This is a genomic window from Martinezella calliandrae, assembly GCF_030272695.1.
Taxonomy (GTDB): domain Bacteria; phylum Pseudomonadota; class Alphaproteobacteria; order Rhizobiales; family Rhizobiaceae; genus Rhizobium; species Rhizobium calliandrae.
This window is the reverse complement of record NZ_JARFYN010000040.1, coordinates 1-57,671: the sequence shown is the minus strand read 5'-3', so window position 1 is coordinate 57,671 and position 57,671 is coordinate 1. Positions and strand designations below refer to the sequence as shown.

General features: G+C 58.9%; 47 protein-coding genes and 7 pseudogenes (1 of these 54 running past the window's edge). 26 read left to right on the top strand and 28 right to left on the bottom strand.

Going from position 1 to position 57,671, the window contains the following annotated elements; translation table 11 throughout:
* The 3 genes in view from PY650_RS25375 to PY650_RS25365 are tightly spaced (at most 31 nt apart) and all read left to right on the top strand, a layout consistent with a single transcriptional unit that may run on beyond the window.
* Positions 1 to 1,325: the 3' portion of an ABC transporter substrate-binding protein gene (locus PY650_RS25375; protein ID WP_285882351.1), read on the top strand. 277 nt of this gene lie to the left of the window's left edge; 1,325 of the gene's 1,602 nt are visible here — the last part of the coding sequence; its start codon lies beyond the left edge, outside the window; its stop codon occupies positions 1,323 to 1,325.
* Positions 1,326 to 1,356: 31 nt separating this feature from the next.
* Positions 1,357 to 2,301: an ABC transporter permease gene (locus PY650_RS25370; RefSeq protein ID WP_285882350.1), complete on the top strand. Its 945-nt coding sequence runs from the start codon at positions 1,357 to 1,359 to the stop codon at positions 2,299 to 2,301.
* A gap of 12 nt (positions 2,302 to 2,313) precedes the next feature.
* Positions 2,314 to 3,171 carry an ABC transporter permease gene (locus PY650_RS25365; RefSeq protein ID WP_285882349.1) on the top strand — a complete coding sequence of 286 codons (858 nt, stop codon included), beginning with the start codon at positions 2,314 to 2,316 and terminating at the stop codon, positions 3,169 to 3,171.
* Between the two features lie 600 nt (positions 3,172 to 3,771).
* Here the strand turns inward: PY650_RS25365 and PY650_RS25360 are convergent.
* Positions 3,772 to 3,987 carry a hypothetical protein gene (locus PY650_RS25360; protein ID WP_285882348.1) on the bottom strand — a complete coding sequence of 72 codons (216 nt, stop codon included), beginning with the start codon at positions 3,985 to 3,987 and terminating at the stop codon, positions 3,772 to 3,774.
* 513 nt (positions 3,988 to 4,500) lie between these two features.
* On the opposite strand from PY650_RS25360, the gene PY650_RS25355 reads away from it, so the two are divergent.
* The 4 genes from PY650_RS25355 to PY650_RS25340 all read left to right on the top strand — a co-directional run bounded on the left by PY650_RS25355 (position 4,501) and on the right by PY650_RS25340 (position 8,403).
* Positions 4,501 to 5,760 (top strand): NAD(P)/FAD-dependent oxidoreductase, encoded by a 1,260-nt coding sequence (locus PY650_RS25355; protein ID WP_285882347.1) that lies wholly within the window; start codon positions 4,501 to 4,503, stop codon positions 5,758 to 5,760.
* 1 nt (position 5,761) lies between these two features.
* Positions 5,762 to 6,763, top strand: a complete 1,002-nt coding sequence (locus PY650_RS25350) for a 4-hydroxyproline epimerase (RefSeq protein ID WP_285882346.1) — start codon at positions 5,762 to 5,764, stop codon at positions 6,761 to 6,763.
* Between the two features lie 95 nt (positions 6,764 to 6,858).
* A complete protein-coding gene (locus tag PY650_RS25345) occupies positions 6,859 to 7,656 on the top strand; it encodes a putative hydro-lyase (protein WP_285882345.1) in 798 nt (265 codons plus the stop codon).
* A gap of 501 nt (positions 7,657 to 8,157) precedes the next feature.
* Complete coding sequence (locus PY650_RS25340) at positions 8,158 to 8,403, top strand: DUF6429 family protein (protein WP_285882344.1); 246 nt, start codon at positions 8,158 to 8,160, stop codon at positions 8,401 to 8,403.
* Here PY650_RS25340 and tnpC read toward each other — a convergent pair.
* The 3 genes and pseudogenes from tnpC to PY650_RS25325 form a co-directional block, all read right to left on the bottom strand.
* Positions 8,372 to 9,070: pseudogene (tnpC, locus tag PY650_RS25335) on the bottom strand (IS66 family transposase); the annotation flags it as partial. The gene PY650_RS25340 and the pseudogene tnpC sit on opposite strands and share 32 nt — an antisense overlap.
* Before the next feature lie 25 nt (positions 9,071 to 9,095).
* The gene (locus PY650_RS25330) at positions 9,096 to 9,680 is read right to left on the bottom strand and encodes a plasmid pRiA4b ORF-3 family protein (RefSeq protein ID WP_285882343.1); all 585 of its coding nucleotides are present in this window, start codon (positions 9,678 to 9,680) and stop codon (positions 9,096 to 9,098) included.
* A pseudogene (locus tag PY650_RS25325) lies at positions 9,680 to 9,916 on the bottom strand (transposase domain-containing protein); the annotation flags it as partial. The pseudogene PY650_RS25325 and the gene PY650_RS25330, both read right to left, overlap by 1 nt.
* 434 nt (positions 9,917 to 10,350) lie before the next feature.
* On the opposite strand from PY650_RS25325, the pseudogene PY650_RS25320 reads away from it, so the two are divergent.
* Positions 10,351 to 10,896, top strand: a pseudogene (locus tag PY650_RS25320) (IS110 family transposase); the annotation flags it as partial.
* Between the two features lie 149 nt (positions 10,897 to 11,045).
* Here the strand turns inward: PY650_RS25320 and tnpA are convergent.
* The gene (tnpA, locus tag PY650_RS25315; RefSeq protein ID WP_285882342.1) at positions 11,046 to 11,474 is read right to left on the bottom strand and encodes an IS66-like element accessory protein TnpA; all 429 of its coding nucleotides are present in this window, start codon (positions 11,472 to 11,474) and stop codon (positions 11,046 to 11,048) included.
* Positions 11,475 to 11,692: 218 nt separating this feature from the next.
* Between tnpA and PY650_RS25310 the strand changes: the two are divergent.
* Positions 11,693 to 12,124, top strand: a pseudogene (locus PY650_RS25310) (reverse transcriptase domain-containing protein); the annotation flags it as partial.
* A 727-nt stretch (positions 12,125 to 12,851) separates the two neighbouring features.
* Here the strand turns inward: PY650_RS25310 and PY650_RS25305 are convergent.
* From PY650_RS25305 to PY650_RS25285, 5 genes are all read right to left on the bottom strand, one after another.
* On the bottom strand, positions 12,852 to 13,079 hold the full coding sequence (locus tag PY650_RS25305; protein WP_285882341.1) for a hypothetical protein: 228 nt from the start codon (positions 13,077 to 13,079) through the stop codon (positions 12,852 to 12,854).
* Positions 13,080 to 13,291: 212 nt separating this feature from the next.
* The gene (locus PY650_RS25300) at positions 13,292 to 13,732 is read right to left on the bottom strand and encodes a type II toxin-antitoxin system VapC family toxin (RefSeq protein WP_285882340.1); all 441 of its coding nucleotides are present in this window, start codon (positions 13,730 to 13,732) and stop codon (positions 13,292 to 13,294) included.
* Between the two features lie 2 nt (positions 13,733 to 13,734).
* Positions 13,735 to 14,325: a DUF433 domain-containing protein gene (locus PY650_RS25295; protein ID WP_285882339.1), complete on the bottom strand. Its 591-nt coding sequence runs from the start codon at positions 14,323 to 14,325 to the stop codon at positions 13,735 to 13,737.
* An 81-nt stretch (positions 14,326 to 14,406) separates the two neighbouring features.
* Positions 14,407 to 15,696, bottom strand: a complete 1,290-nt coding sequence (locus PY650_RS25290) for a type II toxin-antitoxin system HipA family toxin (protein WP_285882338.1) — start codon at positions 15,694 to 15,696, stop codon at positions 14,407 to 14,409.
* Complete coding sequence (locus PY650_RS25285) at positions 15,696 to 16,043, bottom strand: helix-turn-helix domain-containing protein (RefSeq protein WP_285882337.1); 348 nt, start codon at positions 16,041 to 16,043, stop codon at positions 15,696 to 15,698. Before PY650_RS25285 ends, PY650_RS25290 begins: the two co-directional genes overlap by 1 nt.
* Positions 16,044 to 16,212: 169 nt before the next feature.
* Here PY650_RS25285 and PY650_RS25280 point away from each other — a divergent pair.
* Positions 16,213 to 16,332, top strand: a pseudogene (locus tag PY650_RS25280) (ATP-binding protein); the annotation flags it as partial.
* A 292-nt stretch (positions 16,333 to 16,624) separates the two neighbouring features.
* Here PY650_RS25280 and PY650_RS25275 read toward each other — a convergent pair.
* The 6 genes from PY650_RS25275 to PY650_RS25250 all read right to left on the bottom strand — a co-directional run bounded on the left by PY650_RS25275 (position 16,625) and on the right by PY650_RS25250 (position 20,262).
* Positions 16,625 to 16,933, bottom strand: a complete 309-nt coding sequence (locus PY650_RS25275; RefSeq protein ID WP_037134101.1) for a HigA family addiction module antitoxin — start codon at positions 16,931 to 16,933, stop codon at positions 16,625 to 16,627.
* 8 nt (positions 16,934 to 16,941) lie between these two features.
* The gene (locus PY650_RS25270) at positions 16,942 to 17,238 is read right to left on the bottom strand and encodes a type II toxin-antitoxin system RelE/ParE family toxin (protein ID WP_285882336.1); all 297 of its coding nucleotides are present in this window, start codon (positions 17,236 to 17,238) and stop codon (positions 16,942 to 16,944) included.
* A 286-nt stretch (positions 17,239 to 17,524) separates the two neighbouring features.
* Positions 17,525 to 18,193, bottom strand: coding sequence for an RloB family protein (locus PY650_RS25265; protein WP_285882335.1), 669 nt, complete (start codon positions 18,191 to 18,193; stop codon positions 17,525 to 17,527).
* 2 nt (positions 18,194 to 18,195) lie between these two features.
* On the bottom strand, positions 18,196 to 19,440 hold the full coding sequence (locus tag PY650_RS25260; protein ID WP_285882334.1) for an AAA family ATPase: 1,245 nt from the start codon (positions 19,438 to 19,440) through the stop codon (positions 18,196 to 18,198).
* A 241-nt stretch (positions 19,441 to 19,681) separates the two neighbouring features.
* Positions 19,682 to 19,837, bottom strand: coding sequence for a hypothetical protein (locus tag PY650_RS25255; protein ID WP_285882355.1), 156 nt, complete (start codon positions 19,835 to 19,837; stop codon positions 19,682 to 19,684).
* A gap of 98 nt (positions 19,838 to 19,935) precedes the next feature.
* Entirely contained in the window at positions 19,936 to 20,262 is a 327-nt protein-coding gene (locus tag PY650_RS25250) for a hypothetical protein (RefSeq protein ID WP_285882333.1), read from the bottom strand.
* A gap of 98 nt (positions 20,263 to 20,360) precedes the next feature.
* On the opposite strand from PY650_RS25250, the pseudogene PY650_RS25245 reads away from it, so the two are divergent.
* Positions 20,361 to 21,587, top strand: a pseudogene (locus PY650_RS25245) (MFS transporter); the annotation flags it as partial.
* 344 nt (positions 21,588 to 21,931) lie between these two features.
* Entirely contained in the window at positions 21,932 to 22,288 is a 357-nt protein-coding gene (locus tag PY650_RS25240) for a DUF736 domain-containing protein (protein WP_285882332.1), read from the top strand.
* On the opposite strand, the gene PY650_RS25235 is transcribed toward PY650_RS25240, so the two are convergent.
* Complete coding sequence (locus tag PY650_RS25235) at positions 22,258 to 24,495, bottom strand: TOTE conflict system archaeo-eukaryotic primase domain-containing protein (protein ID WP_432761579.1); 2,238 nt, start codon at positions 24,493 to 24,495, stop codon at positions 22,258 to 22,260. The two genes, PY650_RS25240 and PY650_RS25235, sit on opposite strands and share 31 nt — an antisense overlap.
* 756 nt (positions 24,496 to 25,251) lie before the next feature.
* On the opposite strand from PY650_RS25235, the gene PY650_RS25220 reads away from it, so the two are divergent.
* Positions 25,252 to 25,542, top strand: coding sequence for a DUF4236 domain-containing protein (locus PY650_RS25220; RefSeq protein ID WP_349644514.1), 291 nt, complete (start codon positions 25,252 to 25,254; stop codon positions 25,540 to 25,542).
* Between the two features lie 437 nt (positions 25,543 to 25,979).
* Here the strand turns inward: PY650_RS25220 and PY650_RS25215 are convergent, their stop codons facing one another.
* Complete coding sequence (locus PY650_RS25215) at positions 25,980 to 26,612, bottom strand: hypothetical protein (protein ID WP_285882328.1); 633 nt, start codon at positions 26,610 to 26,612, stop codon at positions 25,980 to 25,982.
* A gap of 667 nt (positions 26,613 to 27,279) precedes the next feature.
* Between PY650_RS25215 and PY650_RS25210 the strand changes: the two genes are divergently transcribed.
* Together PY650_RS25210 and PY650_RS25205 are read left to right on the top strand one after the other, a co-directional pair.
* Positions 27,280 to 31,239, top strand: coding sequence for an amino acid adenylation domain-containing protein (locus PY650_RS25210; protein ID WP_285882327.1), 3,960 nt, complete (start codon positions 27,280 to 27,282; stop codon positions 31,237 to 31,239).
* Between the two features lie 10 nt (positions 31,240 to 31,249).
* On the top strand, positions 31,250 to 31,468 hold the full coding sequence (locus PY650_RS25205; RefSeq protein ID WP_285882326.1) for an MbtH family protein: 219 nt from the start codon (positions 31,250 to 31,252) through the stop codon (positions 31,466 to 31,468).
* A gap of 51 nt (positions 31,469 to 31,519) precedes the next feature.
* Here the strand turns inward: PY650_RS25205 and PY650_RS25200 are convergent.
* The 9 genes and pseudogenes from PY650_RS25200 to PY650_RS25160 form a co-directional block, all read right to left on the bottom strand.
* Positions 31,520 to 31,636 (bottom strand): annotated as a pseudogene (locus PY650_RS25200) (isopentenyl transferase family protein); the annotation flags it as partial.
* Between the two features lie 364 nt (positions 31,637 to 32,000).
* Entirely contained in the window at positions 32,001 to 32,345 is a 345-nt protein-coding gene (locus PY650_RS25195) for a hypothetical protein (protein WP_285882325.1), read from the bottom strand.
* A gap of 1 nt (position 32,346) precedes the next feature.
* Positions 32,347 to 34,296 (bottom strand): tetratricopeptide repeat protein, encoded by a 1,950-nt coding sequence (locus PY650_RS25190; protein ID WP_285882324.1) that lies wholly within the window; start codon positions 34,294 to 34,296, stop codon positions 32,347 to 32,349.
* 16 nt (positions 34,297 to 34,312) lie between these two features.
* A complete protein-coding gene (locus PY650_RS25185) occupies positions 34,313 to 34,960 on the bottom strand; it encodes a DUF3540 domain-containing protein (protein WP_285882323.1) in 648 nt (215 codons plus the stop codon).
* 45 nt (positions 34,961 to 35,005) lie between these two features.
* Positions 35,006 to 36,013: a hypothetical protein gene (locus PY650_RS25180; protein WP_285882322.1), complete on the bottom strand. Its 1,008-nt coding sequence runs from the start codon at positions 36,011 to 36,013 to the stop codon at positions 35,006 to 35,008.
* A gap of 33 nt (positions 36,014 to 36,046) precedes the next feature.
* Positions 36,047 to 37,573, bottom strand: a complete 1,527-nt coding sequence (locus tag PY650_RS25175) for a type VI secretion system Vgr family protein (RefSeq protein ID WP_285882321.1) — start codon at positions 37,571 to 37,573, stop codon at positions 36,047 to 36,049.
* A gap of 46 nt (positions 37,574 to 37,619) precedes the next feature.
* Complete coding sequence (locus tag PY650_RS25170) at positions 37,620 to 37,988, bottom strand: PAAR-like domain-containing protein (protein ID WP_285882320.1); 369 nt, start codon at positions 37,986 to 37,988, stop codon at positions 37,620 to 37,622.
* A gap of 38 nt (positions 37,989 to 38,026) precedes the next feature.
* Positions 38,027 to 39,145, bottom strand: coding sequence for a pentapeptide repeat-containing protein (locus PY650_RS25165; protein ID WP_285882319.1), 1,119 nt, complete (start codon positions 39,143 to 39,145; stop codon positions 38,027 to 38,029).
* A complete protein-coding gene (locus PY650_RS25160; protein ID WP_285882318.1) occupies positions 39,138 to 42,350 on the bottom strand; it encodes a DUF2169 domain-containing protein in 3,213 nt (1,070 codons plus the stop codon). The genes PY650_RS25165 and PY650_RS25160 overlap by 8 nt, the downstream gene beginning before the upstream one ends.
* A gap of 422 nt (positions 42,351 to 42,772) precedes the next feature.
* Here PY650_RS25160 and PY650_RS25155 point away from each other — a divergent pair, with 422 nt between their 5' ends.
* The 11 genes from PY650_RS25155 (at position 42,773) to tssM (ending at position 56,902) form a co-directional block, all read left to right on the top strand.
* Entirely contained in the window at positions 42,773 to 43,282 is a 510-nt protein-coding gene (locus tag PY650_RS25155) for an Hcp family type VI secretion system effector (RefSeq protein WP_285882317.1), read from the top strand.
* 69 nt (positions 43,283 to 43,351) lie between these two features.
* On the top strand, positions 43,352 to 45,019 hold the full coding sequence (gene tssA / locus PY650_RS25150; protein WP_285882316.1) for a type VI secretion system protein TssA: 1,668 nt from the start codon (positions 43,352 to 43,354) through the stop codon (positions 45,017 to 45,019).
* Positions 45,020 to 45,130: 111 nt separating this feature from the next.
* Entirely contained in the window at positions 45,131 to 45,718 is a 588-nt protein-coding gene (gene tssB / locus PY650_RS25145; RefSeq protein WP_285882315.1) for a type VI secretion system contractile sheath small subunit, read from the top strand.
* On the top strand, positions 45,711 to 47,189 hold the full coding sequence (gene tssC / locus PY650_RS25140) for a type VI secretion system contractile sheath large subunit (RefSeq protein ID WP_285882314.1): 1,479 nt from the start codon (positions 45,711 to 45,713) through the stop codon (positions 47,187 to 47,189). Before tssB ends, tssC begins: the two co-directional genes overlap by 8 nt.
* Positions 47,190 to 47,260: 71 nt before the next feature.
* Positions 47,261 to 47,671 carry a type VI secretion system baseplate subunit TssE gene (gene tssE, locus PY650_RS25135; RefSeq protein ID WP_285882313.1) on the top strand — a complete coding sequence of 137 codons (411 nt, stop codon included), beginning with the start codon at positions 47,261 to 47,263 and terminating at the stop codon, positions 47,669 to 47,671.
* Between the two features lie 14 nt (positions 47,672 to 47,685).
* Entirely contained in the window at positions 47,686 to 49,434 is a 1,749-nt protein-coding gene (gene tssF, locus PY650_RS25130) for a type VI secretion system baseplate subunit TssF (protein ID WP_285882312.1), read from the top strand.
* Positions 49,431 to 50,519, top strand: coding sequence for a type VI secretion system baseplate subunit TssG (gene tssG, locus PY650_RS25125; protein WP_285882311.1), 1,089 nt, complete (start codon positions 49,431 to 49,433; stop codon positions 50,517 to 50,519). The genes tssF and tssG overlap by 4 nt, the downstream gene beginning before the upstream one ends.
* A gap of 47 nt (positions 50,520 to 50,566) precedes the next feature.
* Complete coding sequence (gene tssJ, locus PY650_RS25120) at positions 50,567 to 51,052, top strand: type VI secretion system lipoprotein TssJ (protein WP_285882310.1); 486 nt, start codon at positions 50,567 to 50,569, stop codon at positions 51,050 to 51,052.
* Positions 51,053 to 51,124: 72 nt separating this feature from the next.
* Entirely contained in the window at positions 51,125 to 52,456 is a 1,332-nt protein-coding gene (tssK, locus tag PY650_RS25115; protein WP_285882309.1) for a type VI secretion system baseplate subunit TssK, read from the top strand.
* On the top strand, positions 52,453 to 53,325 hold the full coding sequence (icmH, locus tag PY650_RS25110) for a type IVB secretion system protein IcmH/DotU (RefSeq protein ID WP_285882308.1): 873 nt from the start codon (positions 52,453 to 52,455) through the stop codon (positions 53,323 to 53,325). The genes tssK and icmH overlap by 4 nt, the downstream gene beginning before the upstream one ends.
* 7 nt (positions 53,326 to 53,332) lie before the next feature.
* The gene (gene tssM, locus PY650_RS25105) at positions 53,333 to 56,902 is read left to right on the top strand and encodes a type VI secretion system membrane subunit TssM (protein WP_285882307.1); all 3,570 of its coding nucleotides are present in this window, start codon (positions 53,333 to 53,335) and stop codon (positions 56,900 to 56,902) included.
* A gap of 131 nt (positions 56,903 to 57,033) precedes the next feature.
* On the opposite strand, the gene PY650_RS25100 is transcribed toward tssM, so the two are convergent.
* Positions 57,034 to 57,671: TolC family protein (locus PY650_RS25100; RefSeq protein WP_285882306.1), on the bottom strand; the 638-nt coding region annotated here is incomplete at its 5' end.

Here is a 57,671-nt window from a genome sequence, read left to right as displayed (position 1 = left end):
AGGTCTACACTATTACCCTCCGGGACAAACTAAAGTTTTCGGACGGTGGCCCAATCACGACTAATGACGTGATTGCATCACTGAAGCGCTGGTCGACTAAAGATCAGATTGGCGTGATGTTGGCCGAAAGGCTCAAGGACATGAGTAAGGTCGACGAAGTGACATTCCGCATCGAACTGAAAGAGCCGTTCGATGTCCCTGCGGCGCTTGCTGGAGTGACGGGAAATCCTGCCTTCATCATGCCAAAGCGTGTCGCCGCCATTCCCGCAACTGAATCTCTGACTGATGGTACCGGTTCGGGGCCGTACATGTTTGACCTTTCCACCTGGAAACCCGGCCAAACGCGAGTCTACGCCAAAAATCCGTACTTTGTGCCGAGGAACGATCCTTCTAGCTATCTTGCCGGCAAGAAAGAGGCAGTTTTCGACCAGATTGAAATGTCCTACGTCCCTGATCCGAATACTGCCATGGCAGCCATGTTGACGGACCAGTACGACATTTGGCTAGCTCCGCCAATGGACAATGCCATTGCCATGAGAAACGACGACAAATTCGTAGTGGAAAACGGTGTTTGGTATTCGACAAACATCCGTCCAAACTTCGCAAATCCCCCATTCAACAACGCCAAGGCGCGAGAAGCGCTTACCTATTTGATCGACCAGAAGGAGGTCGGTCCCCTAGTTGCCGGCGACCCGGAATTGTGGCGCGAATGCTATGCGATCCTCACCTGCGGCAGCCCGTATGGTGACGAAGCGGCATACTCCGGGCATCGGGGTGCACCCGACCTTGACAAGGCAAAACAACTACTCGCCGAAGCTGGTTATGACGGCAAGCCAATCGTGATCCTCGATCCAACCGATTATGCTCCTTATCACGCTGCAGCACTATATCTGGCTCAACAGTTGCGGAAGATCGGTGCGCAGGTCGATTTGCAGTCGATGGATTGGTCGACGTTGACGTCGCGGCGGACGTCGAAAGCTCCGGTATCAGACGGCGGTTGGAATCTGATGATTTCGAGTATGGACACATTGGGCGCCTCCTCGCCCATTACCCATCTGATGCTTGCAGCAAGTTGCGACAAGGCGTGGTTCGGCTGGCCATGTGATGAGGAGATTGAGAAACTGAGATCTGCTTTCACCAGTGCAACCAGCAACGCTGACAAAAAGACGATTACGCACGACCTGCAAAAGCGTGCTTCAGAATACCTTCCGTTCGTTCTGATCGGAGAGTCCTCGAGTCCTGTAGTCCGAAAGGCTGATGTCGAGGGTTTCGACGCCGATGTGGCCGTTTGGTACTTCTGGAACGTGCACCGTAAGAGCAACTAACGACATCCCAGCTCGGGCTTTCGAGGTCACTATGATCAGATACCTGATTACCCGCGTTCTCTCCGTCATTCCGGTCGTCGGAGTTGTCACAGCAGTCGTATTTGGGCTGACTTACCTGAGTCCGGGCGATCCCGCGGCTGTTCTGGCGGGCGACTATGCGTCGCCCGCCCAAATCGAAGCCATTCGGGAGCGTCTTCAACTGGATGCTCCGGTTGTATTGCGCTATTTCGTTTGGCTGGGAAATACCTTGCATGGGGATTTAGGAGCATCGCTTTTTTCGGGGCAGCCCGTGCTCAACCTCATTCTCGCGCGCGCCGAGCCGACTATCACCCTCGCAATCGCGGCAACGTTAGTCGCATTAATGATCGCTGTGCCCCTGGGACTGCTGGCGGCGCGGCGATCAGGCACCATCGTAGATCGAGTTGTCCTGCTCTTTTGTGTTGCGGGGATGTCGATCCCCGCCTTCTTGATTGGATACCTTCTGATCTTCACGTTCGGTGTGCGCCTTGGATGGATGCCGGTTCAGGGCTTTGCGGGGATGGACAAAGGCATCTCGGAGATGGCGAGGCACATTTTGTTGCCGGCGATTATGTTGGGTTTTGCGCAGACGGCGCTGATTGGCCGAATTACCAGAGCGAGTGCCATCGAAGTGTTAAATCAGGACTTTGTCCGTGTAGCGCGGGCGAAAGGTCTCAGTGAGACTTCGATCATCATTCGACACTGCCTTAGACTAGTTGCCGTTCCTCTCGTCACCGTCGTGGGAACCTCTTTTGCTTCGATGCTCGGAGGCGTAGTGATAACCGAGACGGTGTTTGCAATACCCGGAATCGGCCGTCTTCTCGTTGAGGCCATACAGCGCATCGACATCCCGGTCATCCAAGGAGTTCTATTAATAAGTGCGATGGTTTACGTCATCATAAACTTGCTTGTCGACTTGTCGTACCTGTTTATCGACCCGCGGATCAAATACACCTGAGGAGCTGGTAATATGACTTTTTCCGATGTTGTGGGTTCCTTGCAGTTGCGACAGCTTTCGCGCCTGCCGGCGGCCCTACAAATAGCCATCATATTCTTGGTCTTGGTGGTTGTGACGACCTTTTTGTCGCCCTTCATTACTAGCACTGATCCTTTGGCGATGAATCCTCAGTTCAGGCTGAATCCGCCGAGTTCCGAACATATGCTCGGGACAGACATGTTCGGCCGCGATATCTTCACTCGAGTGCTTTACGGGGGTCAGGTGTCGCTTGCCATCGGAGTGGGAACAGCAGCACTAGCGACGACAGCGGGAACAATTTTGGGCCTTATAGCCGGAGCCGGTCAAGCTTCAGACAAGGTTCTAATGAGGATCATGGATGGCATGATGGCGATACCTGGCATCCTGCTTGCGATTGCCTTGGCGACGATCTTCGGTAGCGGTATTTTGACGGTCATCGTCGCCTTGGCGGTTCCGGAGGTGCCGGTGGTCGCGCGGCTGGTTCGGAGCTTGACTTTAACACTCCGAGAACAGGCCTTCGTTGAAGCTGCCCAATCCTATGGCACCGGACCCTTGCGTATCCTCTTCAAATACATCTTGCCGAACGCGTTGGCTCCGATCGTAGTGCAGGCTACATATATTTGTGGTCTTGCCGTTCTCTTCGAAGCCTATCTCGGCTTTGTCGGTGTTGGCGTTCCACCTGAACACCCCAGTTGGGGAAACATCGTTGCCGAGGGACGAACCTTTGTACTGATCGCGCCACACCTCATCGTGTACCCCAGCGTCGTGATTGCAGTGGTTGTTCTCGCCATCAACCTAATTGGCGACGGATTGCGCGACATGCTCGATCCGCGCTTTACGCTACCGGACTAAGGCTTGCCGGGCCGCCGACACTCAGTGTCTACGGTAAGCGCCGTGGGACTGCTACACAGCGTTGTTTGAAAACAGCGCGTGGCGGCAAACGGAAGTGCTCAAACGACTAAACGACCATTCGTAGTTTATCGGGCTCATGAAATCCCGGGGGAAGAAGGGAAGATGTCTCTCGTCCAACGTTCTGAACATCTGTGGGAATTCCGGGACATCTGCAACGTCTATGTTCTCACCGAACATCTGCTCTGGGCGGGCCCCTACACGTGTTCGAACTTTTACGCTTAGCGAAAGCGGCACGCCATTATGATCGGCTATGGATTTGCTTCAGCGGGAAATCTTCATGCGGGCGGTGATCACGATGGCACGCAGGCCCTACGTTTCGTCGAGCATCACCTGGATCAGCTACGCGATGATTACGGGGACCGGGAAATCGAACTTGTCGTACCCACGCACATTCACGACAACCACGTTTGTGGCATTCCTTTCCTTCAACGTCATCCCGGCACTTGGGCAAGCACACCATGTTGCTTTCACAAACCCATCGAGGTGCAGCGGACCCCGAGCGACGGCGCGGATTTGACTTCGAAGCTCATTACGCCCGGGTCAAACCGAGTACCACGCAATTATTGTTGGCGTCATCGACGGCGAGCGAATCGTCTTTGCAGGAGACAATCTTTTTTCAATTCGGATTCCGAAGGGATTGAACGCGACATTGTTGTCCAGTCTACGGTGATCCGCAACAGCTTCCAGCTGGAGATGCATCACCGCCGCGCGAAATTGATGCAGGTAGTCCAGCCTGACCCCGTGTGCTTCGGTCATGGAGAGCTGATTGCTATGGATCAGTCGCGGATCGATGAGTACACTGACTGTGTCGCTCGTAAGGAGAAAGCATTCCGCCGCAGACGACCCTCCGGATCATTTCATTGATCTTTTTTGGGCACGAATCCTGCCCTGTTTTGCTGAGGTCCGACCAAACAGCACGGTACCGTGGAGTGCACAGCGGCGTACAGCGCTCGTCTTCTCCCGGCATTTGGATGGGCTTCGCAGGGAGAAGCGGAAAGCATCACGCTCGGGCCCAGCCAGCAGGGAGACTTGGTGCTGGGGGGCCTTGCGCCGTCGCAGGCGGAGCGTCAGCGTCGGCTAATCACCACTGAAATTTTCATCGATGGCATAATCCCCCATCTGCAAAGCTCTGGGACGTCAGATTATCAATTCGGCTGGCTCGGGAAAGGCGAACTGGCTGAGAGATGTTTAAGCCTCTATTGTGGATCCAATCTACGATGGTACAATAGGACTCGCCGGAAGGTGTGCTTCATTACTGAAAGAAAGCGAATGACAAAGACGACCGTCGTTGTAATAGGGGCCGGCATAGTCGGGCTGAGTGTTGCCTTTGAGGCGCTGCAAGGTGGAGCAACGGTCACGATCGTTGACCGAGATCCGGCAGGTGACAAAGCCTCGTTCGGCAATGCCGGCGGCATCGCCGTGACAGAGGTTGTACCTGCATCTGTTCCGGGATTATGGAAGAAAGTGCCATTGTGGCTGCTGGATCCCCTCGGCCCGCTCACGCTCCGAATAGGGCATGCACCCCGCATGGTACCGTGGCTCTGGAACTTTGCGCGGGTTGGCTCCCCATCGGAAGTTGCGCGAATATCCAAGGCGCTAGCCTCGATAAACAGTCGAGTCTATGATGATCTAATGCCACTCTTTAACACTGTAGGGCTTGGAGGCGACTTGTTCCGCAAGGGCGCGCTGACCGTCTACGAGACGGCGAATGGATTTCTCAGAGACAAACACGAATGGGAGGCCAAGCGCGCGCTTGGAGTTGAGATGAAGGAACTGTCAGCGCGCGAAGTAAGGGATATGGAACCAGCACTGGGCGCAATTGTGCAGAGCGGCGTTTTTACGCCTCAATGGTCACACATCGCGGATCCAAAAAAAGTAGTTGATGTTTTGCGCCTTTGGCTTGCTGCGAACGGTGCAGAGATCCTGCACGGTCAGGTGGACCGGGTTTACTCGACCAGCGAAGGGGCGAAGGTTGCGATGAGTGGCGGCACAACGCTGTCGGCCGCGAAGGTTGTTATCGCAGCGGGAGCCTGGTCGGCACAACTTGCCCAGCAGCTCGGGGATCGCGTGCTTCTTGAGAGTGAGCGAGGATATAACACCACTATCGCCGCGCCCGGGGTCATGCTTGAACGAGAGGTGATATTCGCAGATCGGAAGTTTGTGGCGACCCCTCTTTCTGTCGGGCTGCGGATCGGCGGGGCAGCCGAGTTTGGCGGATTGCAGTCTCCCCCAAACTTTAAGCGCTCGAAAGCGCTGGTGAAGCTCGCAAAACTTTATCTCCCGGGGCTTAGGGCAGACGGAGGTAGCGAATGGTCTGGCCACCGGCCTGCCACACCAGACAGTCTGCCGGTAATCGGCAGATCTTCTGTCAGCATGGATATCATTTATGCATTCGGGCACGGGCATCTGGGGCTGACTCAGGGCCCAACAACTGGCAAGATCGTCGGTGACCTCATTTTCGGGCGGGCCCAAAGCCTCGATCTTTCGCCATTTTCGGCTGCACGTTTCTCCTTTAGGAAAGGCAAATAGAATGTCTCGCCACACCTTTTTCTGTATCGACGCTCACACATGCGGAAATCCATTGCGCCTGGTGGTTGGTGGTGTGCCTCTCCTGCCGAGCGTCTCAATGGCGGAGAAGCGAGAGATCTTTCTACGCGATCACGACTGGGTCCGCAGGGCGCTTATGTTCGAGCCGCGCGGCCACGATGGAATGTCCGGAGCAATCCTTTACCCCTCGTCGCGCGGCGATTGCGACGTCGGAATTCTCTTCATCGAGGTCAGCGGTTGTTTGCCGATGTGCGGTCATGGCACGATCGGCGCCGTAACCGCCGCGATCGAAGAGGGGTTGGTCGTACCAAGAAATAAAGGGAAACTCTCGCTCGAGACACCTGCAGGCAAAATCGAAGTCGAATATGCCCGGGGAGATCAAGTCGTTGAGCAGGTGCGCCTGTTCAACGTCGCAAGTTATCTGCACGCTCAGGACATCGATCTCGACGTTCCGGGCCTTGGATTGATCAAAGTTGACCTTGCTTATGGGGGAAATTATTACGCCATCATCGAGCCACAAGTGAACTGGCCGGGCCTGGACGCAATGAGTGCGAACGACATTCTTCGGTTCAGTCCGCTTGTCCGACAGGCTGCGGAATTAAAACTTGCGCCCGTACATCCCGAGGATAGTCGGATCCGAGGCGTCAGCCACGTTATGTGGACGGAAAAGCCGCGCCTGGAGCGCGCTCATGGTCGCAATGCGGTCTTTTACGGTGACAAAGCCATTGATCGCTCCCCATGCGGGACGGGCTCCTCGGCCCGCATGGCGCAGCTTGTAGCGCGTGGGCGCCTGAACATCGGCGACACGTTCGTGCACGAAAGCATCATCGGAACAACGTTTGACTGCAGGGTCGAGGGAGAAACTCAGGTCGGTGATAAGAAGGCGATCAAGCCCAGCGTCGCTGGTTGGGCCCGCGTAATCGGCCACAATACGATTTTTGTTTCGAATTTCGACCCGCTCGCGCACGGTTTCCAAGTCACGTGACCAACGTTCACAGAGCAATCTGGTCCGTGGGCATTTGAGGTAAAATCCACCTCATATAAACCAAAACATAACAGGTAGCATTCACAGGAACATTTATGAGTTCAACCGCTCCTTCGTCAGCGCTACGAATACGGCTAATGGCGCGTGCCGGCGTTTTGTCGGGCCCGACCGCTAATCTCGCTCCGGGCTTCGTGCAAGCAAATCTTGCGATTCTACCGTGCGATCTTGCTTACGATTTCTTATTGTTCTGTCAGCGCAATCCAAAGCCGTGTCCTCTCCTGGGCGTGGCAGAGGCGGGTGCAACATCGATCAGCGGCCTCGGGGACGATCTAGACATTCGCACGGACGTGCCGCGCTACCGCGTTTGGAAAAAGGGAGTGCTAGTTGACGAGCTGCAGGACGTCACCAGGATCTGGCGCGAAGACTTCGTGACATTTGCGATCGGCTGCTCATTTTCATTTGAAGAGGCTTTACAAAGGGCCGGCGTGCCGGTTCGACACATTGAAGAAGGGCTCAACGTGCCGATGTTTCGCTCATCAATCGCCACAACGCCTTCTGGCGCATTCTCCGGCCCGCTCGTCGTCTCTATGCGCCCCATGATTCCGGAAGACGCAATCAAAGCCGTGCAAATCACCGGACGATTCCCTTCGGTGCATGGCGCTCCGGTCCACCTGGGCGATCCAGAGGCGATCGGCATAAAAGACATCGCTAGTCCAGATTATGGAGACGCTGTGACGATCCGCCCTGGTGAAATCCCCGTCTTCTGGGCCTGTGGAGTAACTCCTCAAGCTGCCATTGGCCGCGCCACACCAGAACTCAGCATAACCCATGCACCTGGGCATATGCTTTTGACAGATATGTTAAACGCCACCCTTTCTATTCAACGACGCTAACTAGTGCCCGTCCATGGTGTGCTGCAGCAAGCAGGTTCGATGGAGAACTGACAACATGCTGAGAAGCTGCGTGAAAGATGAGGGTAGGCCCCTCGGGATCGGCTTTCAGGAGCGGGTCTCAAACCAGCCCAAGCTGCTGTGGTAGAAGAGCCATGGTGGTTAGCGTTGGGTCAAAAGCCGCGGACATGATCCGGGGCAGGTAGGCATCCGGAAGATGAGCGTGCGCAAGCAAACCCTTCGATGACGCGTCGTTAGTACTCTTTGATACCACTAAAACCGAGGGCGTGTGGATCTCTCGGGACAAGTCCGTCGGAAGCCTGATGACTGGGCGGACAGTGGACGGCGTATAGGGGGCATGAGCCGGATGCAGGCTTTTGCGCGGAACTGCAGGAACCAGCTTTCTGATGCCAAGGGAGAAGCACAAGCGGCACACCACCGTGAGGCGTATCCATCCGACTAGGACCGCAGGATTTTGCGCGTCGCGCCTGGTAACATTGCGGAATGGAGATCGATAAGGACAAAATCGACGACGCGGTGCTGGCGTTGATGTGGCTGACGCTTCACAACGAGCGATGCGCCTGGAAGGGGTTTGACTGGGCGACGACGGATCGCTTGCATCAGAAAGGCCTGATCGGCGATCCGGTGAACAAGTCGAAGTCACTGGTGCTGACGGACGAGGGTCTGCGTCGGTCAGAGGAGCTGTTTCGGAAGCTGTTTAGGCGGCAGCCGGTATTGCCGCCGCCTTGATTTCCCTCCACTCCCAAGGCAACAGCTCGTGCAGGCGGGAGACAGGAAGATCAGCGAATGCGGGCCAGAACGTCGGCAAGCCAGGCCTTCGGGTCGATGTCGTTGAGGCGGGCTGTCGTAATAAGGGTCAGCATGACGGCAGCCCGGTCGGCGCAGCGCTCTGAACCGGCGAAGCTCCAATTCTTTCTTCCGCAGGCAACCCGCGCAGGGCTCTTTCCGCCGCGTTGTTCGTCATGCAAATCCTCCCGTCATCGGCATATCGGGCAAAATCGTCCCAGCGCGACAGCATGTAGTTGATCGGTTCAAGCACCGGCGAAGAACGTGATAAGCCTTCGCGCTCCTCCCGCAACCAAACTTCCAACTTGTCGAGCAGCGGCTTGCTCTTTTCCTGACGCACGGCAAGGCGCTCTTCGGCACTCCGGCCGTTGAGCTCACGCTCGATGGCGAACAACGCATCGATGCGCTTGAACGCCTCCAAAGCCGTTGCCGAAACAGGCCTCAAACCTTTGCCCCGCCGGGCCGTGCGAGAGACATCCGCCAGCTCGAAGAACTTTCGCCGCGCATGGGCAAAGCAGAAGGCCGGCGTCACCGGGATTTGTTTCTTGGTCCGGTCGAAGAGCGGATTGAAGCTATTATAGCAATCAGCCTGCAGGATACCGGTGAACTGTAAGCATTCGCCGAGGACCGCAGGGTCAGGTTTTTTTGCGCGATCGGCGCTTCCACTTTGCGGCAAGAGCCTCGACGTTTTTGCGGAGATTGGCAGCGTCGACGTCGCCCGGATCGTAGTGTGCGTCGCCCCACCATTCGAGCAATTCGTGATGCCGCTCATGATTGACGTCTGCAAGAGCCTCACGGAACTCTTCATAGCCCCATGGGCCGCCGACATCCTCGGGCGGACATCTTCCGACAGCTTCGAGAAGGAAGGGATCATCGAAGCCAGCGGTAGCCGGAAAGGTCTTTTCGATTTTTACGGTGTGCGTCCAGCCGTCGCCGAAGTCATAGAGATACTTGAATGATCTCGCGCCGATATCTTCGATAGCGGCAAGAAAAGTTTCCTTTCGAGCGTCTATGGGGTCATCAAAGCCGCCATCGGGTATGCCGAACCCGATGTCACGGATCCGGAACTCATAGAGATGGCTGTTGGTCCAGCCGAAAGCCTCCTGAAGAATCTCATGAAGCCGATCAAGCCGAATGCGGAATGGCACAACAACGCGCCGCATTACCAAGGGATCAACGTCATCGAGCGTAATCTTTAAGCGAACGAGAGGACCTGCCATCAGGCCGCCTGCGGCAGAGACGTTGTTGCGGCTTTCCGCCAATTCCAGGGGAGAAGCTCATCGATCCGGCTGGCGGGATGGTCGGCGATACGGGCGAGAACATCTGCAAGCCAGGCCTGCGGGTCAATGCGGTTCATTTTCGCGGTGACGATCAAGCTGTACATGGCCGCCGCCCTCTGGCCCCCGCGATCGGACCCGGCAAATAGCCAGGCTTTTCGTCCAAGCGCAGTCGGGCGGGCATTCTGCCCATATCGAGCAAGAGCTCGTAGTCCATTATCGCTGGCACGCGCTTTACGGGCGTCGTGTGCGGCGGTTTTATGATGAGACGCGGCGGGGAATGGAGACGATCGTCGGTGAAGTGGAGCCTGGAGTGGCGCTTTGCTTTCCGGCTTGGATCTTCGATCCGATAATTTGTGCGGTAATGCAGATCGGGGAGCCCTACGTAAACACTGAGGGCCTTGCAGATCTATGTCTATTGCTTGAGAGGCACAGACTCAGGCGAAGTTTCTCAGACGACAACACCGTCGTCGAGGAGGTGACATGAAAGAGGCCGCCTCTACCGATAGAACGGATCACTGAGATGCAGGTGATGATCGAGGGACAGTCACACTTCCAGCCTTTCGGCTTACCTTATTGGGGTTCGGAAAATCTCAATAAGGGAGTTGGAAGCATGACTGCCTCTTATGATTACCATATCAGCGTCGACTACCACAAATCCTATAGCCATCTGGTCGTCCAGGATTCGGGCGGAAAGACGCTACGCTCCGGCCGGGTGAAGAACGACCGCCAGTCGCTTGGCGGGTTTCTGGAGCGCTACCGGGAGAACAGCCACGCGGTGGTCGAGGCGACGCGCAACTGGATGGTGATGTACGACTGGCTCGACGACATTTGTGATGATGTCGTTCTCGCCCATCCATGGAAGGTCAAGGCAATTGCCGATGCCAAGATCAAGACCGACAAGATCGATGCGACGGTGCTGGCGCATCTGCTCAGAGCCGACCTGGTGCCGCAGGCCTGGGCACCGAGCGACAAGGCCCGCGAGCTGCGTGTCGCGCTGCGCGAGCGGATGTTTTACGTGCGGCTGCGCACGATGACGAAGAACCGGATCGTCACGGTGTTCGATCGCTATCCGGAGCAGACGGCGCAGTTGAAGAAGCTCGGCGATCTGTTCGGCAAGGCCGGCCGCGTCCAACTGGCGCAGGTCAAGGTCTCAGACCCCTGAAGCAGAACAGATGACCTCCCCCCGTGGATCATGCTTCAGCACTTCCCCCTGTACTCGCAGCGCCAGCGAAGGAAAGCCACACCGCATGTCTGTATGGCCCGTCGACAGCCAGACTTTGATCCCTGTTCCCATAGGAAACGGGATCATCGCAATGTCTCCAGACCCCGCATAATCCGCAGCAGCGCCTCAACGTCGACACTCCGGTCCACAATCACACGCCTGCCGTTCGCGCTCACCACCTCCATACGACCATGGTCAATTACGGGAGGCGGCACAGTGACAGTAGCCGTAGGTGGCGTGTTCGCAACAACCGGCTCGGCAACGACTATCGCCGGAACAAAGCCATTCGACGAGCGACTGACAAGCCGTCCTTCCCGCGCAGCTCTACGCCACGCGTTCAATTGCCAGCGCGTGATCCCGTGACGCTGCGCCGTGGCTGTTACCTGCCGCGGACCTTGATAACTTTCCGCAACAATCGCCAGCTTCGCTTCATCCGTGAAACGCCGGCGACGACCGCTGTCGACAATCTCCATCCGGCTGAAATGCCCTGTGAGATCGCCTCTGATGTCCATGATGAAAGCACCGTCTATATTGCCGTCTATATAGACAGAGCATCACAAGATCACTCACATCCGCAATGTGGCTCAGCTCGGATGCTTACCGTGAGGCGAGAGTACCGATGCAGGAAGTTGGGGCGGATCGACCCGTAGTAGTGACGAAGGTCCTGTAATGGGGCTGGAGCGAAGGGGTGGGATCAGGTGGTCGTATTTTCGAAGCAACTGGAAACAGGATGACAACGACAGATGCGACAGACAAGCCGTTTATGATCGATAAGCGGCTGGCGTACGAAGCTTACAAAGCGGTCAAATCCAATGGTGGTGCGGCTGGCGTGGACGGGCAGACGATCGAGCAGTTCGAGGCCGACTTGAAGGGGAATCTCTACAGGATCTGGAACAGGATGAGCTCGGGAAGCTACTTTCCGCCACCGGTGCGCGCCGTCCCCATTCCGAAAAAGAGTGGGGGTCAGCGGATTTTGGGTGTGCCCACCGTGAGCGACAGGATCGCGCAGATGGTGGTCAAACAGCTCATCGAACCGGAGCTCGATCAGATATTCCTGCCAGATTCCTACGGCTACAGACCGGCAAAATCGGCCTTGGATGCCGTGGGGATCACGCGTCAGCGGTGCTGGAAATATGATTGGGTTCTGGAGTTTGACATCAAAGTGTTTACTCAGAGATTTCTTCGCCTCCGAGGACAACGCTTTGGACGCCACCTCAAAAACCTCGTTCATTGATCGAAGCGACAGGGGCTTTGCTTTTTGGGAGATCAGAAGATGCGGGTAGTGGACTTTGCCTCGGAAGTTTTGCGTATAGATCAGTAGGAATTCCACGACCTGCTTGGACAGCGGGAGTTGCCGCCGTGACGGCGCGGTCTTCAAACTGGGCCGCTCATAGCGAGGGTCGCCGTCGTTCGTCTCCTCGACGTCCAGCCAGTAATCGACCGTTCCTGTGTCGAAGCTGAAGTCTTCCTTGAAAGAATTGACACACAGCAGCGCGGCCTCGCCACGACGAAGTCCCAAATGCAACAGAAGCATAAAGATGACGAGATTGCGCCAGCGAAGCGCCTCCGTCTTGAACGGATTGCGTGCGGAATCCGGTTGAAAGATTTCGTAGAGGTCCTGAACCACCGAGGAAGGCAGCGCACGGATCACCGGCCCCTCGGTAGCCTCGGGGTTGGGAGCTAGCTGGCGATAAAAGACTTCGAGCCGGAGAAGCTTGGCCTCCATCTCAGCGGCGCGAGCGCCAAGAGAATTGCCCGTGTATCGGAGCATGTCGATCACAAAGCTCACCGCAGTCGTCCAGGTCGAGGCTTTGTCAAACCCGGTTATGACAGCTTCGTTCCGCAGTTGGGCGAGGAATCCCAGCAGGACGTTCTCAAGGCCGTCCGCGTCAGCCTCGGCGATCAAGCGGTCCAGGCTCGCGGCCGCGCTGACGATTGCACGCTTCATAAAGCCGATCCAAGGCTGTCAGGTGCTTGCGCCTGGTCGACGACTCCATCGTCGGTTTCAGTACGTCGATCCAGATGGTCGCCCAGAAGCGAGGAATTCCGTACTGATCGACGCTGGCAATGCCGCGCAGCGTGGGTGGTAGCAATGACGAATTGAAGTTGACCGGCATATTGACCCGCGCTCCCGAACGCGGGCAAATGTCACAATGCGGCTTCGAAAAAGCAACAGGTGAAACCGCCGTTTATCGAGGAAATCCACAGAAACGCAACAGGCGGTTTTTGCGCAAAAAGCAACAAAGACGAAACCGCTCGGGTGTTCCATAATGCAGATTACGCCACAACGCCTAAATAGCTGAAATTGCTGGATATATAGGGGCGAAATTCATCGTACGATATTTCGGGAGCCTTTAGTCGCCTTCTTAAACGGATCCAGGATTGTGACGCTGCGCCCCTGAAAGTCAGCGACGTTTCGGGTGACGATGACCAGGCCATTCACCTGCGCCGTCGCAGCTAGTCCGGTGTCGTCGGTGTTCTTGTCGGATTGTCCGAGCATTTGTCCCCAGTGGCGCGCGACCTTTTCGTCTACAGGAAGGATGCGGCCTTCATAGGCGGCGAAGATGGCATCGGCCGCCTTGGCGATCTCGTTAGCCACAGCGTCGTCGGTTTTCCGCTTTTTCTCAATGCCTTTCGAGATCTCTCGGACCGAGATCACGCTGATCGCGAGATCGGTATCGTCAACCGTATCGAGCCAAGCCGCCACATTTTCGTGCGGCACGGGTCGACCTATCTCTTTCAGAACATTGGTATCGAGCAGATATTTCAAGCTCAATCATCCAGCGCACTAAGATCGGCTGCGCGCATGGCGGCCTTTGCCGTTTGCTTCGGATACGGCCTGCCTGCCTTCGGATGCGCCTCCGCATAGACTCGCGCTGCAACGATCTGTTGTTCCTTTAGAGAGGGATAGTCGCGCATGACATCTTCGACGGTCGCGCCGGCGTCGAGGAGAGCGGCAATCCGATGCGCCTCGATTTGCGTTCCCCGGATTAGCGGTTCCTTGCCGGATAGGTCGATTTGAGCAGTGAGCTTGTCGAGTTCCTTCAACTTGCGCTCGACGAAGACCAGGTGCTGACCAATGTCGTAGCGCTGTTTACCGAACACGACCTCTTTCGCGAGACCGCGTTTAAGAGAGCTTCGCAACGCCTCGTAGAATTCGGACTGGCTTTTGGGGGTCAGCGCCTGTTTGAGTTCGTCATAGGCATGGAGAAACACCAGCTCGGCTTGACCGAACTGCCTAATATTCCGACCGCCTCGCTTCACGAGTTGCGGCTTGATCGGCGCCCGCTCGACAACCTTTTTGAAAATGTCTAGAGGCGCACCAACCACAAAAGCCGCTTGTGCCGTTGTCAGATGTTCCATTCTATTACCCTTTCTAATACACCCCCAAACATAGGAGCGAATTAGAGAGAGTGCAAGGCCCGGACCGACGTGAGCCAAAGACTACGATTGACGCCGCACTTCGTCCACTAGGGTCAGAGTCTCGAGGCGATCAAGAAGCTGCTTGGCTTTCGATTCTCCGAGCAGTTCAGGCGCCGATGTCGGCCAATGCTCCAGTGCCCGCCTGACTGTGGCCACGACCTCCCGTGTGATCAGCTTGTCGTCCAGGCGCAGAAAACTTGCGACCCTCTCAAAGCGATGTAGGTTCACACTTTCGAAGCTGTGGGTTTTGACGAACCTCAACGCCATAGTGTCGGACGGCATGTACAGAGCGGTCGGGACGATATCGTAGGCCGGCGACAATCGGATTTCGCCGGGCGCCGGGAAGCGGAAAGACCAGTTTTTGAGATGGTTGTCGCCATTGCCTAAAAGCACGTCTGCAACAACCCTGCGGATGGCTTCCAATATATCATCGCGATGGTCGGTGCTGAAGCGGCGCACCATGTTGATGATGGTCTCGGTCGTCGCCATCGTATATTTTCGATCGCCTATCGCTCCCAGAATTTGGGCCGCGTCTTCGATGTGAATGCGACGATCATCGTCGGCACGGTCGAAGCGATCGACGACGAGAACGCGCTCACCATGAGCCAACAGTTCCGCAGGGACGCCGCTGATAGCGGTGCTGGAGACAAGCCGGCAGTTTGCTGTTCGCACGCCGATCATCCTTGCCATCTGCATGGCCGCGTGTTCAGCCTCCGGCAGCCCTGGGTATCGCTCGCTTGCGACCTTGATGATGCACCGGCCGGTGTTTCCGCGGGCGGGAACCGTCAATCTGTCGCCCTCGACGTTGGCGGTGAACTTGAGCTGGACGCCTGCGAGCGAGAATTTAACCACGCCGTCAGGCAGCGGAACATCCACGCCATGTACCTTTTCGATGGTGATTAGGCCGGCTGACGCTGGTATTGTTGTTTCCGGTACCACGAGGATTGCGCCGGGAAGATCGCCACCGAGGCGGGTCAAGACGTCGAATTCGTCGTGATCGCCCGGCCCCATTTCGTTCAATACCAGATCCCTAAGGGCGCCCTCCGGAAGCAATCCTGAAAACCAAGGTGGCAATGTGCCGTGAAGGCCAATTTTGTCGCCACGCCGCGCCAGACGATTGCGTGTGCCCTCGTCATCGTCAGGATCGGACCAACCCAGGCTTAGGATTGGCCGCCTTGGATCTCGCAGGAACGTCTCGGCAACTACAAACGCGACCGCGCCGTCGCTGTCGCGCGTCAGGGTCCCTACTCTAATCTTCCCGAGGTTCTGATCCAGAAGATGGACGCCGAGGATCGCCGATGATTTCGCCATCATGGTTCCCCATTGTCGTCTTCATCGAGATCGACGAAAAGTTCCTCAAATGCGCTGGCCGCCGCACCTCTCTTCTGCTGTTCTCCAGCATCGCCAACAAGAGCCCTCGCTTCCGCTGCCCGGGTCTTCGGCAGGAGGACCGGCACGAGGTCGAGTGCATCGCAAATTTCGGCAAACAGGGTCAGTCGATCCCTCCCCCGCCGATCGGTCGCAAGGTCCCGTTCGAGTTCCGATATTCGCGCCCGGTCCCGACCGAGTCTTGTCGCAAGTGCAGGCTGACTGAGACCGCGTTGTTTACGGGCAGCCAGCAGTTGCTCGCCGAGGGTGTTGAAAATCGTGGTGCTCATGCGGAATGTCGCCCATCTATTGCCGAGTGTCCGGGATTGCGTACGACCTTAGGATAAACGAGAATGCGGCATTCCGCAACAGGAAGTCATTTCGAGCGAAATAGCGCAACGATCTAACGGTGGCCCAGCGGCGATTCGATCTTGGCTCGTCCTCATCAACCCAGTGCTTCCCACGATCGCCGACGCCGTGCTGGATCGCCTCGTCCACAACGCCTACCGCATCGAACTTTCCGGTGAGAGCCTGCGCAAACATCGAAACCTGTCAGCCGAGGATGCAACTCAGGCTTGACCAGCCTGATATTCGCCGACAATGATCAACTCAGACCCAGAGACGCTCTACACCGTCCGGCTTCGCCTCGGAATCGCGTCCGGTAAAACGCTGGAATAAGCGTCCGGTCAATGATCGGAAACCCCGTCCGGTTTCATTGGAATACACAGCCGGATCGGGGGCTGACCGACGGTGCTAGTGTCGCGCCTCTAATCAGCTTTGACAGTTTTTGTGTAGGGGGTACATTCTATTTCCAAGTGCGACATGCCTTTGCGAATTCGCTCAAGCACCCAATCTTAGAGGCGCTGTCGGGCTATGCCGCTGTCGCCAGCGGCTTCGCGCGCTCGATCCGCGCTAGTTCCTTGGGGCTGTGCATGGCATCCCATAAGTCGCTGCGCCGTTGCACGTTGAGCCAGAAGTCCGGGCTATTACCAAACACGCGCGCCAAGATCAGTGCGGTTGCCGCCGTCACGTTACGCCGGTCGTTGCACAATTCGTTCACATGCTTGCGCTGGACGCCCATTGCCTCGGCCAAGGCCGCCTGCGTCAAGTCGAGCGGCTGCATGAATTCTTCCGTCAAGATTTCGCCGACCGTCGCCGGCTTACGCTTGGTCATTAGCATCTGTCACCTCATCGATAGCTATGGTCGTCAAGATAGACCTCTGACGCCTCACCACGATTGCCATCCCATCGAAAGACCACCCGCCATTGCTTATTGACCCGGATCGAATGCAAACCATCGAGATTACCGCGCAATTTCTCGAAATGGTTGCTGGGCGGCACACGCAAGTCCTGATCGGTCGTCGCGTCATCGATCATCTGGAGTTTGCGGAACAACCGGCTTTCTAGGTCGGCTGGAATGCCGCGGGAGTGGACATCCTCCACAAAGAAAGCCCGCAACCATTCGTCCCGAAAACCGACAATCATTCATGTCTCCAGTTTCGAGTGAATGTACCACTCTATGGCTCATCCCACAAGCGTGGAAGTTATCGCAGGTCGACATTGTCAAGAGTAGCATTTCTAAATGGCTGAAGACGCCCAAAGTGACACCTCTACTTTGCACGGATCCGGACAATCCAACTTCCTCGCCACAGCTGTTGTAGATCGGTGACAAGCTTCGTTCCTACGATGCCCGAATATAGTCCGGCAACAAAGCAACTGGCCGGCTCTGTCCTGTCACAATCGGATAAGCAGCGCTGATTAAGCGCGGTTGTCAGGCAGGTGGCGATTTAATGAATCTGTCGGCGATCTTCAGTAATTCCGCTGTCACTACGTCGGCGTCCGTGTAAGGGTCGTTGCCGTTATTTTTGTCGAACCGGTCGCGAAGAACAGCAGCACGGGTATTTGCGGCGGGAAGGCGGTCCTTCGTATCTTGGTAAACCGTTTTGCTGTTTTTGGCATAGGTCGGGTAGCAGGCGTGCTTGCGCAACTCCGCATAGACTTCGTTCCGATGGATCGGCGCGAGCACATCGCGAAAATGCAGTAATATCCATAGCTCAAAGTTGGGCACCGATGGGATGGCTTTGAAGGGAACGGCTGTCCCCTCGTCGTTTTTCAATTTCTTGTTGGCCGCTTCGGCTTTGGAGAACGCATTGTGGTAGCTGTCGTGGTCATCGCGATCGAACACCACATAAACGCGGTCAAAAGCCTTGCTTTCCTTAAATTGATCGATGGCATATTCCACGATCCGCAGCGGCGCGGTCGACGGGACGATTTTGATATCCGCGTTCGGAAGCCGTTTTTCACGGCGAATGGCCTCAAAATAGTTAACTTCGGTCTTTTCGCCTTCACAGACAATCAGCATGCGGTCATACGGCCGCTTTCGGCCCTGCCGACGGGCTAACCGACTCTCAGTACGTTCAAAGCGGTGTTTTTTAGCCAAGACTAACGATCCACTGTTCCGAGAATCGGAATGCCACCGTAACGGCCACCAAGGTAACCCTTTTCGAGGGCTTCACCCTTGCGGGGCGAAAAATCGAGCAACGGGAAAAGGTGCGAAACTTGCTCTGCGTCCTTTTCTGTAAACCAGATCTGGTCCCGTCGCAGTTTGTGCCCCTCAAGGAGCGAGACGTCGTGTGTCGAAAAGATCAGCTGTGCGCCTTTAGGATTCGTCGTCGGATTGTTGAACATATCCAGGACCTTTTGCACCAGAAGCGGATGCAGGCTCCGGTCGAGTTCATCGACGATAAGCAGGCGACCCCGCTGGAGGATATCGAAAATTGGGCCGGCAAGATTGAAAAGGATTTGGGTGCCGGCAGATTCGTCGGTGATGTCGAATTCGTACTGCTGCCCTTCGGCAAGGTGCCCGAATTGCGGAACATCAAGTTCCGCATCTCGAATGTCCGAGAGGCCAGAAGCAATGTTAAGCTGGAATTGACGACCCGGGCGCTTAGCAAATGACACGGAGGAAATGCCGGTATCCGCCGCCGTCATCAGCGATACGACGTGCTGCAGGTTCTTCGGATCTTGAGCGTACCTTGCCGAGAAGTCAAAGCCTATGCTCCCGCCTTCCGGGAAGATGGCCATGTCCTCGGAAAACTGCTGATACAGGGGTTTAAGCTGCTCGCTGTTGAGCTGGACAGCCGTTGTCAGAAACAGCGTTTCTTTCCGGGTCGCGTTTTCCCACACCTTTTTCGATCCCAGGAAATAGTCACTGTACGTATAGTCGTAGCGGCTTCTTTTCTTCTCGTTGTAGGCGCGGGAGAACCAGACTTGTGGTTTGGCGCGCTCATAAACGAGTAGCCATTCGCTGATGATGCGCCGCCGCGTCTGCTCAAATCCATACTGATAGCGCCTGCCATCAATGATGAACGTCGCCTCGAAGAGCGTCGGCTTAGTGTCAAAGTCCGGGCGCATCCGGAAGGGTGTGAGATTGTTTTCTTGATCCGGCTGAACCTGGTTCGAGGTCGTAACCATGGCCTGCATGAATTGAAAGGCTCGGATGATGTTCGACTTGCCACTTGCGTTCGCACCATAGACGGCCGCCGCATTGAGAACCCGCTTGACCTTCTCAAGGCCGGCTTCTCGGGTGTGCGTGCTTTCCAGCGTTGAATCTGGACTGGCGGCCAGGCTCAGCACAGCCTCATCACGAAACGACCGAAAGTTTTTGACGCGAAACTCCAGAAGCATAGTCGTCACAACTCCATTATAAACGCACATTATGCACAAAATATGCATGATTGCAATCTATTTCGGCGTGCTGGTCGAAATCATTCGGATAGAGCAATCCTAAGCCGGTCGACGAACCGAAGACCTGAGTCACCGGTTTCCGGATTTACCGGACGACTCCTTGAGAGGGGAAAGCTTTCCCTCCTTGGTCGACCGATGCAGCAGAAAACCGGGGCGTAAAGGCGGCCGCAAGGCCAACGCCTCAGTCCTCCAGTACTTGGCCTTCAATCTCAGCGATCGCGCCCTCTTCGAGCGCCTGGTGGTTGAGCAGCCCAGCGTCCTCCCACCGATCGAGATCGGGCAGCTCGCGCAGCGACTCGAGGCCAAACAGGAGCGCCGCGAAAAAGATGATCTTCATTAAATTACGTGACGTCGTTGCCGATAGAGGACGGGTGAGGTCCTCCACCGACGCGGAACGCTACTGACTAACACGTGAATTCCGCCCCGCAGTTGAATTCAGTCCGGCATTCCTGTGAAAACATCAAGCAACGGACTGCCGAGTTTGTCGCGGCCGCGACATGGTGGTGTTCGGTCTGCCTTATAGCGCACCCTCTTAAGCCATTGAATCGTGGGCAGAAGGTTTTCTGCGCAGTTGGCACGACTCTTGAAATTCACCCCTTGTGCCGGCGGGATCAGCCGCCGGCCAATCTGGAGGGCGTAAGTCACCTCGCCGCGATTGCTTTTCATAAAGATAATAAAGGCCAGGATCTGAATAAGTGGGGCCTGAGCTGTGTCCGCCCGCTTTCCGATCATCACGACGCTCGCACAACCCGGAAAGACCATGAACCTGATCCCTACGGCCTCCCCAAGCGCGATCCCGCGGGGAATATGCCAGTCAACCGGACTAGACGGAGCGCAATGAGTTGGAGAAAGTAAGCAGAGTGGCGCGCGTAGCGGCGGATGCAACATTACTAAGGACGTTTGCGCCGCTCAAGAACCCGACTTTTCGTTCGATCTGGCTCGCAATGCAGGTTTCCAGCCTTGGCTCGTTGATGCAGACAATAGCCAGCAGTTGGCTGATGGCTACTGTCTCTCCTTCTGATCTGATGGTCGCGCTTGTACAGGCGTCATCAACGCTGCCCACGTTCATTCTGTCTGTCTTTGCCGGGGCCATCGCCGATAATTTCAGCCGTGGTAGGGTCATGTTTTCCGGCAGGTGCGTGATGATCCTGGCATCTGCGATGCTTACCGCTCTTGTGGCGTTCGCCTTTGTCGATCCGTGGCTTATCCTCGGCTGCAGCTTTTTGCTCGGATGTGGCGCCGCTCTCAACGGTCCTGCTCGGGCGGCGTCAATCGGCGATATTGTGGATCGACGCGATCTTCCCGCTGCCATAACGCTTACGTCGGTCGGATTCAATACTGTCCGGACGGTGGGCCCGGCGCTTGGTGGCATCGTCATTGCCTCGCTCGGACCTATGACGGCTTTCTCCCTGACCACACTCTGCTATCTTTTGCCACTATGCGCCTTACGGCGCTGCAACTGGAAGGCCCGCTCTTCACCTCTCCCGCGCGAGTCCATGATTGCCGCAATCAGTGCCGGAGTGCGCTTCACGACGATGTCTTGGGAACTCAAGACAGCGATCGCGCGCGGAACGCTCTTTGGTCTGGCCAGCATCTCCATACTCGCGCTGCTCCCTCTGATTGTTCGCGACCAATTCGCGGGAGGGGCGATCGCATATGGCATTTTGATGGGAGGCTTCGGCACTGGCGCCGTCCTCGGCGGCATCTCCAACAGCGTGTTCGGACGGAAGCTGCCTCAGGAACGGCTAATAGCGCTCGCGTGCGCCGCCTGTGCGACGTGCTCCATTTCCCTTGCTCTGATCCCTGCACTCGCATTGGCGGCGGTCGCACTCGCCCTGGGGGGTGCGGGTTGGGTCATCGCCTGGTCTAGCCTTACCGTGAGTGTGCAGCTGGCGAGCCCGCGGTGGATCGCAGGTCGCACCATCTCGATCTATTTTGCATTAACGCACGGCGGTATCGCGGCAGGAAGTTGGGTGTGGGGCGCGGTCGCGCAGAGTTACTCCCTGACTTTGTCACTGGAAGCCTCCGCTGGAGCTCTGTTGTTGATCGCTACCGGGTGCCTCTTGCGGGTTCGCAGGCCTCGAGAGTCAGAGCTTGGTTCTGTAAATGGGCTCAACGCGGTGGCCAAAGCGTCGCATCAGCGCGAGGAGCCCAATGAGCCATGAAGGACTGAAGGATCTCAAGGTCGAGAGGAACTGTCCCGCTTCGTTCCGGAAATACGCGCAAGGAGCCGCAGAAGCCTTGGTCTGCAACGACTCCGCCGATCTTCTTCCCTCACCGCGAGCGGTCATTCCCCGCGGACCAACAAACTCGGCTGTCGCCGAACTCCACTGGCGCTTTGGTTCTTCGATGCAGCAGGCCAGCCCATCGCCTCTCGACTGCCATCGAGGCCGCATCGGGCGGCTTCGACCAACTCTCAGGAGATACGACAATGGCTCAGATCGGCACCTTCACCCGCGACGAGACCGGCGCCTATAACGGCACCATCAAAACCCTCACCCTTCATGTCAAGGCCAGCATCAAACCCTGCGACCGTGACAACGATTGCGTCCCAGATTTCCGGGACACGGCAACCGGTGTCGAGCGGTGGAGCTGGACCGCTCGTGAGACGAGAGCCGAATATCTCTCGCTCAGGCTTGATGACCCGTCCTTCACGGCACCGGTCTACACCTCCCTCGTCCTGGGCGGCAAAGGCGAGCACAGACCCATCTGGCCCGCTAAACAGGGCCACGATGCTCCGCTTCCCGCAGGGCTCTATCACTCGATGACATATCCCAGCGCGCGATAACCCACTCGCCGCTTTGCGGCCATCCGGGCGAGCACGGGAACGGTGTTATCGACATAGTCGACGACCAAGACATCTCGCTTACCGTCATGCTGTCTATGCAGACGGCCTACATATTGCGCCAAAGTTCCTTTCCAGGCGATCGGCATCGTCAGGAACAACGTGTCCAGCCGAGCATCATCGAAGCCTTCCCCTATATAGCGGCCTATCGCAATTATGAGGCGCTCATCATCGTCGGCGACATTCAATCCCGTGTTGGCTTGCTTACGGTCTTTGGCCGACATGCCGCCGCGTAGCACTACGAGATTTTTCACGAAGGGCGAGAATCTCTGCTGAAGATAATCGAGGTGGTCTTTCCGTTCTGTCAAAACGATCGGTGAACGCTTGGCCTCAAGCGATTTCAGCACGTCATCGAATATAAGCTCATTTCGGCCGTGGTCCTGCGCAAGGGCCGCATAGATCGCTGGCATTGACGGGCGCTCGGCCGAGACCAGAGGCGCCGGCAACTCAAACTTCGTCGAACGGTCACGGGCGCGATGACGAATCCCACGCTCGGCAGCTTGAACTCTTGCGTCGACACGATGGCGGACGGGGCCGCATTGCATGAAGATGATCGGATGATGTCCGTCTTTCCGGGCGACCGTCGCTGATAGGCCAACAACGTATCGTGCCTTGGACCTGCGAGCAACAAGCTCAAAGCTTGCAGCGGACAGATGGTGGCATTCATCGACGATCAGATGACCGTAACTGCCGACGATGTCATCGACCTCGCCATTCCGCACCAGGCTTTGGATCAGCGCCACATCGATGACGCCAGTCGGCTTTCTTTTCCCGCCACCGATAACTCCAATCTGCCTAGGGTCGATATTCATGAACGAACTCAAACGCTCCACCCATTGGGTGAGAAGTTCCCGGCGGTGAACAAGAACCAGCGCGTTGCGGCTCCGATGTGCGATGAGTGCGGCTGCGACGACGGTCTTGCCAAAGGCTGTCGTCGCGGCGAGCACACCGTTGTCATGGGCGACGAGGGCATCAAAGGCCCGCAGTTGGGGCCGGCGCAGTTCTCCTTGGAACAGAATGCCGGCAGGTAGCGCCACTCCATCTTCGCGGTGATCCTCCAAATTGGCGGTCGCATCGTGGTTCTTGATGAGCTCAAGTGCTTCGTCGAAACAGCCTCGCGGCAGAGCGACATGCCGGGGATGAAGTTCGGCGCATGAGATGATCCGCGGCTTGCCGAATGTCGGCAGTCGCATTGCTTGTGCGCGATAGAATTCCGGGTTCTGGAATGCTGCGAGACGCACGAACTGCGCTATCAGCGCCGGCGGAAGCTCGGTCCTGTCAATGTAAACCTGATCGGCGACCACGACCTTAATGCTTTGCGGGATCTCGCCTTCTATTCGCCGTGGCTCGCTACGACGTGACGGCAACATCTTCCACGGCTCGTCGGCATGTTCGTCATCGACCGGCATCCGGACTCCCAAGACCCTCCCCGACAATTCAGCTTCGTCGGCGACCCTGAAGGCTTCGTCTGCCGATAGCCTGGTCAACGACGACAGGTAGGCCCACTGGTCATCATAAGGTCGCAAGTTGTCATCGACAAAAACGCTGTTGCCGTTTTCGCGCGCTTTCCTTTGCAAGGGAAGCGCGATCAGATTACCGAAGCCGCCAAGCGGCATCGTGTCCTGATTGGGAAAGAAACGGTCATAGGACGTGAAGCCGATCTCGGGACGGTTCTCCATCGTCTCTGTTATCAGCGCGGCCCCCAGTTGTCGGGCAATCTTGGCAGGAACAGGCTCGGAGAAGAATATCCAGACATGGCCGCCATTCCCCGATCTCGACCGTTCGAGGGCTGCGGCAATTCCTTTTGTACGACAGGTGGCCAGCAAGGCTCTGGTGTCACCCGCCCAGCTTTCCTTGTCGAAGTCGGCGGCCAGGAACCAGCATGTTTCGTCTTGCAGCAATGGATACACCCCTGCCACAAAATCGCCAGAGCGAATATCGCCGCCGCGAAGGTGCTTTTCTATGATGTCCTCGGAAGGTGGGACAAAGGCTTGATGCAGGCATTCCCCGCATTTTACCTTCGGCTTGCCGCAAATTCCTTTGGCCCACTCGTTGGAGCAGGCCGGAGAATAACCGGAGCGTCCATCCTTTCTGTTTTCCCATCGAACCGGGAAGACATCGGGACGCCCGGCGAACAGGCGCCGAAACAACTCGATTTTCAGTATCGACGACGAGTTGTTGTTAACAGCGGCATCGGCAAAGGCTGGCTTCTCGGCTTTAGCACGGTTATCGGAAATCAGCTGTTGCTCAAACGCTTCTAGTTCACGCTCAAGCTCTATCCGCTCTTTATTCAAATCGGCTAGCCGCCGTCGAACGCGTGTAATTTCATCCGAGGCATCAATCTTTTCTGCCAACTTTGCAGCTTTCGCCTAAGTGTTCATGCGGATCAGCATAGACCAAAGACGCCGCCAGTTTAAGACGGGCTATATGTGTCATGACGCCTTCAAGTCTCCGGAAATATACGGAGCAGAATCCGCCAAAAACCAGCAGAAACCAAGACCTACACCAAAGGTCAGCGTAATCCCGCTCGCCGCCGCCTGGCAGCTTCGAGCAGACGGACCCCGACTACCTCCCGGTCAGGCTCGACGACCAAGGTTCCCGCTCCTACGCAATGCTGACGCAAGTCGAAGGAGATGGCTTCCAGCTAATCTGGTCCCGCCCCAAGACTAGGGAGAGCTCATCGGCCGCACGGAAAGGTCGCGGGCCTTCCCTTTCCGCAAATTACAACAATGCTGCCGTGCGGACGCTAGTGTCCACCAATGATCAGTACGATTTGACCATGCTCTCAAGCAACTACTCAGGAGCGTTGACCGAGGTCCCACCCAATTCTTCTTTCGAAGAGCGCTCTGCAGGCTACTGAAGCCAGCTGATCGCCGTCATCTTCAGAATTTGAACAAACCGCTTGGTTGCAGACGAAAATTCGAATAACGTCTTTCGCGGGTGCATGGGGGTATCGTTTGCCGTTCTACACCAGAAAGTCCGTCAAAGCCGGGCCGTTCCGCTTTAACTTTTCGAAAGGAGGAGTCGGCGTCTCTATAGGTGTGCGAGGGCTTCGGATCGGCGCCGGCCCTCGGGGACATTACGTCCACGCCGGACGGGGCGCCTTCTACTACCGAGCCTCGTTCGGCAGCGCCGGCAAACGCCGAAGTCACGTTCGAAGATTCTGGCGTCGACATGGTCGAGGTCGAATCCGGTGACGTCATGCTGATGCGTGACGAGAACGTCGGCGAGCTACTTGACGACATCAACGCGAAAAGCAGGCAATGGCGTTTGTCCTCCGTGTTCGGATTGCTGACGGCGGTCTTGGGGCTCTTTTTCCTCGCGAAAGTTCCACCCGTCGGCATTTGGGTGCTCATGGCTGCTCCTCCGGCATGGGGGATAGGAAAATGGTTTGATTCCTACCGACGATCGAGCGTCCTGCTTTACGAAATGGACGGGCCAGTCGAGCAGGCCTACAAGCAGATGATTGAGGCCTTCGATAGCCTTCGCGCCTGCGCCGGGAAGTGGCATATCGAGGCGGGCGGGGCAGTCGTAGACCTGACCACATGGAAGCGAAACGCAGGCGCCTCTTACATAGTAAAGAGAAGCGCAACCACCCTGGCTTATGCCCTTCCGAAGGTTGTCAAAAGCAATTTCACTCTGCCTCCGTGTCGGCAAGCAGATCATTTACTTCATGCCGGATATCGCCTTGATTGCGCATGGTCATCGTTTTGGCGCGATAGCCTACTCCGATCTTCGTCTCCGCTGGCAGGAGTCCCCTGAACCCTAGAGAAGGCTTATACCATTCAAAAAATCCGCCACAAGCAGAGCGCAGACCGCATGAAATGCACTCATCCAGAAATTTGTTCTTCCAATCGGAGATCGTAGGCGGTGCCAGGTGGCGGTAATGTGCAGGCAATGAGCAGAGCGGAAAGTTATAAAGAAGGGTCGGGATGCCTCTCCCGAGGGCTAAATTTACAGAGCGTCCCAGTTGGCTAAAATCCGTTGAGGTGTCCTTGAAAGAGTGAGCCCAATTCATCCTGCCGTAGCCGATGTTTTCGAGCTGCATAATCGCCCAAACCTCGACGAACGGAAGTCTGGTCGCGATATAGTCGGCAAGGTCCGGCAACAGGTTCCAGTTTTGCTGGTGCACCACCGTTCGCAATTCTACTGCAAACCCTGCCATCATCAGCGTCGAGAAGACGTTTGAAAGTCTCGAAAAGGCACCCTGCTTTCCGGCAATCCTGAGAGCCCGCGTCGGCCGCAATGTCCAGCCTGGAATTTCCATGTCTGAAATGGTTTCCCTGCTGTCTATTTTAAGGAACGAAGCGCCCGGCTGCCGATCAGAACAGCCTTTGGAGGCCAGGCATCGCTTTGCCGCGATCGCAACAGCGTGCGGCAAGCTTTTGGCGCTCAGCTTGGCCCTCAAAAAGAAGCGGACCGTGCGAGGGACAGCGACAGTATCTCTGCGATCCTCTTGACCTTGTCGCCCTCGCGCCGCTTGACCGCCCCACATGCTCCCACTGTCGGATTTGTTTAATCCACCGTCGCGATCCCGACAGAATTGTATCGCGGCTAACAAACATACCAGCCGCGCAAAGCCAACTTATTGTAATAATAACGGCTTTTTAGCTGGCATGTCACTTGCCGCTTGAACTGTAACGTGCGAGGCCAGAGCGCTTTCTAGCGGCGGATCTCACGACCATCGCGCATCTACAGGCCAAGCGATCATTCCGTAGCGAGATCAGCGGGACGATGAATGATCGGCCCGTTTTACCGAGTTGCTTAGACTGAGTTTATGAAGGCGGTCATGCGATGAGCAAGCAGATTTCCTTTGGGGCGGAAGCAGCGCGCGTGACGGCGCCATCGACGTCGACACGGACCAATTTCAAAAACTCGACAACCAGCCTAGGAGGGCGCACACCGTACCGTGTTGAGCCAGAGAGCGGCGAGCCATGAATGGCATGCAGCAGAACGTTCATCGGCTCACTGCACCGCAGACGGAAATCTGGCTGGCCGAGCAACTCACGCCGGGGACCGCGCGCTATAACATCGCCGAATATCTGGAAATCCATGGCCCAGTCGATCAGATTTTGTTCGAGAGGGCGCTACGCCAGACGGTGTGCGAGGCGGAGAGCTTGCACGTTAGTTTCGTCGATGGTGACGAAGGGCCGCGGCAAATCCGGCGCTGCCGGACCGACTGGTCCTTCTCGGTGATCGACGTCAGTGCCGAAGCCGATCCACGCGCGGCGGCAGAGGCCTGGATGCAGGCGGACCTCGCCCGGCCGGCCGATCTGGTGCACGGGCCGCTCTTCGCCTACGCCCTGTTCCAGGCGGGGCCCGACCGTGCCTTCTGGTTCCAACGTTATCACCACATCGTCATGGACGGTTACGGCGCGGCGCTGCTGGCGCGCCGTTTGGCTGATGTGTACACGGCGTTGGCTGCAGGCCGGGTGCCGGAGCGTTCCCCGTTCCCCACATTTGCGGAACTGCTTGCGTCGGATGCCGAGTACCGCCAGACAGAAGCTTTCCTGCGGGATCGAGCGTATTGGACCAAGCGCTTTACAGACCGGCCTGAACCGGCGGGTGCCCTTGGCTGGCGATCGACGGGCGGCGACGTCCTGCGTCATCGGGCACATCTGCCGGTTGAGGTAGGAGAAGCGTTGCGGGATCTGGCACGGAGGGCCGGCGCCACCCTGCCACAGCTGATGATCGCGCTGGGGGTCGCTTATCTCCATCGAATGCACGACCAAGCGGACCTGGTCATCGGCTGCCCGGTCACGGCGCGCGCGGGCCGGACGTTGCGGCAAATTCCGAGCATGGTCTCGAATGTGGTGCCGCTGCGCTTGGCGGTGGCGCCAGGCACAAGCCTCATGGACCTGATCGGCCAGGTTGGCCGGGAGGTACGCCAAGCGCTGCGCCATCAGAGGTATCGGTATGAGGACCTGCGCCGTGACCTCGGCCTCGCGGCTAATTGGCAGCATCTGTTCACCACCGCGATAAACATTGAGCCGTTCGACTACACGCTCAGCTTTGGGGGTCATGTTGCGGCGGCGCGAAACTTGGCCAACGGCCCGGTCCGGGACCTCGACCTTTACGTCTTCGATCGCGGTGCCGACGCACCCTTGGAGATTGCTCTCGATGCCGACGCGACGTTCTACGCGTCCGCCGATCTGGCCGCATACCAGGCGCGACTGGAGTTGTTGTTTGAGGCTGTGCCTGCCGCGCCCGGGCGGCCGATCAGTTCATTTGAGCTGCTCGCGCCCGCCGAGCGCCGGCAGATCGTGGAGGAGTGGAATGCCACTGCCCGGCCGGTGCCTGAGACCACCTTGCCGGCGCTGTTCGAGCAGCAGGTGTGCCGCAGCCCCGCGGCCACGGCGCTCATCTTCGAGGATCAGGAACTCAGCTATGCCGAACTTGACGCCCGCGCTAACCGGCTGGCGCATCACCTGATCGGACTGGGAATCGGGCCCGATCAGGTGGTGGCGATCTGCCTGGAGCGCTCGCCGGAGATGGTCGTTGCGCTGCTGGCCATCCTCAAGGCGGGAGCGGCCTACCTGCCGCTCGATCCCGGCTATCCCGAGGCTCGACTGGGCTTCATGCTCGATGACGCCGGCCCGGTGGCACTGGTCACCACCTCCGCACTGGCCGCCCGCCTGCCTGCGGCCGGCCCCGTCCGCCTGCTGCTCGACGAGCCGCAGTTGCGGGCCACCATCGCCGCTGCCTCTGCCACCGCTCCCACTGACGCAGACCGCGTCCGCCGGCTCGATATTCGCGACCTCGCCTACGTCATCTACACCTCAGGCTCCACCGGAACACCCAAGGGCGTCGCCGTTTCCGAGCAGGCGATCGTCAATCGCCTGCTGTGGATGCAGGCCGAATATTGCCTCGACGGCAGCGATAGAGTCCTGCAGAAGACCCCGTCCGGCTTCGACGTCTCGGTGTGGGAGTTCTTCTGGCCGCTAATCGGAGGCGCCGCGCTGGTGCTTGCCCGGCCAGGCGGGCACCAGGATCCGGCCTATCTGGCCGCGACCATTGCTGGCCACGGCGTTACCACGGTACACTTCGTGCCCTCCATGCTTCGGGCTTTTATACAGGAGCAAGCATCCGGTGACTATCGGGGTCTACGGCGCGTGATCTGCAGCGGCGAGGCGCTGCCGGCGACGTTGCAGGCCCTCTTCTTCGCCAGTTTGGATGTAGCGCTACACAATCTCTACGGGCCTACGGAAGCCGCTATCGACGTCACAGCGTCGGAGTGTAGCCGCGACCGCGACGAGACCTCCGTGCCGATCGGCCGACCGATCTGGAACACTCGTGTGTACGTGCTCGACGGCAGTCTGCGTCCGGTGCCGGCAGGTGTGGCGGGTGAGCTGTACATTGCGGGGACGGGTCTGGCGCGAGGGTATTGCGGGCGCCCGAGCCTGACGGCGGAGCGGTTCGTGGCATGCCCGTTCGGCGAGCCGGGAGGGCGGATGTATCGCACCGGCGATCTGGCGCGATGGCGGGCGGACGGCATGCTCGACTTTCTCGGCCGGGTCGACGACCAGGTCAAAATACGCGGCGTTCGGATCGAGCCGGCAGAGGTGGCGGCGGCGCTGAGCGCCCATCCGGCGGTCGCACAGGCAGCGGTGGTGGCGCGCGCGGACGGCCCAGGGGGCCAGCAGCTGGTCGGCTATGTCGTGGCGGTGGCAGGCCAAGACCTCGACGCCCAGGCGCTACGAGCGCATGCAGCGGCGCGGCTGCCCGAACACATGGTGCCGTCGGCGATCGTCGGGCTCGAAGCCCTGCCCCTCACCCCGAACGGCAAGCTCGACCGCAAGGCGCTGCCGGCGCTGGTCATGGCGGGCCGCAGCACGCGGGCGCCGCAGACGCCGGAGGAGGCGCTGCTATGCAAGCTCTACGCCGATCTGCTGGGGCTGGAACGTGTCGGCCCCGAGGACAACTTCTTCGAGCTCGGCGGTCACTCGCTGCTCGCCACTCGCCTGGTTGGCCGCATCCGCGCCGCCCTCGCCGTCGAGCTGCCGATCCGGGCCCTATTCGACGCCCCCACCCCCGCCCAGCTCGCCGCTGGTCTCGCGGAGGCCGATCACGAGCAGGCGGCTGCCTCCGCCTCCCTCCGTGTGCTCCTGCCGTTGCGCATCCAAGGTAGCCATCCACCACTTTTCTGCATCCACCCTGCCGGCGGCCTCGCTTGGCCGTATGCCGGTCTCGTGCAGCACCTAAAGGGCCGCCCCCTCTACGGCGTGCAGGCCTTGGGTTTCGTCGACGGGCAGACTTCGGAATTATCGATTGAGGCAATGGCCGAAGACTATCTCCACGAGATACGTTCAGTGCAACCTTGTGGCCCCTATCACTTGCTCGGCTGGTCCTTCGGCTGTCATGTCGCCCACGCAATCGCAAATCGCCTGCAGGACAAGCGGGAGCGGGTCTCCCTGCTCGCATACCTGGACGGCTATCCCATGCCCCGTGAAGCGCCCCACGCAGTTGCGCCTGAACCAACTATCCGGGATTTGATGGAGGTGCTGCTCGATGTGTTCTCGGACCGGCCGGTCGAGTTCGGGGATGCGGTGCCATCTCCTGCGCAACTCCGGGGGCTCCTTGCAAAGACTGACGCGTTGGCCCTCGGCGACCGACTTGTTGAGAGTATCTTCAGGAATTTCCGTGACGCCCCGCGCTTGATGCGCGAGTTCAGGCCTAGAACCTTCCAAGGGGATCTGCTGTTCTTCCGGGCGACGCTGACCGCCAAGGAATCGCAGCCGGAGGACTGGCAGCGCTATGTCACCGGCCGCATCAGTATCCACGACATTGTCTGCCGGCACGAGAAAATGATGCGCCCTGCCACGCTTGCTGCCATCGGCCCGCTTTTAGCCGGGGCCCTTGAGCGAGCATCGCAAACACGATCTGCCTCCGTATAAAGGATCCACCATGACTAACCCCTTCGACGATCCCCATGCTACCTTCCTGGTGCTGGTCAATGACGAGGGTCAGCACTCTCTGTGGCCCGAATTTGCAGACGTCCCTGCTGGCTGGCACACCGGCTTCGGACCCGCCACCCGCCACGCGTGCCTCGATCAAATCGAGACGCGTTGGACCGACATGCGGCCCAACAGCCTTAAGGCTGCCATCGAAGCAGAGGCTCCGTAAGAGGCCATCACATCGGTGGTTGCGGAGATCGGAACGGAGAATACGGCGCCCCACTTCCGCTATGAGCCGGAGATAGGCGGCCCCAGCCTCGATTACGCCGGCGGCGAGCGGGCGCGAATCCAAATAGGTTCGCTCGGCGGATTGCAACTCCGGCTCCAAAGGACGCACCACGCGCCGAGTGAGCTTTCGGTAGCGGTCCGGCGAGTGCTCCTCAGTTGAGGTCCGCACCTGAAACAACCGCAAATCGCTGCAGGCGCCGCACGTAATCGGTGCAGCACCGTTTTGACCAAGTCGCTGCCCAGGATTCCAGGTGAGATGTCGTGCGAACTTTTCAGTACAGGAAGACTGCTGCTAACCTCTGCTCGAACTTGCAAATCGCCCTCGCCCATCATGTGAACGCGCTGCCGCGCAAGTGCCTGGAATAACGGACATCCGCCGACTTGCTCATCGTGCATTCGCGTGAATGCGGGCAATGCCCTTCCTCCACACGCCGAACCTGCACCTCGGTTAAATTCTCCAAAAAACTGGCCCTTCACGCAACGGCACTGACGGTGACGTCGAGCAAAAGGAAAGCGAGCGTCTTGCGGTCGATAACGATCAGTCCGGCGACTTCGTAACCGGCCCCGTGATTTGCAGCATGGCCGCTGATGGCGAAGTAGATCGCGGCCCGTTCGGAAAAGGCGGCCGCCCGCTCGAGTGTCACGACCACGTCGATCGCGAGATTGCTGCCGTCACTCATGACGACGGTGGTGCGTCCGAGCGGGCGGCCTGAGGCCGATGCATCGAGAAATACTCGTGGCGACCGATTACGCAGGTATTCCAGGAGGGCCGCGCGCAACGCGTCCGGCTCGCGGGTGACGGGTCGCCAGAACGCCATATCAGAGCGCTTCTTCCAGGGGGGTCGGCAAGGCCCTGTCGGTCTGCACAGCCTTGACCGGTCGATCATCACGATCACCGGGCAGATCTGCCAGGAATTCGATCAGCCCGGTTTTAAGTTCGCCGCACCGTTGTGCCCAGTGACCGATGGCGCCGGTCTTCAAAACGCTGACGGATCGATACCAGAGGGCGCGCCCGTCGCGCTCGCACCAGTACCAGGGAGCATTGGGCTGCACCAGAACCGCACTGCGCCTATGCATCGCGCCCGCAAGATGCAGCGCCACGCCGTCCGGCCCCACAAGGGCATCCACTTCGGCCAGAACGGCGGCTAGATCGCCAAGGCTCTCGAAATGAACGCCGGCGTCAATAATATGCGGCGCTTGGGCGAGCTGGTGACGGCTCTCGTCCCAGATGACGCTGATCAAACTGCCTGTAAAGTCGGAGAACAGCGGCAGGAGATCATCAAGGATCAGCCCCGGACGAGAGGCATTCCAGGACAGCGCCAACCAGGGCCGCGGGAGATGCGCGAGACTTTCCCGCCAGACCGGCCGTCGGTCCTCGGGCGCGACGACGTAGGGGCCGGTCTCGATGGGGCCGCGAACTTTCGTTGGCAACGCCAGGATGGCTGGCAAGGGAAATCCATCGACCCCGGGGATAGGATGATCGCCTTCGACTGACCGAAAGGTCGTTCCCGGCAAGAGAGCGGCGAGTTCCGCGAACGCGGTAGGCCCGCGAAGCGACAGCGGCTCGGAAGGATCGGACGTCACACGAAACCGCAAAAGCGGCAGGGCCTCCAGCATGGACATATGCTGGCCAATCAGCGTCGGCAGTGCCGCGAGCTGGGCCCAATCCGCGCTCAAGCCAGCACCAGGTCGCGCATCGTCCTGCGGCCCGGCGGGGGCGCCGCCGGGTTGCAGGCCACCAATGCCGATTTCCTGCATCAGCGACGATGTCTCCTCAATCATGCCGAGCGACAAACGGCTTTCGCGCGTGATCGCCAGAATGGCTTGCCTGTGACTGAGATCCACCGCCGAATGCTGCTCCTTCAGTGGCTCGAGCAGACGGATTGATTGTGCATGCTGGCCTGCTTGACGATAGGCATCACCGACAGCGATCAGCGCCTCGACCCTATCCTTATGGCGTCGGGCGGCGTCGGCCAGTTCCGCAAGCGCCTCGGTGACTTCTCCCTGCTGAATCCGAATTCGGGCATGGATACGCCAAGCAGCCAGTTGTTCGGGATGCAAGCCGATCGCCCGCTTGGCGATCCGCAGTCCCTCGGTCAATTGGCCGAGTGCCGCATGGGCCTCGGCCATCAAGATCATTGGCAAGAGATTGGCCGGATCGATAAGGCTCGCTTGTTCAAGTTGCTCGAGCGCTGCCACATGGTATCCAACTGCCGCAAGCTGAGAACCGAGCTGAACCCGATGCGCGCTGGACCGGGGATCGATCTTCACCGCCTTCAAGGACAGTTCCAGTGCATCGGCCGTCAGTCCCGCGGCCATATACGTCCGTGACAGGGCGCTCAGCAATTTCGCATCTTCGGGATGACGTCGGAGCGCATTCACGAGAATACGCTCGCTGCCGGCCATATCACCTGCTGCCAGAACCTTTTCGGCGCGCATGCAGGCCGTTGCCGGATGCCGCGGATCGATGTCGGCGGCCTGATCCAGCGCCAGAACCTCACCGGCCGCATTGCCCGAAGCGCGCGCGGCGACGGCCAACAGCGTGAGCGCCTCGAGGTCGGACGGCAAAAGAGCAACCGCCTGCGTGGCGATCCTTACCGAATCCTCGATCCGGCCAAGTTCGAGCAGGACCTCGCCAAGGCCCTTCAGAGCCTCCCTGTTGGCCGGGCTTATATCGAGGATCTCCTGATAGATCGCGAGCGCGTTCTCGCCGCGCCCTTCGGTGCGATGTTTGACTGCGGCAGCCAGTCGATGTTCAAGGAGGATCACCGCATTCGTCCTCTCTTCAACCGACGCTGACACGTTCGCCGTCGAGACGCATATCGCGGCGGGCGGTAATGAGTGTGATCTCGCTTTTCTGGCTCGAAACGCTTTCGACATTTTGAACCAGGCTGCCGGCGTCGAGCATTTCGACGTCCTTGACGACAGCCATGCGGCTCTCGGCTCGCGTGGTGATTGTGCGCGCGCCGACCATCTTGTCGACAACGGTCTCGACAACGCGGCGGAAATTGGTCGTCAGGCTCTCGCCCATCTGCAACAGACCGCGCGCGATCAGTTCCAGTCTGCCTGCCTGGACTGACACCAAGGGTGCTGTAACGTCGACCCTGGCGGCTGCCTTGATGGTGATGTGGGCGGTATCTGGCACGGAGATTTCAGCGGCCTGTTCGGCGCGACGAACAAGAACCGCAAGAATGAAGGCTTCGGTGCCATCGGTATAGACGAGCACTAGATCGCCGATCACCGGTGCCAGTAGGCAACTCGCTGCCTGGCGGGCAATCAGGCTCTCGCCTGCTTCCGTCTCGACACCGGCTTGCGCCGCCGTCAGAAATTTCCGCACTCGCGCACGCTGGAGGGTTGCGCCTAATGCCACGCCGTCGTCGCGATGCTCCGTCCCGAAAGCTGGGCTCACTTGCTTCGCAATCCATTCTTCCAATGCCGCCTCCCGATACGCGAGCGCCTCGCGATTCTTGCCGCTACGTCAGACAGCATTGATCATGCCCTTGACCCAGACCTGGGTCGCGCCGGTCGCGACACCGACGCCATTATTGGCCGATTCCACACCCTTGGTTTGGGAATCGACAGCGGCATGATCCTTCTTGACGGCTGCCGTGTTGGTATCGACGGCTGCCGCATTGACATAGATGTTGCGGGCCTTGCTCGACCAGTGGGCATAGCTGAGGTTGCCTTCCTTGTACTCCAGCTTATGTTTCACGAAATCGATTTTGAGAACGCCAAGTTCGAATTTCCTAGCGTAGAACAGCATCAAAGTGCCCAAGGTGATGGTAATTTCAGTCGAGACCTTATAGGAGTAGGTCGAGCCGAAGAAAAAGCTCGAAGAGCTGCCCAAAGTCACGCTTTCTGAATAGCCAAGCTTGTAAGCATAAGTATCGGCCTCGGTGAACGTATGCTTGTCCTTGGTGATATATTCGTAGCTGTGGCCATCGACGTTGCGCGTCTCCGTTCTCGCCTTAATCTCGACGTCGCCCGCGCCTCCGTCGGCGCTGATGGTGATCGGCTTGGCGTTCTTGGTCTGGATCGAAATCGACGAGTCAGATGTGACCGAAATGTCGTCAGCGGCAAAGACCGTCAAGGTGCTTTCGGTATCGACATGCATGGCCGACGCCGCATGCAGGTAAAATCTCTCGCCGGTACGCATCAGCATTCGGCCGTCACAGGCGAGCATGATCCCTGACTTGTAGGCCGCAGTGGAATCGCCGGCGGCATGTTCCACCGCGTTGGCGCCTGCATCGGTGATATGCTGGCGCGGATAAAAGGAAGCGGTACTGTCGGCGGAGCCCTTCTTGTTCGGACTGGCCAGCGCCTTTTCCAGTCCGGAGTATCCGCCGAGGCGAAGATAAGCGCCTCGCTGACGAGCGCTGTCGGCCACCGACTGGGTCGGGCCGGCAGAGGGCACGAACAAATGCGCCGAGCTGCCTTGGACGGAGGTCTTCGTTTCATCAGCTTTCGTCGGGCTGGTCGTAACCATAGTCGTTCCTTTCCACTATCGTCAGGTCGGTGCTCAAGCGCCACCATCGTAAAGTTCGAAGACAATGCCCGTCGATGTTCGCGTCCGCTGGGCGGCATTGGCGTTGGTGTCGACGACGGGGTTGGTTTTCTCGGCGTTCGAAAGCGCGCCCAGGATGATCGGCCGATCGGGATCGCCATTGATGAAGGCGAGAAGGACCTCCGTGCCGACCAGCAGCGTCGAATGGGAGCCGCATTGATCGCCGCCACCATAGGCCTCCGCCTTTCGGACAAGATGGCTGGCTTTCCCCCCCGACAGGCCGCTCTCTTCATCGACAATGCGCACACGATAGCGCCCATATTCATCGATCTGCGCCTTGGTGGCATTTTTTTCGCCGTCGATGAAGGCGATCAGCACGCCGTCGACGACCGGCTTCCGGGTCGACAGCGTCGGCCGATAAGGCACATCGAAGGGTATGCAGGTGAAGCGGTTGGAATAAGGCTCCGCGGTCTTATCGTGCGAGGTGAAGCCAAGCGGCGTCGGCTCGGTGATCCTATGTTCAACGTCGGTGATGACATAAAGCCTCTCGAAGGCGCTGTCGGGATGATCGATGAGCTTGAAAAAGAAACCGGGCCGCAGCAGCGGGATATTGCTTTCGCCGTGAAAGACGATCTGCTCCGCAGCGAGCTGCTTGGCACGCACGCGGGCGAGCGACTGGCCTTCGTCCGTCGTACGGTAGTTTTCACCGTAGAGTACCGTCATTCCCTGGCCGGAAAGCGCAGCCTTGGACGAAACACCGAGATCGACGTTCGGAGTTAGCTCATAATATTCACGCAGCTCCACCCTGCCGGTCGAGGCTTCATAGCTCGAATTGAAGGCGCGGATGGCAAAGCCGCCCTCTCCCACCGACATCGAGCGGTGTCGATAGGGCAATTCGCTCGAAAGGGTCTGGCCGGACACCTGGCGGAAATGCACATTTCGGTCGCAAAACAGCACTTCCTCGCGGCTGCCGTCGTGGTCGAAAGCGTAGAAGATGCCGAACTTTTCGCACAGGCGCGAGATGAAATCGAAATCGTTTTCCCGATACTGCATCACAAAATCGAGCTTCGGATAGTCGCCGCCGGCGAGCATGCGATAGCCGATCCGGCGATCGGCGCGGTTGCCTCCGGTGCGGGAGCTTGCCTTGACTGCATCCTTCAGCTCGTTCTCGATGATGTCGATGACGGTCATGTCGCGATCGGTGCCGTAGACCTGGTTCTGCGCGCTGAACCGCATCAGTGCCAGCGAAGGCCCGATGGTGAAGCGGTAGCAGAATTGCCGATTCTGGGTAGGATCGAGGCTTGCGGCCTTAAGCACAACGCCCTTCACTACAGCCGTTTCTTCCAGAACGCTGATCTTCAGTGTCGCGGCCTGCCCGATCATGTCGCGGATATTGAGGACCCTGCCCGAGATCACGTCGACTTCGAAATCGTAAGCAGCACTCAGTGCCTCGCGTCCGCGCACCCGGTCCGCAAAGACATCGCCTTCTTTGACGCCGGGCAGTGTTACCGAAATTTCCTGTGCGGCATCCGTTGCGCTCATCTTCCTGGAACCTTTGCCTTTATCGGCGGGCGAACACTAAGAAGCCTCAGCCGCATGGATTGAGAAAGCGCACCTGCGAGGGCACGATCGTCGCACCGACCGAGTTCGGGGTAACGCCGTTTTGCACCGTCGGGTCCATCAGTGCCCGCGTCGCCGGCGCCGCCTGGATGATCAGCTTGAGCGAACCCTTCACGTTGCGGCTGTTCGAGCAGACCATGCCGGACGTCGCGCCCGGCCCCGGCCCGCTGATCGTCACCGGCGCCAGATTCATCATGTTGTGGGAAGGCATGCAGCTGATCAGGAACCGGAAATTGGTGGGAATTTCCGTGGCGCGCATACCCCTACTGAAAAACGTCACCGGATTGGGGCCTGCAGGAGTGGGCTGCAAATAGACATCTGGCACCGAAAAATCCATGCCCGGGATCGGTCCTTGAGAATTCACGAAAGGCATGGTCAAACCTCCCCCTGATTCAGTTCATCGTCGAGCGCCACGCGATCTGGCCTATAAACTTCAGCGATCATGCGCTCCTGGTCCGTGCCGATGGTGCTGCCGCGGGCTCCGAGAAAAAGCGTGCCGTCGGTGCGCGCGCCATGGAATTTGGTATGGGCGAAGGTGGCGGCAGCAAGATTGGCGCCAGTCAGATCGGCATGCGAGAGATCCGCCTGACGCAGATCGCATTTCTCCAGTCGGGCTGCCCGGCAATCGGTCTCGCCCAGATAAGCTGCGAAAAGTTTACTGCCATCGAGAATCGCGCTCGATAGCGACGCTTCGGAGAAATTCGCCATGGTGAGGTCGCTGCCGGACATATCGACGCCATCCAGCCGGCTTTTCGGGAAAGCTGCCATCTTCGCCTTGACACCGGCAAGCGAGGCGCCGGCAAAATCGCATTGGGAAAACACGCTGTTTTCGAGCTGCGCACCGGCCATGTTGGTACCGACGAAGCGGGCCTGATGGAAAGTGCAGTGCTGCCACGGCTGGCGGCTGAGATCGAGATCGGAAAGATCGGCCTCGGCGAAGAGACCGACATCGATGGCGATGCCGGAAATATCGACCCGGTTCAGCACCGCCTTGGTCACGGTAGTGGTCTTCAGTGATGCTCCGGCGAGCGACATCCCATCGAGCTCGCAATCGAGCAGGCAAGCCCGATCCAGCACCGTCTCCTTTAAATTGCCCTCGCGCAAGCCCGCCTTGGCAAAAATCGCCCGGTCAAAGGTGGCCCTCTCAAAACCGGCTGAGTGAAGATCGCCGGTCAGAAACTGCGTCTCACTCAGTTCGGTATCACAGAAGTCGGCGGCGATCAGGTTACAATCCAGGAAGCTTGCTGCGGTTAATTTGGCATTGGTGAACTTCGCCCGGTCGAGCCGACAGTTGATGAAGCTTGCCTGGCTAAGATCGGCTCCTTCGAAATTGCCGTCGCTGAAATCACACTGGACGAATTTTCCATCCACCAGGGCGACACCGGCGAAATCGATCTGCCGGCCGTCGCGCATCAGCAACGGCTGTTGGTGGACAACATAATCCAGGAGCTCATCCAGGCCGATCGGGGTTATAATTTCCGCTGGTTCAGACATCGGTGGCGCGCTCCATGGTAGTCTTTCCGAGATTGGCGCCGGTCAGATCGCAGTGGCCGAGCTTGGCTCCATCGAGATCGGCGAAATAGAGATTGGCGCCGCGCAGCGAGACACAGGTCAGATCGCAGCCTGCCAGCGATGCGGCATAAAGATTGGCGCCGAACAGATCGCTGCCGGCGAGAGCCGAACGGTCCAGCCTGGCTTCGCGCAACGAAGCGAGCCGGAGGTCGCATTCGGGCATCTCGCAGCCGTTGAAGAGACTGCGGTTCAGAGTGGCGCGCAGGAAACAGGAGCGGCCGAGCCTTGAGCCGTTCCAAGAGGAACTGATGGCAGCCGCCTCGGCAAACATGCCGCCCGTCAGGTCGCAGGCACCGATAAAGCTGCTGCCCTTCAGATGCACGCGCGAAAAATCGGCATTCGGGGCTATGACATCGCCGAACGTTGTGCGTTCGAAGCTTGCGCCCCTGAACACCCCTTGCTTCATAGAAACTTCAATGAACACGCCGCGGGCGACTTCGGCCTCAGCCATGACAATTCCATCGGCTTGGCCCCGCAGAACCTGGAAATCAGCAAGCAGGGTGCCGGCAAAGTCTGCGTCATCGAGCTGACAGTCGATCAAGACGACCTCGGAGAGGGTCGTGTGACGGAACGATGCTCCCCTCATGTCGACGCCGACCAACGTCGTGTTGGCGATCCTGCAACCATCGAAACGGGCGCCTCGCAGGTTGGCCTTGCTGAGATTGATGCCGCCGACACGGGCGCCAGTGAAGTTTGCGTTTTCGAGATTGGTCTCGGTAAAGACCGCGCCTTCAAGATCGGCATCAGCGAAGGAAGTGCCGCTGAGATCACAGCGCTCGAAAAAGGTAGATCGAAACGAGCGGCCTGTCAGGTCGGCACCAATCATCGTTGCGCCCGCCAGATCAGCGCCCGAAAAATCGTGACCTTGGGCAAGCTTTTCCATGACAAACGCGCCCAGCCTTTGAGCGACTGGCGCCGCTAGAGGCTCAAGCGGGAAAATCGCTGCCGGCGTTTTTTGACGCGCCTCCAGGATCGTCTGGGTCATCTTTGCTTCCGCGGCGGCGATGTTCTCGGAAGCATCGGTAAGTTTTTGAGCCGTTACTTCGGAAAGTGTCTGACCGGGAGCGGTCGACGGAGAGGCCGGAAGGCTGGCAATCAGCGTTGCTAGCATGTCATCGAGGCTTGCGCTTCTGGAGGCCGCAACGCCTGGCAGTAGGCTGCTGAGATGGGCGCTGGCAGATTGCATGCCCTCGGCGATCGCTGCAGCCGTTTTCGAAGTATCACCGTCAGGTCCAGCCATGGATGAAAAGGCGGGCGTCAGCGTTGGGCTTGGAGCAACGTCCTCGATCGGTCGCTTGGAAATCTCATTCATGCGTTGCACAACTTCGGCGATGAACTTGGGCTCATCGGGCCCGACCTTGAGATTGTCGCCCATCGACGGAGCGCCAACGCTTTCGATCTCGAGGCGAATTTCATGAAACAGCAATGCTTCAGGCAGCTTCATCGCCCGCGCGCAGGCCTTGTTGTATTGCGCTTCGATGAAGCCGGGCTCCATGGCTTTCGGAGTGTCAATCGCCGCGAAGACTTCATCGATCTGTTTGTCGACGGGATTGACGAGATCAGCAAAAAGATCGTCGCCGGATCTGGTCGGCCGCATCGCCGAGAGGTCGACCCTAAGTTCTTCGGACGCGCCATCGAAAGGCGTGAGGCCGGGGTATCTCGCCAGATCCTTTTCCGAGGCGAGAGGCTTCAGCACATGTTCGGGCAGGAAGGAAGGCGGGATCGCCTTAACGGCAGCCTGCCGGGAGAGCTCAGCCTTCGCTGTATGAAGGTCGTTCTTGGCTGCTATCGCCTGGCTCAGCGCTTCCACATCGTCCAGCAGTTCCGCGATATCGACCTCCCCGCGCTCGATTTCTTCCCGATCGGGCAGAGGTACAAGCGGCATCTCGTCCAGTTCATCGATCGTCAGCGGTGCGAGCGAGGGCAAGACGCCCTGGTCTGCCATCGCCTTGCGGATCAGCCAGTTCTGGTTGTCCACGAAGGTCTGCTGCCCTTGCTTTGCCCTTTCAATCCGGGCAGCGCGGCGCGCCCTGATTTTCGCCTCGTTGCGAAGCGGCATCAGTTGGAAATCCGAGAGCACGTGGCGAGCCGTTTGTTCAGGATCGGTGCGAAGCTTGAAAATACGCACATAATATTCGGCCGGCCGCGGCTGGTCCTCCCTGTGCTCGCAGGCGAGCATCACAGAGCCGATATCCTCACAGAACGGGTCGCAAGCCTTGGCAAGGCCCCGAAAGGTCATGACCGCCTTGGTGATATTCGGGAAGAGCGTGACCGTATCACAGACCATGGGCGTCTCGGTCAGGCTGTCGTCGCTCGGGCGGTGCACGAAGGCGCGCGGCGCCATATTCGGCAAAGCGCCGCCGACTATGGCCGCGCCGCGACTCATACCGCTCACCGAAAAGCGCTCGTCGCCTGAGAAAAAGGTCTCCAAACGCTGATCGTCGGGGGCGTCGCAATGAAAAAGCGGATTAAAATCGTCCGGCTTCATCGGCGCGCGGTTCTTGACCCAGCGCTGATCGTAAGTGCCTGCATAGCGCGTGCGGTGGGGCGCCTCGGGGGGAAGCGGACCTAAATGAGCCGGCCGCACCTGATCGTCGGGCGAGCGAATGAGATGCTGCGGATTTTCGAGATTGGGGAGCGGCGCATCATATCCCGCTTCCAGTATGGCATGCGCATCATGCCCCTTGCCGCGGGGATTTTCCGCAAAACGCGGACCACCGAAAGCGTGCGCTTCGTCCATCGGCATTCGGTCGAAAGGTATTGCCGGGGTAAGCTCGACGCCACGATCGGTGCGGCGCCAGAAACGGTCGCCGAAAACGTTCAGTGTCTTTTCGATCGATCCGAGACGTACTACGACCTGAAGTCCGGTAACCGGGATACCTGAAGGCGCAAGTGCGGCGCCTGCGACAATCACTTCGCCACAGGGCTTCAAGCTGCCCTTGTCGAATATAGCGCCCGGCGGCATCTGGTCCGTCACCATCGGCCAGAGGGCCTGCTCGCTCAGGATCTGGCGCGGGTTTTCGAAGTCGAACAGGATGAATACCGACACTGTCAGCAGGCCGCCTTGCGGGACAGGCTCGGCACGCAGCGCCGCCGCGAGTCGGGAAGGCTTGATAAGTGCAGGCATTTCTACCCCCTCCTCCGCAGCGACAATGGTTTGACGACAAGCCCACTTGGGCGGCCACGCGGACTACTTGGACGGTACAGGAGACCCAAGCATTTCATCGGCCCCGGGCGGGGTCAATCTGCGAAAATGGCGCAGGGCAAAACAGCTCTTTTGCCGACTAACGGAAAACGGCAGCGCGGAACCGATGAGCGGGTGCGGAAGCCGTTGCAGACGTCACAGCAAATTTGCACCCTCCAAATCGGGTAGAAAAGCTTCAATTGCGCGTGAATTGGGAAGCTTTCCTTCACAGTCCAAACCCCTCGAAGACGCGCGTGTCTCCTTTAATTGCCGGATTTTATTTGGATTTTTTTACGCACCAACACGTGGCACCGTGCTTGCTTGTCCACACTGATACCAGTTGCTGATCCCGATTGGAGACAAAGATGGCAAGCCTTGCATACATCACCATCAAGGGCGTCACCCAGGGCGAAATAACCAAGGACGCTTCGACGGCCGATTCGATCGGCAACGTCTGGCAGGAAAGCCATGAAGGCGAATCCCTCGTTTTTGCTTTCGAAAGCAACGCAATCGTTCCGCGCGATCCGAAGTCCGGCACGGCCGTTGGCACCCGCCGCCATGAGCCGGCCCGCCTCGTCAAGCCGCTCGACAAGGCTTCCCCGATGCTTTGGCAGGCTCTCGCCACCGGTGAAAACCTCGAGATCGAACTGAAGTTCTGGCGCACCTCCACCAAGGGCACGCAGGAACACTACTACACGATCAAGTGGGAAGACGCCGTCCTGGTTGGCGGCAAGGTTCTCCTGCCCGACACCACCGACACGGCCAACGAGACGCGCGGTCATTGCGAAGAATGGTCGTTCACCTATCGCAAGTGCGACTGGACCCACGAAATCGCCGGCACGTCGGCTTCCGACGATTGGCGCAAACCGGTCTGATCATCCCTTTCAAGAGTATTCGCCCCCCGTTTTCCGTGGGCAGCCTAGCCTCATGACCGGGAATACTTTATGGCAGCTATTGATCTCGATGCCGTGCTTACGGACCCGCGCGCCTCCATCGGCGGGCTCGCGATCGACGGCACTCCGGCGGGCCGCGACCTGCGCGACGAAGCGGAATTCGACGCATTGGATAACGAGTTCCGCAAGATGGAGACAGGAGGTCCCTTAGCCGTCGACTGGAAGCGCTACAACTCGACGACGATCGATATTTTGAAGAGCCGTTCGAAGGATATAGTGCTCGCCTCCCGGCTGATTTTCGGCCTGCAGCGCGAAGAGAGCTACAAGGGCCTCGCAGTCGGTGTCGCCATCCTGCAGGGCATGGTGGAGGCCTATTGGGATGGTCTTTTCCCACCGCCCGATCGTGAAAGGGCCCGCGCGGGCGCACTCGACTGGATGGCGGAAAGACTGGCGCCCCTGGTGGAAGCCACTCCGCCGTCAGGGGATGCGAAGCTCTTTGCGCTGGTCGCCCACGACCGGCTGGTTATGGTCGATGAGTTCCTGTCAGAGCGGATGCGCAAGTATCCGGTCGCTATCGGCCCGCTGATCCGGGCGCTTCGGCCGCATGCCCGGGAGGGAAGAGCCGAGCTTAAAGCCAAGGCGCAAGCAGCTCAGGCCGAGGCCGCCGCGCAAGCGAATCCCGAGCCGGAAGAGGTCACTGCTGCATCCGTTGCCGAAGTGCCCCAGCCGGTCGATCCCACACCTCCGCCTCAACCGCAGCCCGCTGCCTCGCCGAGTGCCACGATCGAGATCGCTGAGGCGACGGTCGACATGGGCGCCGAAAAAACCCTCCGGGCTCTGTTTGCCGGCGCGATGCGGGCGGCAAGCGCTTTGCGGCCGTCCGCACCCTCCGATCCGCGGATCTACCTCGCGACCCGCTTCGCCGCCTGGGGCGATATCCTGAAGGCACCGCCCGATAAGGCCGGCCGCACCCAACTGCCGCCGCCGCAAAGGCCGAGGCTCGCAGAACTCGCCGTCCTGAAGGCTGAGGGAAATGATCAGGGCTTGTTGCTCTCCGCCGAAAGCGTCTTCGCCTCGTCCCCGTTTTGCCTCGACGCGCAACTGCTCGTCGCTAACGCCATGCAGGCTCTGGGCAACGAATACGACGCAGCGCGCGTTACCGTCATCGGCGAGCTTTACGCTTTCCTGAAGCGCATACCAGAATTGGCCCAGCTCTCCTTCAGCGACGGCAGTCCCTTTGCCGATGGCCAGACGCTGAACTGGATCACAAGTGAGGTTCTCGCCGACGGTAGCGGACAGGCGGCAGGTTCGGAATGCGGCAAGGCAAAGGCGGCAGCCGGCGAGCTCGCTCAGCAGGGTCAGGTACTGGCCGCATTGAAACTGCTTTCCGACTACAGCGAACGCTGCTCGGGCGGGCGCGAGCGGTTCTGCGCCAAGCTGGAAATCGGCGAATTCTGCCTGCGCTACGAGCTCCTGCAGCCCTTGTTCGCACTCATTCCGATACTCGAAAGGATGGCGGAGGACCAGGCGCTGGCAACGTGGGAGCCGCCGCTTGCCTCGGCTTTGGCTGCCTTGTCCTGGCGCGGTTATTCGCACCACAGTGCGATTCACCACATGGAGGAGCGGGAAATCGTGCTTCGAAAGGCGCGCATCGGAGCAACACTGAGCGCGCTCGACATCGTCCAGGCGGTGCGGCTGACTTCCCCGGAAATTGCATAAAGAGCGCAAGGCACCGTGTTCTTTATAAAAACTACATATTAGATGTATATACTAGAGATCTTAGAGAAGCCTGGACAGCAACGTCAGTGGATCCCACGGAGGAAACCGAAGATGGCGAAAGACTCGTCTGTGGCGCCAAGAGAGCGCATCAACATTCGCTACAAACCGGCAATCGGCGACAACAAGGAACAGGTCGAACTGCCTTTGAAAATGGTCTTCCTAGGCGATTATACGCTGAAGGGCGACAACAGGCCCGTCGAAGACCGCGAGCTCGTCAACGTCAACAAGGACAACTTCAACGACGTGATGAGGGGCCACGATTTGCAGCTCGAGATCGCCGTCGACAACAAGCTTTCCGAAGAAGCCGATGCAGGTCAGATGAACGTCTCCCTCAAGCTGGAAAGCCTACGCGATTTCACACCCGAAGCCATCGTGCGCCAGACGCCTGAGCTCAACAGGCTGCTCGAGCTGCGGGAAGCTCTGGTTGCGCTCAAGGGTCCGCTCGGCAATGTCCCAGCCTTCCGCGAGTCGATCCAAGGCGTTCTCGGCGACGAGGAAGCCCGCGAGAGACTGCGGGCCGAAATCACCCGCGGCCTCCAAAGGCAAGCAAATCGCCGCAATCCTGTCGGGAATACTGCGGCACGATCAGCGCCGCCTACCATTGCGGCCGAGTTCGAAAGAAGGCCTGCTCATGGCTGAGAGAGAAATTACCCAACAAGACGTCATCCTTGAACATGTCGAGTGTTCGCTGCTAGACGAGATCCTGCATGAAACCCGGCTGGTGCCGACCGACGACGGCTACGATGTGGCGCGCGAGGGCGTCAGCGCCTTTGTCGCCGAACTGCTCAAACCGACCCGCGCGGACAGCGCCGTCAACAGCGCCGCGATCGACCATATGATCGCGGAAATCGATCGCAAGCTGTCGTCCCAAATTGACGAGATTCTGCATAACAATCATTTCCGGACGCTGGAATCGGCCTGGCGCGGCCTGAAATTCGCCGTCGACCGCACGGACTTCCGTCAAAACATCAGGATCGAGATCATGAATGTCTCGAAGGATGAACTGCTGGCCGATTTCGAAGACAGTCCGGAAATTGCCAAGTCCGGTCTCTACAAGCACATCTACACTGCAGAATATGGGCAGTTCGGCGGCCAGCCGGTCGGCGCCGTGGTGTGCAACTACACCTTCGGCCCGAACGCACCGGATGTGAAGCTTGCCCAGTATTGCGCCAGCGTCGGTGCCATGGCTCACGCACCGGTCATCGCAGGCGCCGCTCCGGGTATGTTCGGCGTCGATACGTTCGAAGAAATTCCGAATCTTAAGGACATGGAATCGATCTTTGAGGGCCCGAAATACGCCAAATGGAACGCGTTTCGCGAAAGTGAAGACTCGCGGTACTTTGCACTCGCCATGCCGCGCTTCATGCTCCGCTCGCCCTACGGCGATGAGGCCGTGCCAGTTAGGGCCTTCAATTACGAAGAACGCTCCGCTGGCGAGACCGAGAACTATCTCTGGGGCAATGCCTCGATCGCGCTTGCAACCCGCCTGACCGACAGCTTCGCCAAGTTCCGCTGGTGCCCGAACATCATCGGTGCGCAATCAGGTGCTGTCGAAGACCTGCCTGTCCACAACTTCGAAGCCATGGGTCGGTTGCAGACCAAGATCCCGACGGAAGTTCTGATTTCCGACCGCAAGGAATATGAACTCGCCGAACAGGGCTTCATCGCGCTGACGATGCGCAAGGGTAGCGACAACGCAGCGTTCTTCTCCGCCAATTCTGCGCAGAAGCCGAAGTTCTTCGGAAACACCTCAGAAAACAAGGCTGCCGAGCTCAACTACAAGCTCGGAACGCAACTTCCCTACATGATGATCGTCAACCGCCTCGCCCATTACATCAAAGTTCTGCAGCGCGAAAACATTGGTAGCTGGAAGAACCGCGGCGAGCTCGAAAGCGAACTCAACAACTGGATCCGGCAATATGTCTCAGACCAGGATAACCCTTCTGCCGACGTGCGCTCGCGCCGACCACTGCGCAAGGCTCAGATCACCATATGCGACGTTGAGGGTGAACCCGGTTGGTACAGTGTCGGCATGGCGGTGCAGCCGCACTTCAAATATATGGGCGCCGACTTCACGCTTTCCCTCGAGGGCAAGCTCGACAGGGCCTGACGCACGATCCGGCCGTCATGGCGGAAAGCTGCCCGTGGCCGGACGCGGGCTTTGAGGAGTGAGTAAGCGCAATGGTCTCTGTAAGCTTGCTGCAACGTCTGGAGCTTGACCGCGTCGGAGCCGAAAGATCCGACCGGCAGGATGAGTCCGACCTGCTTGACAGTATTCTCGCCGACCTTGTGGTCACTCTCAACAGCCGCAAGGGATGCTGCGAAACCCGCCCCGACTTCGGCCTTTCGGACTTCAATGCGACGACCGATTATCGCAGCCTCATCCCCTCGATCGCCCGGGATGTCGAACGGCAGCTTTTCAATTTCGAGCCGCGCCTGCGCAACGTCGCGGTGCGGCACGTCGAGGACAAGACGCGGCCGCTCGAATTCATATTCCATGTCAATGGCGAATTGGCTGAGGATGATCTCCCCGTCAGCATTGCCTTCCACTCGGTCCTGGGCAGCGACGGGCGCATGCGGGTCAACGGCTAACGAGGGTTGGACCGATGACGATCAACAACTACTACCGGGACGAGCTCTCCTATCTGCACGAGATGGGCGCGCTGTTCGCCAAGGCCAATCCGCGCCTTTCGCGCCATCTCGGCAAGGACGCAGCCGATCCGGATGTAGAGCGCCTACTGGAAGGCATGGCGTTTTTGGTCGGGCGCCTGCGCCAGCGACTCGATGCGGAAATGCCGGAACTGGCGCTTACGCTCCTGCAGCTGGTCTGGCCGCATTACCTCAGGCCCGTCCCTCCCATCACCATGATACGCTTCGGTTTTGCCGAAGGCGCAAGCGGCATGTCGATCGACGTGCCGCGCGGCACACGGGTCCAATCGCGACCGATCGAGGGCGAGGCCATCTCGTTCGAAACGAGCTTCGATCTCAAGGTTCTGCCCTTTGAAATCGTCGGTGCGGAACTTGAGAACCGCAAGAGCAGCAGTCGGATCCTCCTCGCGTTCCGGGAAACTGGCGGCGAAGGACTGCAGGCGCTGGCAGCTGGCCCGCTGACACTGTTCATCAACAGCGGCAGCGACACGGCCATTGCAAGACTCCTCTATCTGTTTTTCCGGCAGCGGCTGCGCAGTGTTCAGTTGGTTACGCCGAACGGACAGCCAACCGAGGCTGCACTCACTCTCGAGCCAATGGGCTTCGCGGCCAGCGAAGCGGCGCTGCCCTATCCCGACGGCGCCTTCGATGGTTTTCGCATCATACAGGAATATTTCTCCTGCCCTGAGAAATTCATGTTTCTTCGGATCAAAGGCCTCGAAACCTTTGCCGATTCCGCCGCCGACCGTTTCAGCCTCATCTTTGAAATGTCGCAGGCCTTTGCGCAGTCTACGCGCGTCAGCGCCGACCTCTTCGCCTTGAATACCACGCCGGCCATCAACCTGTTCGAGGCTGAGGGTCGGCCGCTGACGGTGTCCCACGAACGTTCAGAATATCCCGTGCGCCCGGTTGGCGATTCCAGCCATTTCAGCATTCACTCCGTCGAAGCGGTGGAGGGCTGGGTACAAGGCAGCGGCCGGCGTATCGTTTACGAACCGTTCGAGAGCTTCCGCCACGATCTTTCCGGGGACGGCAAGCCGAAGCTCCATTACCGTACGCAGGTGAAACCAAGCGTGCTCACCAATGGAGTTGATCATTCCCTGTCCTTCGTAACCCGGCTTGGCAAGGTCGGCCTGCCCGAAACCGAGATAGTATCGATGCGGCTCAAGTGCTCGAACGGAGCGCTCGCCAGCCGTCTTGGGGTCGGTAGCGTCAACCAGCCGACGTCATCGACCCCGGCCAAGCTTGGATTTTCGAACCTCACCCCGCCACTGAGCGAGGTGCCGCCGCCGCTGGAAGAAGATATTCTCTGGACGTTGATCGCCAATCTGGCGCGCAATTTTTCCTCGATCGTGGACGTGGACGCGCTTCGAACGGTGGTCGGCGCCTATGACTTCCGTGCCAGGTGCGAGCGCCAGGCGGCCATGCAGCGCGATATGCTGCTGCAGAGTTTCCGGAAGTTTGAGCGTAGGAGCGTCGACGTCATCAGCCGCGGGCGGCCTGTGCGCAGCTTCGAACTGATGCTTTCCGTCTCGGAAAGCATGATGGGCGGTGAAGCGGAGATGTATCTCTTCGGTTCCATCCTCGACCACTTTCTGAAGTGCTTTTCAAGCATCAACAGCCTGAACCGGTTCTCCATGACCGGGCTCGACTCCAACATCGTATTTCGTTGGGCCGCCAAATGGGGGGAGGCCGCGACGCTATGAGTGGGACCGAACGGACGGCGGTGAACGCGAGCCGCAGCCAGGTGTCTGGCACCCTCGGCGATACGCAGCTTTCGCAATTCGCCCGTTTCCAGTTCCACCAGCTTGTCGCATTGATGGAGCTAAGACGTGGCGATGCCTTGCCGGTCGGTAAGCTGGGCGATCCGTCGCATGAATATCTGCGGTTCCGGGGGGCCCGTTCTTTGAGCTTCGGACCATCGGATGTCAGCGCCGTTGCCTATGATCCGACAGCGGACCTTCTGGATATCCGCGTCAATTTCTTCGGCCTTTACGGTCCGGCTTCGCCGCTCCCGGCTACCTTCACCGAACGAATCATCGAAGCGGACACCGTTCCCTCACCGGTCGAGGATTTTCTCGATCTCTTCAATCACAGACTGATCTCACTGCTACATGTCATCTGGCGGAAATACCGCTATTACCTGCGCTATGAGACTGGTGCCACGGACCCGCTGTCCAAGCGCTTTCTCGCGCTTTGCGGCTTTCCGATCGAGGATCGCGACCGGATCGGCGAGATTTCCCGCTCCGCGCTCCTGCCCCATCTCAGACTGATCTCGCTTTTTTCCAATTCGTCCGAGGTGGTCGGTGCGACACTGTCCAATTTCTTTGCAATCCCCTGCCGGATCGAGGAATTCATCCCAAGAAAGGTGAGGATCGGCCAAGAATCGCGGCTAACGCTCGGCCAAGCGAATAGTACCCTAGCCGAAGACGCGATCCTGGGTTTCGAACTCGACGACGATTTCGGCAAGTTCCGCATCTGTATCGGGCAGGCGAGCTTCGCCACGCTCCAGCGTTTCCTGCCGTGTGGTGCCAAGCATCAGGAATTCTGCGAACTGCTCGTGATGGCGACACGCGAACCGCTGGAATGGGAGCTGCAGTTTTCGTTCGAGCCGGAAACGATCCTGATGGCGCAGCTCGGTGAATGCCGCCTCGGCTGGACGAGCTGGCTTTACGCGGACGATCCGGAGCGGCTGGAGGATACGATCCTTCTGTCGACCGACTGCACCGTGTCATCCATCGACATGCATCCTGCTGCGGCAGACTCCGACGATCCGGGAGGCGTCGCATGAGGAAGGAACGCGCAACGGGTCGCTTCGCAATACTGGAAGGCTAAGAAATGAGTTTTAAGAGGGTGACATTCGTCGGCATCGCCCTTTTTGGCTTGGTAGGCGTGCTTTCGGCCTGCGGCGGTATACCGAAGCCGACGCCGGTCGCCGTTACCATCAACGCGGATGCCGCCATCAATCCCAGCGAGACCGGCGTTGCCTCTCCCGTGGTGGTCCGCGTCTACGAGCTGAAGTCACTCAAGGCGTTCAACAACGCCACCTATTTTGACTTTGACGAGGAGGCCAAGCTGCTTGGCGCGGACCTGATCTCCAGCCGCGAGTTCGAGATGCTGCCAGGAACCGAGCGGAAATACGATCGCGAGATCTCCAGCGAGGCCGCCTACATCGGCGTGGTGGCAAGTTTTCGGGACCTGCTTTCAGCGCAATGGCGCGATTCGATAGAGCTGAAGAAGGAAACGCAGAACCGCCTCATCATCTATGTCACGAGCCTTGCGGTGAAAATCCAGAAATACTCGCGCTTTTCGTTCGGCAGCTGATCGGCGCTGCTGCAGGAGTTTGAATTTGAAGATGGTAATCGGGGCCTTGGTCCAGGGGCATGATTGATCTCGATGGGCAAGCCACTCTGGCTGGAAGGCATGTTCCTTCGGCCGCAGCACCTGCAACAGTATGATCGTTGGATCGAAAGCAATCTCGACCAGCGCGTGGCAGGGCTCGCTCCCTATCCCTGGGGCGTTCGGCAGCTCGAATTCGACAAGGAAGCACTGAAGACGGGGCAGATCCGCATCAATGCCGCCGATGTCGTCTTTCCTGACGGCACCCTTTATGATGCCCCCGGCCCGCAGCCCGTGCCGCAGGCAGTCCATATCCCGCCGCGCGCCCAGGGAAAGCGCGTGTTCCTGGCGCTGCCGCTCAGCGCGCCGGGCACAATCGAAGTCGCCGAAGGGGCGAGTATGGCCCAGCGCTTCCGCAATACCATGGTGCAGGTGACCGACAATGCACAGGCAGGCAGGCCGCCGGCCGAGATCGGCATCGGTACGCTCAACGTGCGCATCGTCATTGAAGGCGAAAGACTGGACGAACTCACTTATCTACCGATCGGCGAAATCGAGTCGGTTGGTGCGCTCGGCCAGGTCACACTGACCGAAAGCTACATCCCGCCGGTGATCTCAGTTGGGGCAAGCCTCAGGCTGGTCTCGATCCTTGAACAAATCCATGGCCTCCTGCGCAGCAGGGCGGCCTCGCTGACCGAGGGCGCAAGCGGACAAGCAGGCGACACCCGGTCCGGCATTCTCGACATCATGCTGCTCGGCATCGTCAACCGCGCCGAGGCTGTCTCCAGCCATCTCATTGCAACTGGCCTGCATTCCGCCGAGAATGCCTTTCGTGAACTTGTCGCGATCGCCGCCGAGATATCGGCTTATGCTTCGCCGACCCGCCGGCCGCCCGACATGCCGCCCTATAGTCATCTCGATCTGCGCATGAGTTTCGAAGGGCTACTTGGCATTTTGCGAGAGATGTTGAGCGTTATCGTCGAGCGCAACGCAATTAGCGTTCCGCTGACGGAAGGCGATTTCGGCATGTGGCTTGGTGAAATCAAGGACAGGATGGCCTTCGCCAGCCGCCACCTCGTGCTGATTGCGCGCGCAGACCTGGCGCTCGAAAGTATCCGCCAGCAATTGCCGTTGCACATCAAGATCGGTCCCGTCGAGCAGATCCGCGACCTTGTCAACCTTCAGCTTCCCGGCATCGCGATCCAGCCGCTTTCGGTGGCGCCGCGCGAAATACCCTTCATCCCGAACGCGGTCTATTTCGAGGTCGACACATCTAATCCGCTCTGGACAAGACTGAGGGATTCTGCCGCCTGCGCGTTGCATGTCAGTGGCACTTATCCCTCGCTTGGGCTGGAGCTCTGGGCAATCCAGCGTGAGGCCGGCCGATGAGCAATTTCGGCGATGATAGCGCTCCCAGGGTTGTGCACCAGGTGAGCCCCCGCACGAGGACGGCCCTGGGTGCTGATAGGGGCGAAGATCCGACCGTCGTCGTGCGCCAGTCGTTGCCGTCGCCGGCACCTGTCGGCGATGCCTCGTCGCTTCGGAATGCCATCAGGCTCGTCCAGCAGCTCGATACGGCTCCGGAGCGCAAGCTGGTGCGGTTGGCGGCCCCCCTGCTCCTGATCGTGGCGCAGCTGCGTAATTCGACGGAACAGGCCGGCGTTGCAGCACTGCGGCGCGAGGTCGTCCAGGAAATGGACCGCTTCCAGCAGATCGCGCAGAAGAGCGGCATAGAAGCGGGCGACATCGTCGTAGCTCGTTACGTGTTGTGCGCGATGATCGACGAAACGGTGCTTATGACGCCATGGGGCAGCCGCAGCGAATGGACCTCCAATAGCCTGCTCAATCAATATCACAACGAAACCTGGGGCGGGGAAAAGGTCTTCGTCATCCTCGATCGGGTGAAGCAGCTTCGATCCCAGCGGCTGCCGTTGCTGCTTCTCATTCACGCCTGCCTCATGCTCGGCTTCGAGGGCCGCTACCGCATCGTCGAACGCGGCCGTGATCAACTCGAGGACTTGCGAAACGATCTTTCGCATGTGATCGCCGAAGTGGCCGACAGCGGTTTGGATGAGCCGCTTTCGAAAGTTTCAAATGGGGAGCGGGGCGGCAAGAGGATCCGCGTAGCCTTTCCGCTGTGGATGATTGTGGCGATCGCCGGTCTATCGCTCGTCGTCGTCTACAGCTGTCTGGAGTTCTACCTCTCAGGTGCCCTAAGCCCTCTTCTCGCCCGGATCGCGGCGATAACGCCGGAGTAATCGGTCGATGGTCAGAACCTATCTCGTCAGCATTCTCCGACCCTCCAGCCTGCTCATGCTTCTGATGATCATCACGCTAGCGTCACTGTTCTGGCTGTTCGGTAGTCAGTTAGCGATCGGCGCTTTCACGCCTTTCGACACGACACTGAGCCGCACGCTTATTTCGGTCAGCGCGGTGGTGGGCTTCTTCGTGGTCACCTTTGTGCGACTTTTCCTGGCGCGGCGCGCCAATGCCAAGCTGATCAACTCCATGCTCGTCAACGACGAGCTGATCTCGATGGGAAGCAGTGTTTCGTCCGACGAGGTGGAGCTTATCCACGAGGACTTCGAAAAGACGGTGAAGACACTGCGGGACCGCCCGATCGATGGGCGAAAACGGCGCAGCTATCTCTTCGATCTGCCTTGGTACATCGTCATCGGCCCTCCGGCCACCGGCAAGACCACGATTCTTCAGAATTCCGGCCTCGACTTTCCGTTGGCAGAAGCCGGCCACATGGCAGCGCTCAACGGCGGGGGCGGCACCCGCCATTGTGACTGGTTGATTTCCAACGATGCGGTCCTGATCGATACCGCAGGGCGTTACACGACCCAGGATCTCAACCAGGGTATCGACGCGGCCGCTTGGGGCGGCCTCCTGAACATCCTTAAGGAAAACCGCAAAAGACGACCGGTCAACGGCGTGTTGCTGGCGATCAGCATTGCCGATTTGGCGCTTGCCAGCGAGCCCGAACGGCAGCGCCATGCCGAAATCCTGAGGCAGCGGCTGCGTGAGCTGCATCGGAGCTTCCAAATGCGGCTGCCTGTCTATGTGATGTTCACCAAATGCGACTTGACTGCCGGTTTCGAGGAATATTTCGGTGACATGACCGAGGCCGAGCGCGAACAGGTCTGGGGCATCACCTTCCCACGCGACGAGGAACAGGCAACGTTCGGGGCGACATTCGAGGCCGGCTTCCTGGACCTCGTCGACCGCCTCGAACGGCGCTTGCCGGCAAAACTCGCGGCCGCGCACAACAACGCCCGCCGTTGCCGAATTTATGGCTTCCCGCATGAATTCGCCTCGCTATGCACGGTGTTGCGCGGTTTCATCACCGATGTCTTCCGCGTCAACCGTTATGAGGACCAACCGTTGCTGCGCGGCGTCTATTTCACCTCCGGCACCCGGGAAGGCACGCCATTCGACCGGCTGCTCGGCGCCATGGGCCGCAGTTTCGCGCTCGCGCCAAGTCATCAGCCGCCCACAAGCGGCGAGCGCACGGCATTCTTCATCAAGCGGTTGCTGACAGATATCATCTTCGCCGAGCAGAACATCGTCGGACGGGATATACGGTTCGAACGGCAATCTGCGGCCGCCCGTGGTGCCGCCTGTGCCGGTATCGCTGCGGTCTGGTTGCTGTTTTGCAGTTATTGGCTGGTCGGGCTCGACAGCTCGCTTTCGCTGATCAAGGAGGCGGATGCATCGGTCGACAAGTTGAGGATCGGCATGAAGCAGGCCGGTAACAACCGATCGCTCGAAAGTCTCTTGCCGATCCTAGACGAGGCGCGCAAACTGCGCGACATCGCCTCCTCCGGCTGGCCGTTACCCGACATCCTGTCGATCGATGCACGTTCCGAGCTCAGCGGCGTGGCCACGCAAACGTATGATGCGCTGCTCAAGACCTATCTTCTGCCGTCGGTCGTTGCGAGGCTGCAAATCCACATTCAGCTGCTTTCGAGCAGTTCGGTTCCCAATAACTTGCTCTTACGCGACCAACTCGAAACCTATCTGATGCTGACCACCGGTCAGAAATACGAACGCGCCCGAGTCGAAGGCGAGCTCGTGCGGCAGAACGAGGCTGCCTTCGCGCTGCAGCCTGACGCAAAGGCGCGCATGGACACGCACGCGGAAAGCCTCGCCGCACTGCTGCCGGCCGAGGCAGCTGGCGACCAGGCAATCGTGCAGGCGGCACGCACACGGCTGAGCAATGTTCCGCAAGCTTCCGACATCTATGCGCGCATGGTGCAGGATGCACAGCGACGCTACCAGCTACCGCCGATAAGCATCGTCGATATTCTCGGCCCCGGCGTGCTGCAGGTCGATAGCGCTGCCGGCGCAACAAGTGTGGTCCCCGGCTTCTACACGAAGAATGGCTTCTACCAGTTCTTCTTGCCCCGACTGCCCGAATATATCCGCAACTCCAAGGGAACCGACTGGGTGCTCGGCGAGAACGCAAGCAACGATGCCTATCAGAAGCTTTCCGAAGAGATCGCCAAAGCGTATGTGAGAGATTATATCGCGATGTGGAGGAACACTGTTAATCCGGTGCGTGTGATCGACTTCGATTCGCTGAACCGCGGCCAGGCGATTCTACGCGATCTGTCGAGCCCGCAGTCTCCGCTGACTGCGCTGCTGACCACGTTGCGCGACAATACGGAATTGCCGCTACCGGGCGAAAATGCCGAAAGCCAGCGGCCGGGAGAAGCACTTGCCCAGGCGGCCGCACCTCGCGGAGCCGCTCTCCCCGTCGCAGACGCGGTCACGGATGCGATTGCCAGGACGGCACTCTCAACGGCTTTCGGTTCCACGCCATGGCCGGGTACAACGATCCGCAACGCGTTCCTGCCGCTCACTTCGCTCGTCGATCCGCAGAACGGCCCGGGTCTGGCTGAGATGCAGAAATTGTTCGGTGAGCTTTTCGGGACGGTCGCCGGCATTGCGGCGGCACCAAGCCCCGAGGCGGCCGCCTTCGATTTTGTGCTTCAGCGAAGCAAGAGCCCGACCCGCGATAATTTCTCACGGCTGCGGGCGGACGCCGCCACCAAGCCGACGCCGGTCAGGCCAATGGTCGAATTCATTTCGAACCGCACCTGGCAGATATTGCGCAGGCTTGCCTACAAGCACGTGAACCAGCGCTGGCAGGACGAAACTCTCCCAACCTGCAATGCGATGATAACCGACCGCTATCCCTTCTCGCCGGACGCACAGCAGGAAATCTCGCTTCAGGATTTTGCCGACATCTTCAAGCCGGCCGGGATCCTCGATCAGTTCTTCAAGGACAATCTGTCGCCCTTTGTTGTCGTTAGGGGGCGGCAATTCATGGCGCTCGACCCCGACGGAAGCGGCATCGGCCTGTCTGCCGATGCGCTCGGCCAGTTCGCACGGGCAGCCGCGATCCGCGAGGCCTTTTTTGGCGCGGCAGGCACGACACCGGAAGCGAAATTCACCGTCGAACCCATCCATCTCGATCCGAAGGCGCTCAGTTCGTCCTTCGTCCTCGACGATACCGATCTCGTCTACCGTCACGGCCCGATCAGGCCGCGCGATTTCGTCTGGCCCAGCAAGCGGGACGCGAGCACGGCACAGCTCAGCATCACGCTGCTCGACGGCAAGACCGAGACCCTGCAGCGGACCGGTAACTGGGCTATTTTCCGGATGCTGAGCGGCACCGGCATGGCCAGAACCAGCTGGCGAGATCAGTTCGAATTCTCGATCGAAAAGGACAAGATCAGAGCCCGCTTCCGTCTAAGGGCAGCGAGCGTCGCCAACCCGTTCAATGGTGAGCTCTACGCCTCGTTCCGCTGCCCCCCGGCCCTTTGAAGGCGGACGGCTACTCCGAATTCCTCGGTGACTTCGGCAAGGTTCCCTCCGCCCGGGATTTCGTCTTTTATGGCCTGCCAGCCCGCGTCACGGAAGCATGGGCGGGACTGTCCCTGCCGCAAGCGAGCGCGCTATCGACGATGCACAAGGCCAGTTGATCGCGTTAGTTCCCTGTCTTCTTCGCGGGCGACCGTAAAGACCGTGGCCGGCTTTGCAGCAACAGTCGGCTTTTCGGCGGGAATATAACCGGTGCCGATCGCAACGTTCAGGTTGATGTAGTCGAGAGCGCTCTGCTGAACGGCCTGGGCGAGGCTTTCCTGCGCGGTCGAAACCGAGCGCTGTGCGTCGAGAACTTCGAGCAACGAAGAGGCGCCGTCCTTGTAGCTTGCCGTCGAAAGGTCGAGGGCTTCCTGGTAGGATTTCACCTGCGCTCGCAGTGCGGCAACCTTCTGAGCATCGCGGCTGACGGCCGACAGGGCGTTTTCGACCTGTTCGACACCGGACAGCACAGTCTGCTTCCAGACGATATATTGTTCGCGGCTCAAGGATTCGGCGTTGTTGACGTTGGCCCGCAGTGCGCCGCCGTCGAAGATCGGCAGCGACAGACTTGGGCCGAACGACCAGCTTGTCTTGCTGCCACTGGTAGACTTCTTGTGGATGTAGGACGGCGAAATCGCACCGCCGAGCGTGATCGTCGGATAGAGCTGGGCCTCCGTCACGCCGATCTGAGCGGTCGCAGCAACGAGGTTACGCTCGGCGACGCGGATGT

Bases quoted from the DNA above. Each gene is read 5' to 3' on its own strand.
- tnpA (WP_285882342.1), bottom strand. From the start codon at position 11,474: ATGGACATCAGAGGCGATCTCACAGGGCATTTCAGCCGGATGGAGATT.
- PY650_RS25205 (WP_285882326.1), top strand. From the start codon at position 31,250: ATGACTAACCCCTTCGACGATCCCCATGCTACCTTCCTGGTGCTGGTC.
- tssG (WP_285882311.1), top strand. From the start codon at position 49,431: ATGAGTGGGACCGAACGGACGGCGGTGAACGCGAGCCGCAGCCAGGTG.
- PY650_RS25360 (WP_285882348.1), bottom strand. From the start codon at position 3,987: ATGACCGAAGCACACGGGGTCAGGCTGGACTACCTGCATCAATTTCGC.
- PY650_RS25285 (WP_285882337.1), bottom strand. From the start codon at position 16,043: ATGAGCACCACGATTTTCAACACCCTCGGCGAGCAACTGCTGGCTGCC.
- tssB (WP_285882315.1), top strand. From the start codon at position 45,131: ATGGCGAAAGACTCGTCTGTGGCGCCAAGAGAGCGCATCAACATTCGC.
- PY650_RS25215 (WP_285882328.1), bottom strand. From the start codon at position 26,612: ATGGAAATTCCAGGCTGGACATTGCGGCCGACGCGGGCTCTCAGGATT.
- tssC (WP_285882314.1), top strand. From the start codon at position 45,711: ATGGCTGAGAGAGAAATTACCCAACAAGACGTCATCCTTGAACATGTC.
- tssF (WP_285882312.1), top strand. From the start codon at position 47,686: ATGACGATCAACAACTACTACCGGGACGAGCTCTCCTATCTGCACGAG.
- tssJ (WP_285882310.1), top strand. From the start codon at position 50,567: ATGAGTTTTAAGAGGGTGACATTCGTCGGCATCGCCCTTTTTGGCTTG.
- PY650_RS25180 (WP_285882322.1), bottom strand. From the start codon at position 36,013: ATGGTTACGACCAGCCCGACGAAAGCTGATGAAACGAAGACCTCCGTC.
- PY650_RS25170 (WP_285882320.1), bottom strand. From the start codon at position 37,988: ATGGATTTTTCGGTGCCAGATGTCTATTTGCAGCCCACTCCTGCAGGC.
- PY650_RS25340 (WP_285882344.1), top strand. From the start codon at position 8,158: ATGGAGATCGATAAGGACAAAATCGACGACGCGGTGCTGGCGTTGATG.
- PY650_RS25240 (WP_285882332.1), top strand. From the start codon at position 21,932: ATGGCTCAGATCGGCACCTTCACCCGCGACGAGACCGGCGCCTATAAC.
- PY650_RS25165 (WP_285882319.1), bottom strand. From the start codon at position 39,145: ATGTCTGAACCAGCGGAAATTATAACCCCGATCGGCCTGGATGAGCTC.
- PY650_RS25350 (WP_285882346.1), top strand. From the start codon at position 5,762: ATGTCTCGCCACACCTTTTTCTGTATCGACGCTCACACATGCGGAAAT.
- PY650_RS25345 (WP_285882345.1), top strand. From the start codon at position 6,859: ATGAGTTCAACCGCTCCTTCGTCAGCGCTACGAATACGGCTAATGGCG.
- icmH (WP_285882308.1), top strand. From the start codon at position 52,453: ATGAGCAATTTCGGCGATGATAGCGCTCCCAGGGTTGTGCACCAGGTG.
- PY650_RS25305 (WP_285882341.1), bottom strand. From the start codon at position 13,079: ATGCCGGTCAACTTCAATTCGTCATTGCTACCACCCACGCTGCGCGGC.
- PY650_RS25210 (WP_285882327.1), top strand. From the start codon at position 27,280: ATGAATGGCATGCAGCAGAACGTTCATCGGCTCACTGCACCGCAGACG.
- PY650_RS25160 (WP_285882318.1), bottom strand. From the start codon at position 42,350: ATGCCTGCACTTATCAAGCCTTCCCGACTCGCGGCGGCGCTGCGTGCC.
- tssM (WP_285882307.1), top strand. From the start codon at position 53,333: ATGGTCAGAACCTATCTCGTCAGCATTCTCCGACCCTCCAGCCTGCTC.
- PY650_RS25295 (WP_285882339.1), bottom strand. From the start codon at position 14,325: ATGGAACATCTGACAACGGCACAAGCGGCTTTTGTGGTTGGTGCGCCT.
- PY650_RS25365 (WP_285882349.1), top strand. From the start codon at position 2,314: ATGACTTTTTCCGATGTTGTGGGTTCCTTGCAGTTGCGACAGCTTTCG.
- tssK (WP_285882309.1), top strand. From the start codon at position 51,125: ATGGGCAAGCCACTCTGGCTGGAAGGCATGTTCCTTCGGCCGCAGCAC.
- PY650_RS25250 (WP_285882333.1), bottom strand. From the start codon at position 20,262: ATGGTCTTTCCGGGTTGTGCGAGCGTCGTGATGATCGGAAAGCGGGCG.
- PY650_RS25370 (WP_285882350.1), top strand. From the start codon at position 1,357: ATGATCAGATACCTGATTACCCGCGTTCTCTCCGTCATTCCGGTCGTC.
- PY650_RS25255 (WP_285882355.1), bottom strand. From the start codon at position 19,837: ATGAAGATCATCTTTTTCGCGGCGCTCCTGTTTGGCCTCGAGTCGCTG.
- tssE (WP_285882313.1), top strand. From the start codon at position 47,261: ATGGTCTCTGTAAGCTTGCTGCAACGTCTGGAGCTTGACCGCGTCGGA.
- PY650_RS25195 (WP_285882325.1), bottom strand. From the start codon at position 32,345: ATGGCGTTCTGGCGACCCGTCACCCGCGAGCCGGACGCGTTGCGCGCG.
- PY650_RS25275 (WP_037134101.1), bottom strand. From the start codon at position 16,933: ATGCTAATGACCAAGCGTAAGCCGGCGACGGTCGGCGAAATCTTGACG.
- PY650_RS25290 (WP_285882338.1), bottom strand. From the start codon at position 15,696: ATGGCGAAATCATCGGCGATCCTCGGCGTCCATCTTCTGGATCAGAAC.
- PY650_RS25260 (WP_285882334.1), bottom strand. From the start codon at position 19,440: ATGCTTCTGGAGTTTCGCGTCAAAAACTTTCGGTCGTTTCGTGATGAG.
- PY650_RS25175 (WP_285882321.1), bottom strand. From the start codon at position 37,573: ATGAGCGCAACGGATGCCGCACAGGAAATTTCGGTAACACTGCCCGGC.
- PY650_RS25155 (WP_285882317.1), top strand. From the start codon at position 42,773: ATGGCAAGCCTTGCATACATCACCATCAAGGGCGTCACCCAGGGCGAA.
- PY650_RS25330 (WP_285882343.1), bottom strand. From the start codon at position 9,680: ATGGCAGGTCCTCTCGTTCGCTTAAAGATTACGCTCGATGACGTTGAT.
- tssA (WP_285882316.1), top strand. From the start codon at position 43,352: ATGGCAGCTATTGATCTCGATGCCGTGCTTACGGACCCGCGCGCCTCC.
- PY650_RS25270 (WP_285882336.1), bottom strand. From the start codon at position 17,238: ATGATTGTCGGTTTTCGGGACGAATGGTTGCGGGCTTTCTTTGTGGAG.
- PY650_RS25355 (WP_285882347.1), top strand. From the start codon at position 4,501: ATGACAAAGACGACCGTCGTTGTAATAGGGGCCGGCATAGTCGGGCTG.